Source organism: Photobacterium sp. S4TG1 (assembly GCF_036040035.1).
Taxonomy (GTDB): Bacteria; Pseudomonadota; Gammaproteobacteria; order Enterobacterales; family Vibrionaceae; genus Photobacterium.
Genome location: NZ_JAYXUH010000018.1, coordinates 1 through 57,671 on the forward strand (window position 1 = coordinate 1; position 57,671 = coordinate 57,671).

The 57,671-nt window shown below is 37.7% G+C and carries 51 protein-coding genes (1 of these 51 running past the window's edge); 26 read left to right on the plus strand and 25 right to left on the minus strand.

What is annotated here, in order from left to right:
• The 3 genes from VXS03_RS16815 to VXS03_RS16825 form a co-directional block, all read left to right on the plus strand.
• Positions 1–1,499, plus strand: a 1,499-nt coding sequence (locus VXS03_RS16815) for an ATP-dependent helicase (protein WP_327765044.1), incomplete at its 5' end; no start/stop codon positions are given.
• Between the two features lie 820 nt (positions 1,500–2,319).
• Positions 2,320–3,348: a CHAT domain-containing protein gene (locus VXS03_RS16820; protein ID WP_327765045.1), complete on the plus strand. Its 1,029-nt coding sequence runs from the start codon at positions 2,320–2,322 to the stop codon at positions 3,346–3,348.
• Between the two features lie 145 nt (positions 3,349–3,493).
• The gene (locus VXS03_RS16825; RefSeq protein ID WP_080155600.1) at positions 3,494–4,129 is read left to right on the plus strand and encodes a hypothetical protein; all 636 of its coding nucleotides are present in this window, start codon (positions 3,494–3,496) and stop codon (positions 4,127–4,129) included.
• A 165-nt stretch (positions 4,130–4,294) separates the two neighbouring features.
• Here the strand turns inward: VXS03_RS16825 and VXS03_RS16830 are convergent, their stop codons facing one another.
• From VXS03_RS16830 to VXS03_RS16845, 4 genes are all read right to left on the minus strand, one after another.
• On the minus strand, positions 4,295–5,281 hold the full coding sequence (locus tag VXS03_RS16830; protein WP_327765046.1) for a TniB family NTP-binding protein: 987 nt from the start codon (positions 5,279–5,281) through the stop codon (positions 4,295–4,297).
• A 10-nt stretch (positions 5,282–5,291) separates the two neighbouring features.
• Complete coding sequence (locus VXS03_RS16835) at positions 5,292–7,103, minus strand: Mu transposase C-terminal domain-containing protein (RefSeq protein WP_327765047.1); 1,812 nt, start codon at positions 7,101–7,103, stop codon at positions 5,292–5,294.
• On the minus strand, positions 7,096–7,782 hold the full coding sequence (locus VXS03_RS16840) for a TnsA endonuclease N-terminal domain-containing protein (protein ID WP_327765048.1): 687 nt from the start codon (positions 7,780–7,782) through the stop codon (positions 7,096–7,098). Before VXS03_RS16840 ends, VXS03_RS16835 begins: the two co-directional genes overlap by 8 nt.
• Positions 7,783–7,931: 149 nt before the next feature.
• Entirely contained in the window at positions 7,932–8,975 is a 1,044-nt protein-coding gene (locus VXS03_RS16845) for a GMP reductase (protein ID WP_080155604.1), read from the minus strand.
• A 394-nt stretch (positions 8,976–9,369) separates the two neighbouring features.
• Between VXS03_RS16845 and VXS03_RS16850 the strand changes: the two genes are divergently transcribed.
• Entirely contained in the window at positions 9,370–9,696 is a 327-nt protein-coding gene (locus VXS03_RS16850; RefSeq protein WP_327765049.1) for a hypothetical protein, read from the plus strand.
• A 132-nt stretch (positions 9,697–9,828) separates the two neighbouring features.
• Here the strand turns inward: VXS03_RS16850 and VXS03_RS16855 are convergent, their stop codons facing one another.
• Entirely contained in the window at positions 9,829–10,842 is a 1,014-nt protein-coding gene (locus VXS03_RS16855) for an AraC family transcriptional regulator (RefSeq protein ID WP_327765050.1), read from the minus strand.
• Positions 10,843–11,053: 211 nt separating this feature from the next.
• Here VXS03_RS16855 and VXS03_RS16860 point away from each other — a divergent pair, with 211 nt between their 5' ends.
• A complete protein-coding gene (locus VXS03_RS16860; RefSeq protein WP_327765051.1) occupies positions 11,054–11,392 on the plus strand; it encodes an MFS transporter in 339 nt (112 codons plus the stop codon).
• A gap of 1 nt (position 11,393) precedes the next feature.
• Positions 11,394–12,617 carry an HlyD family secretion protein gene (locus tag VXS03_RS16865; protein ID WP_327765052.1) on the plus strand — a complete coding sequence of 408 codons (1,224 nt, stop codon included), beginning with the start codon at positions 11,394–11,396 and terminating at the stop codon, positions 12,615–12,617.
• A 104-nt stretch (positions 12,618–12,721) separates the two neighbouring features.
• On the opposite strand, the gene VXS03_RS16870 is transcribed toward VXS03_RS16865, so the two are convergent.
• Together VXS03_RS16870 and VXS03_RS16875 are read right to left on the minus strand one after the other, a co-directional pair.
• On the minus strand, positions 12,722–13,894 hold the full coding sequence (locus tag VXS03_RS16870) for a cation:proton antiporter (RefSeq protein ID WP_327765053.1): 1,173 nt from the start codon (positions 13,892–13,894) through the stop codon (positions 12,722–12,724).
• Between the two features lie 26 nt (positions 13,895–13,920).
• The gene (locus VXS03_RS16875) at positions 13,921–14,244 is read right to left on the minus strand and encodes a hypothetical protein (protein ID WP_080155610.1); all 324 of its coding nucleotides are present in this window, start codon (positions 14,242–14,244) and stop codon (positions 13,921–13,923) included.
• Between the two features lie 296 nt (positions 14,245–14,540).
• Here VXS03_RS16875 and VXS03_RS16880 point away from each other — a divergent pair, with 296 nt between their 5' ends.
• Complete coding sequence (locus VXS03_RS16880; RefSeq protein WP_327765054.1) at positions 14,541–14,858, plus strand: hypothetical protein; 318 nt, start codon at positions 14,541–14,543, stop codon at positions 14,856–14,858.
• A 92-nt stretch (positions 14,859–14,950) separates the two neighbouring features.
• On the opposite strand, the gene sstT is transcribed toward VXS03_RS16880, so the two are convergent.
• From sstT to VXS03_RS16915, 7 genes are all read right to left on the minus strand, one after another.
• Positions 14,951–16,192, minus strand: a complete 1,242-nt coding sequence (sstT, locus tag VXS03_RS16885) for a serine/threonine transporter SstT (protein WP_327765055.1) — start codon at positions 16,190–16,192, stop codon at positions 14,951–14,953.
• A gap of 413 nt (positions 16,193–16,605) precedes the next feature.
• Positions 16,606–18,276, minus strand: a complete 1,671-nt coding sequence (locus VXS03_RS16890; RefSeq protein ID WP_327765056.1) for a BatD family protein — start codon at positions 18,274–18,276, stop codon at positions 16,606–16,608.
• 14 nt (positions 18,277–18,290) lie between these two features.
• Positions 18,291–20,477 carry a VWA domain-containing protein gene (locus VXS03_RS16895; protein WP_327765057.1) on the minus strand — a complete coding sequence of 729 codons (2,187 nt, stop codon included), beginning with the start codon at positions 20,475–20,477 and terminating at the stop codon, positions 18,291–18,293.
• Positions 20,470–21,435, minus strand: a complete 966-nt coding sequence (locus VXS03_RS16900; RefSeq protein WP_327765058.1) for a vWA domain-containing protein — start codon at positions 21,433–21,435, stop codon at positions 20,470–20,472. Before VXS03_RS16900 ends, VXS03_RS16895 begins: the two co-directional genes overlap by 8 nt.
• Positions 21,428–21,952 (minus strand): DUF4381 domain-containing protein, encoded by a 525-nt coding sequence (locus VXS03_RS16905; protein ID WP_327765059.1) that lies wholly within the window; start codon positions 21,950–21,952, stop codon positions 21,428–21,430. Before VXS03_RS16905 ends, VXS03_RS16900 begins: the two co-directional genes overlap by 8 nt.
• The gene (locus tag VXS03_RS16910; protein ID WP_327765060.1) at positions 21,952–22,902 is read right to left on the minus strand and encodes a DUF58 domain-containing protein; all 951 of its coding nucleotides are present in this window, start codon (positions 22,900–22,902) and stop codon (positions 21,952–21,954) included. Before VXS03_RS16910 ends, VXS03_RS16905 begins: the two co-directional genes overlap by 1 nt.
• Positions 22,899–23,855, minus strand: coding sequence for an AAA family ATPase (locus tag VXS03_RS16915; protein WP_327765061.1), 957 nt, complete (start codon positions 23,853–23,855; stop codon positions 22,899–22,901). The genes VXS03_RS16910 and VXS03_RS16915 overlap by 4 nt, the downstream gene beginning before the upstream one ends.
• Positions 23,856–24,547: 692 nt before the next feature.
• Here VXS03_RS16915 and VXS03_RS16920 point away from each other — a divergent pair.
• The 6 genes from VXS03_RS16920 to VXS03_RS16945 all read left to right on the plus strand — a co-directional run bounded on the left by VXS03_RS16920 (position 24,548) and on the right by VXS03_RS16945 (position 29,828).
• Positions 24,548–25,288, plus strand: coding sequence for an SDR family oxidoreductase (locus VXS03_RS16920; protein ID WP_327765062.1), 741 nt, complete (start codon positions 24,548–24,550; stop codon positions 25,286–25,288).
• A 58-nt stretch (positions 25,289–25,346) separates the two neighbouring features.
• A complete protein-coding gene (locus tag VXS03_RS16925; protein ID WP_327765063.1) occupies positions 25,347–26,552 on the plus strand; it encodes an acetyl-CoA C-acetyltransferase in 1,206 nt (401 codons plus the stop codon).
• Between the two features lie 70 nt (positions 26,553–26,622).
• On the plus strand, positions 26,623–26,973 hold the full coding sequence (locus tag VXS03_RS16930) for a phasin family protein (RefSeq protein ID WP_327765064.1): 351 nt from the start codon (positions 26,623–26,625) through the stop codon (positions 26,971–26,973).
• Between the two features lie 117 nt (positions 26,974–27,090).
• Positions 27,091–28,872, plus strand: a complete 1,782-nt coding sequence (gene phaC, locus VXS03_RS16935; RefSeq protein ID WP_327765065.1) for a class I poly(R)-hydroxyalkanoic acid synthase — start codon at positions 27,091–27,093, stop codon at positions 28,870–28,872.
• Between the two features lie 190 nt (positions 28,873–29,062).
• On the plus strand, positions 29,063–29,467 hold the full coding sequence (locus VXS03_RS16940; protein ID WP_327765066.1) for a DUF4332 domain-containing protein: 405 nt from the start codon (positions 29,063–29,065) through the stop codon (positions 29,465–29,467).
• A 64-nt stretch (positions 29,468–29,531) separates the two neighbouring features.
• A complete protein-coding gene (locus tag VXS03_RS16945) occupies positions 29,532–29,828 on the plus strand; it encodes a DUF1496 domain-containing protein (protein WP_327765067.1) in 297 nt (98 codons plus the stop codon).
• A 111-nt stretch (positions 29,829–29,939) separates the two neighbouring features.
• Here the strand turns inward: VXS03_RS16945 and VXS03_RS16950 are convergent, their stop codons facing one another.
• From VXS03_RS16950 to VXS03_RS16975, 6 genes are all read right to left on the minus strand, one after another.
• Positions 29,940–30,239, minus strand: coding sequence for a DUF406 family protein (locus tag VXS03_RS16950; protein ID WP_327765068.1), 300 nt, complete (start codon positions 30,237–30,239; stop codon positions 29,940–29,942).
• A 126-nt stretch (positions 30,240–30,365) separates the two neighbouring features.
• Positions 30,366–32,291 (minus strand): RecQ family ATP-dependent DNA helicase, encoded by a 1,926-nt coding sequence (locus tag VXS03_RS16955; protein WP_327765069.1) that lies wholly within the window; start codon positions 32,289–32,291, stop codon positions 30,366–30,368.
• Positions 32,292–32,498: 207 nt separating this feature from the next.
• Positions 32,499–33,935, minus strand: coding sequence for an amidohydrolase (locus VXS03_RS16960; RefSeq protein ID WP_327765070.1), 1,437 nt, complete (start codon positions 33,933–33,935; stop codon positions 32,499–32,501).
• A 100-nt stretch (positions 33,936–34,035) separates the two neighbouring features.
• Positions 34,036–34,752, minus strand: a complete 717-nt coding sequence (locus VXS03_RS16965) for a LuxR family transcriptional regulator (protein WP_327765071.1) — start codon at positions 34,750–34,752, stop codon at positions 34,036–34,038.
• A gap of 266 nt (positions 34,753–35,018) precedes the next feature.
• Positions 35,019–35,900: a phospholipase A gene (locus VXS03_RS16970; RefSeq protein WP_327765072.1), complete on the minus strand. Its 882-nt coding sequence runs from the start codon at positions 35,898–35,900 to the stop codon at positions 35,019–35,021.
• A 168-nt stretch (positions 35,901–36,068) separates the two neighbouring features.
• Complete coding sequence (locus VXS03_RS16975; RefSeq protein ID WP_327765073.1) at positions 36,069–37,112, minus strand: alkene reductase; 1,044 nt, start codon at positions 37,110–37,112, stop codon at positions 36,069–36,071.
• Positions 37,113–37,236: 124 nt separating this feature from the next.
• Between VXS03_RS16975 and VXS03_RS16980 the strand changes: the two genes are divergently transcribed.
• Positions 37,237–37,812, plus strand: a complete 576-nt coding sequence (locus VXS03_RS16980) for a TetR/AcrR family transcriptional regulator (protein WP_327765074.1) — start codon at positions 37,237–37,239, stop codon at positions 37,810–37,812.
• 88 nt (positions 37,813–37,900) lie between these two features.
• Here the strand turns inward: VXS03_RS16980 and VXS03_RS16985 are convergent, their stop codons facing one another.
• Both VXS03_RS16985 and VXS03_RS16990 read right to left on the minus strand, forming a co-directional pair.
• Positions 37,901–40,954, minus strand: coding sequence for an efflux RND transporter permease subunit (locus VXS03_RS16985; protein ID WP_327765075.1), 3,054 nt, complete (start codon positions 40,952–40,954; stop codon positions 37,901–37,903).
• Positions 40,955–40,957: 3 nt separating this feature from the next.
• On the minus strand, positions 40,958–42,055 hold the full coding sequence (locus VXS03_RS16990) for an efflux RND transporter periplasmic adaptor subunit (protein WP_327765116.1): 1,098 nt from the start codon (positions 42,053–42,055) through the stop codon (positions 40,958–40,960).
• 195 nt (positions 42,056–42,250) lie between these two features.
• On the opposite strand from VXS03_RS16990, the gene VXS03_RS16995 reads away from it, so the two are divergent.
• Positions 42,251–42,856, plus strand: a complete 606-nt coding sequence (locus VXS03_RS16995; protein ID WP_327765076.1) for a TetR/AcrR family transcriptional regulator — start codon at positions 42,251–42,253, stop codon at positions 42,854–42,856.
• A gap of 138 nt (positions 42,857–42,994) precedes the next feature.
• Positions 42,995–43,405: a YgiW/YdeI family stress tolerance OB fold protein gene (locus VXS03_RS17000; RefSeq protein WP_327765077.1), complete on the plus strand. Its 411-nt coding sequence runs from the start codon at positions 42,995–42,997 to the stop codon at positions 43,403–43,405.
• Positions 43,406–43,460: 55 nt separating this feature from the next.
• Here the strand turns inward: VXS03_RS17000 and yidA are convergent, their stop codons facing one another.
• Positions 43,461–44,270: a sugar-phosphatase gene (gene yidA / locus VXS03_RS17005; protein ID WP_327765078.1), complete on the minus strand. Its 810-nt coding sequence runs from the start codon at positions 44,268–44,270 to the stop codon at positions 43,461–43,463.
• Between the two features lie 249 nt (positions 44,271–44,519).
• Here yidA and VXS03_RS17010 point away from each other — a divergent pair, with 249 nt between their 5' ends.
• From VXS03_RS17010 to VXS03_RS17040, 7 genes are all read left to right on the plus strand, one after another.
• Positions 44,520–45,518, plus strand: coding sequence for an ABC transporter substrate-binding protein (locus VXS03_RS17010; RefSeq protein ID WP_327765079.1), 999 nt, complete (start codon positions 44,520–44,522; stop codon positions 45,516–45,518).
• A gap of 17 nt (positions 45,519–45,535) precedes the next feature.
• On the plus strand, positions 45,536–46,432 hold the full coding sequence (locus VXS03_RS17015; RefSeq protein ID WP_327765080.1) for an ABC transporter permease: 897 nt from the start codon (positions 45,536–45,538) through the stop codon (positions 46,430–46,432).
• Entirely contained in the window at positions 46,429–47,637 is a 1,209-nt protein-coding gene (locus VXS03_RS17020) for a quaternary amine ABC transporter ATP-binding protein (RefSeq protein WP_327765081.1), read from the plus strand. The genes VXS03_RS17015 and VXS03_RS17020 overlap by 4 nt, the downstream gene beginning before the upstream one ends.
• Positions 47,638–47,795: 158 nt before the next feature.
• A complete protein-coding gene (locus tag VXS03_RS17025; protein WP_327765082.1) occupies positions 47,796–48,524 on the plus strand; it encodes a response regulator transcription factor in 729 nt (242 codons plus the stop codon).
• Between the two features lie 77 nt (positions 48,525–48,601).
• Positions 48,602–50,053: an ATP-binding protein gene (locus VXS03_RS17030; protein ID WP_327765083.1), complete on the plus strand. Its 1,452-nt coding sequence runs from the start codon at positions 48,602–48,604 to the stop codon at positions 50,051–50,053.
• Positions 50,054–50,066: 13 nt separating this feature from the next.
• Positions 50,067–51,320 (plus strand): ABC transporter substrate-binding protein, encoded by a 1,254-nt coding sequence (locus VXS03_RS17035; protein WP_327765084.1) that lies wholly within the window; start codon positions 50,067–50,069, stop codon positions 51,318–51,320.
• 34 nt (positions 51,321–51,354) lie between these two features.
• Positions 51,355–52,014 (plus strand): alpha/beta hydrolase, encoded by a 660-nt coding sequence (locus VXS03_RS17040; protein WP_442957460.1) that lies wholly within the window; start codon positions 51,355–51,357, stop codon positions 52,012–52,014.
• 25 nt (positions 52,015–52,039) lie between these two features.
• Here VXS03_RS17040 and VXS03_RS17045 read toward each other — a convergent pair whose 3' ends face one another.
• Both VXS03_RS17045 and VXS03_RS17050 read right to left on the minus strand, forming a co-directional pair.
• Positions 52,040–52,846, minus strand: a complete 807-nt coding sequence (locus tag VXS03_RS17045; RefSeq protein ID WP_327765086.1) for a hypothetical protein — start codon at positions 52,844–52,846, stop codon at positions 52,040–52,042.
• 535 nt (positions 52,847–53,381) lie between these two features.
• Complete coding sequence (locus VXS03_RS17050; protein ID WP_327765087.1) at positions 53,382–54,245, minus strand: hypothetical protein; 864 nt, start codon at positions 54,243–54,245, stop codon at positions 53,382–53,384.
• A gap of 24 nt (positions 54,246–54,269) precedes the next feature.
• Here VXS03_RS17050 and VXS03_RS17055 point away from each other — a divergent pair, with 24 nt between their 5' ends.
• The 3 genes in view from VXS03_RS17055 to VXS03_RS17065 are tightly spaced (each overlapping or abutting the next) and all read left to right on the plus strand, a layout consistent with a single transcriptional unit that may run on beyond the window.
• On the plus strand, positions 54,270–56,060 hold the full coding sequence (locus VXS03_RS17055) for a WecB/TagA/CpsF family glycosyltransferase (protein ID WP_327765088.1): 1,791 nt from the start codon (positions 54,270–54,272) through the stop codon (positions 56,058–56,060).
• Positions 56,060–57,226 carry a polysaccharide biosynthesis/export family protein gene (locus VXS03_RS17060; RefSeq protein WP_327765089.1) on the plus strand — a complete coding sequence of 389 codons (1,167 nt, stop codon included), beginning with the start codon at positions 56,060–56,062 and terminating at the stop codon, positions 57,224–57,226. The genes VXS03_RS17055 and VXS03_RS17060 overlap by 1 nt, the downstream gene beginning before the upstream one ends.
• On the plus strand, positions 57,220–57,671 hold the start of the coding sequence (locus tag VXS03_RS17065; RefSeq protein WP_327765090.1) for a hypothetical protein. 874 nt of this gene lie beyond the right edge of the window; 452 of the gene's 1,326 nt are visible here — the first part of the coding sequence; it begins with the start codon at positions 57,220–57,222; its stop codon lies beyond the right edge, outside the window. The genes VXS03_RS17060 and VXS03_RS17065 overlap by 7 nt, the downstream gene beginning before the upstream one ends.

The window sequence follows — 57,671 nt, forward strand, 5'->3', positions numbered from 1 at the left end:
ATTTGACTGACTCAACATTACCTACATCTTATAGTGTAGCTACCGAAGATCAGAGAAATGAAGCCTTTAACTTAGCTAAAGAACTGGTTGGGGAAAGAGTTCGATATTACAGCCAAAGTTTCATGGCAAGCTATCGTATGACGCACCTAGAAAGAGGGCCAACATTTAGCACGGCTGATTCCAATTGCGCAAATTTAATAGAGGTCTATGAGAGGCTTTTAAGAGAAAGATGTCTAGTAGATTTTGATGACTTAATACTCGTTAGTAGGCGCCTTATTCTTGAACACTGCTGGATTCGAGATATTTTAAAAGCCAAATTCCCTGTTATTGTTATTGATGAGTATCAGGATCTGGGTAAGCCTTTGCATGACATGGTTATCGCTCTTGCCGAGCATGGTATACGAATTATCGCTGTTGGAGATATAGACCAGTCTATATATGGATTTACAGGAGCTCACCCTGAACTCCTTGATCATTTAAGTGAACGTGATGATTTCGAAAAAGTTGAGATGAAACTTAACTATAGATCGGCACAAAACATCGTTAGCTTATCGGATGGGTTTGTTAGCCAAGCAAAGGGAGTAATAGCCCATCACCAAGATAGAGTTGCAAGCATTACTTGTCATCTATGCCCAGATGGTATTGAGCAACAAATTGAACAAGCTTTAACGCAAGCTTTGACTATCGCTTCTGAAACGTCGGATAGAGCACTTAGTGATATAGCGATTTTGTATCCCGATGCAAACACAGGAGATCTTGTTGCAGCTCAAGCCTCACGGTTAGGCATTGTTTATAACCGTACAGACAACAATGCTCCTTACAGAAAGAATCCACTTACAAATTTTATTGAAGACTGTGCCTCATGGGTTAGTTACGACTGGCGAGCAACATCAAACAAAATCTTGTTATCAGAGTTAATCTCGACATTGATTAGTTTCGTGAAAAGCGACATTGATGACATAGATGCTTTAGTTCAAGGCTTTGTATCCTATCTATGGACAGTAAGAGGCAATGTGGAAGAAAGCCCTGCTTATAGCTTTGTTACCGAGCTAGTTAGTATTTGCTTTCCTTTTTCAGCGTCTCCATCCCACATGTCAGATGATTTTAAAGAAGTAGGAAAGATGACTCAGGCACTATCAAGTGAAGGCGTGTTGCAGAATGTAAGCCTTACAGTGTTGGGTAATAACAGAGAGAAGTCTAACAAGTTAAATTTGATCACTTATCATTCATGCAAAGGTTGTGAATACGATATTGTTATTGCTATAGGTCTAGATAATGGTGTTTTTCCTAAATTGAAGTGGGATCAAGGTACTTACCAGTGGTGCTACCCAGATGATAGGGAGATGCAAGAAAGGAGGCGACTTTTTTTCGTTGCATTAACGCGAGCAAAATATGACGTTCATTTTTACAAATCTGAATTCTTTTTGACTAGTAGAGGTGACAGAAGGTATTTCGGACAAAGCAAATTTCTAGATGAACTTGCTAGTCGAATGAGCTAAAGGGAAGATTAGTAATGAATCCATTTAAGAACTTTCAGCTAAAGCAACTTCCAGACTTGGTATTGGTCATTTTGGGAATATCATTTCTAGCAATTTTGGGAGCACTGATCCGCTCAGTAGTTCTTCCTGGAGGAACATTAGGCTGGCTATTGGTTATTGCGGCCTTTCTTAGTTTCAGTATTGCTTGGAAGAATACTCACTACAGAACTCACGACAAAGAAATACATAAGTGGGTAAATGCATGGCGGCATAATGGGTTGTCGAACGCATTTCTTTGTTTAGCCGTGGTAATGTTGATATCAGCATGCGCATACTTCAAGTAACGCTAGTTACAATCAAGGATAAGTTTCGCCCAGACCATGCATTATCTGGGCTTTGATCAAACCGCATTTTCTTTTATTTAGTAAATCGACCGAGCGTATCTGTTCAGCGAGTTTGTCTTATTAAAAATTATCCGTTAAAAGCTTACTTAGTGAAGTAATTGACACACTTTTGTCCAACAACGAGCTAGCTATTTTTGCTAGCTCAAATCTGCCCCATTATGAGTTAGATCTTTTACTCATTCATATATCATTAACGTGATTTTAGATTAGTTTTGTTGACTTATTTTTATGCAAATCAGTCTTACTTAATACATTTCTTACTCTGAATGTTTTCAATAAATACTTAGAAATAAAATAATGCAACCAAGCTCATGATATTTATGAATTAAATTGATTATTATTGCTGAACTTTAGTGGCATTATTTTGCGTGAAAGTAAGAATGCCTACTAATAAGCTGCTAGCTCGTCCATTAAAAATAATTTAATAAGGCACATATATGGCATTGATTGATTCGTATAGAAGAAATGTTGCTCGAAAACAAGATGAAATTGCTCGTTTAACTGAGCAAAAAGCAAAAGAGTACACGAAAATTACTGGTTTTAATAATAAAATCCAAACAGCTACGCGTCAGATGAATTCTTCTAAATCAGTAACGACGATCAATAGTCGTTTAAAGGAAATTCACAGAAATCAAGAAGATATATCAAGAATTGAAAAGAAAACAGCAGAATTTGAAACGAAAATTGCTAAGAAAAATAAGGAACTTCAAGCAGAACAACGTAAGTTGGGTAATGAAGAAATAAAGGAAGCGAAAAAACTACAGCAACAACAGGTTAAATTTCAACTTGATCAAGCAAAGGCCTTTAGTGCTGTAAACAGAACTCTAACTGAACATTCAGATGCTATTAACTCACTCAATGAACTTCCTGAAGAGATCACTGTACTATTTCTTGCTTCAAACCCAAGAGATCAGGGGCAGTTGAGTTTAGATGAAGAAGTGAGATCTATTAAAGAAATGATTACTAAATCACGTCACCGTGATGCGGTCAAACTTGAATCCTGCTGGGCAGTAAGGCCTGGGGATATACTTCAGTATATTAATGAATATCAACCAACAATTGTTCATTTTAGTGGGCATGGTAGCTCCGATAATGAACTCGTGCTTATGGATAACAATTCAAATACAAAACTAGTTTCTATGAGATCAATAGTTCAAGCAATGAGTGTTGCTAATGAAGATCTAAGGTTGGTATTTTTCAACACTTGCCACTCTAAGAACCAAGCTAGCAATGTCACTGAATATATCGAATGTGCGATTGGAATGAATACTTCAATCACTGATAATGCTGCACAAATTTTTTCGGCACAATTTTATTCTTCTTTAGGTTTTGGCTTATCGGTTGAAAAATCGTTTAATCAAGCTAAAGCTGCATTAATACTAGAGGGAATTCCTGAGGAAAATACACCTGCTTTGTTCGTCAAATCAGGCTGTGATGCTTCGGAAATTTGTATTGTTGCAGAGTAAGTTGGCTAAAAATCTGTTTAAGAGTGCTCCCAACGTTTGGCATTTCTCATTCCATCGTTAGGTTTTAGTGTTTAAGGTGGTATGCGGGAGCTTCGGTATTGCGTTGCTCACCACTTAACGAGGCGTTAGTACTCAGGAGTAAAAATTGGCTATAGAGGTAGCATGTTCAACCGCATCAGTGTGGATCGAACCCAAATATATAATTCCAGCATTTATGGTTTTGTTTTCGTCAGGTCTTTTCCCGTTTTTACTGCATAAATACAAGGTAAAACGAGAACGAGAGGAGAAACTCTTTGATACTAGAAAAGAAGAGTATCAGGGGTATTTTAAGAAAATGGAAGAAGCTGCGAGGTTAGCAGGGCAGGACTATGATAAATATTTAACTGAAACGTTGCCCAACGCTTCACGTAAGCTCTATGAAGCTCAATCTTCCCCTGAAGCTGTAGTTGAATATCAACAAACGCTAAATGCTTTCACCAAGGACATTAATGATGGATTTATGAAAGCTACAAATGAGCTAGTTAGTCTTAGAATCGTGTGTAGCAATAAACTTGCCGTACTGTTGGATGATTTTGAAGGGACGTACCAGGCAATGATGAGCCTGCAGCCTCAGATGCTTGAGGAAATTCGTCAGTCTCTTACCCCCGAATCGTTCATCACTGGTCAATTCAATTTTGAAACCCCAAGTAAAATAATGATGAATGAGTTAGGGACTTCTTTGGTTGAAACTAGAAATTTGATAATTAAGACAATGCGTAAAGAGTTAGGGTTTGAGTACTAACAAATAAGGATATGTATCGCGCAGCCGACACCTATCCGAAGTGTTGGACAAGCCCAAGCTACCTTATATAAGTAAATATCATCAAGAGTAATGTCAAACCCTTACTTTTCCTAATATCTACCAGCCGAAAAGGAGCAATTAATCTAAGCAGTTTTTGTCCAAAAATTAGCTAAAGATCTTACTCTCATCGAAAGGTTTTCTTTTTCCTCTATTGTTGCGCATATAATCTTCCCAACCTAAGTCATTAGGTTGGTCTTGCAACATTCTATCTGTGATCTTGACGCCTTGAACAAAAGGGTTTTTCCATGTTGAGAGCTTATTACCTGATGTCAAATTAGAGGCAAATTCCCAGTCGTTTTTACTGATGCAGTTATTGTCGTTTTCAATTGCATTTACCGCAGCATGAAAGACTAAATTTCGAAGTGAACGCATATTTCCTTGCGAAAATGCATAGATTTTTTTTGCTATAGGTTCTGATGCAAGGTTTGATAATTGATCAAAAGGTAAGGCTTCATCTAAACGTCTGAGAAAACCAGCATAAATGCCATAATTATTGATATAACTAAATGGTTTTAATTCAAACTGTATCGAAAAGCGACTTCTCAGCTGAGTGTTTGCTGCCAAAACTACTTTTGAATAGGGCATACCAAAAAGAATGACAGGGCATTTTGTCTTATTTATTAACATCTTTAGCCAGTCACCAACTCTTGAGAGTATTCTATTTGAAGATTTTTCTACTAAGTGTTGAAATTCATCAATGATAATAAGCTCTATTTTCATTGTTGGTACTAAATCTACTATTCGTTTTGTTAAAATAGCTAAGTCTGATTCATAAAGAGCTAAGGGATCTTCAAGGTAGAGCAGGAGTTCACGAGCGGCATCTACAGGTTTTGCATTCTCTGGTAATTCGATATAGACAACAGGGACAATATCTTGTCGTGCTGTTGAGTCTTTATTATTCGCTTTTAGGTATTTTCTTATAATTGAGGTTTTGCCAACGCCAGATGCGCCATATACCATCATACACGATGGTTCGGCTCCAAATTTAGAGAGCCTTCTGCATCTATCGATATTGTTTATGATAGCAGCTACATCAGGCGTAGATATAAACGCTTTTTTTGCTTTGGCAATTCTTGTAATGTTGTCATCCATAATTTAGATCCTATACATAATCAATATCCCATCCACTACTATCTTCTTTTTCAATATTTTTAGTTGATGTCTTTTGATTATTAGCAGATTTTTTTTCTTTAGGTTGTCGAGCATTAGCAGCCATTTGTTCGTTTTCTTGATATCGAGCAGCACGACGTTTATTTGTTATTGTTGTTTTTTTCTTTTGAATAGATTGATCAACAATTTCATCAATTCTTAATTCAGCATCAATTTCAGAGTCTAAGTTATGTTCGGTAATATTGAGTTCTTGTTTTATTTTTAGGTTTTTTTTATGCATCCATAAAGTTACTGTACTCGCATATTCATAATCAATAGCAGGGACTTTGAAATAAGATTCTGTATCTTCATCAAGAACCCATATGAAGCCCATATTTTCGCGGTTATATTTTATCGTAACTTTATGATTACCTTTCTTACCTCGGTATTCTGCTAATCGTTCACTGCTATAAAAAAGCTCTGTTGCTAGTCCAATCCCTTCTTTTCTTAACATTCGTTTATCTAACTTAGTAAAATAGAAATCAAGTTCTTCGTCGGTACCAAGAAATTCATTCGGAGGCCAGTTTTTTTCAGCGTGTTTCCATACTCTATTTGGGCAATTTGTCCCTCTTGAATTTGGTCTAGGATGGAAAATATCAACAAGCCATGTAAGGTATATTTGTTTGATTTCACTTAATGTTAACGAGGCTTCGTCGCTGGAATTGTAGCCCTCTCTTTGTAAGTAATTACTAAATGTTTTACCAGGAAGATCATTAAGTAATTCAGTGTTAGTGGTTCCATACTGCCGTTCTGTATGCGGTTTATTATCAGGTGTTTCTACTCTGTTTTGATGAATGTTTATAAGTAAACTGTCACAAGCAAGAGTAAAGTCTTTAGACAAAAACTCTTTACCATTATCCGTAACAAGTAGGTCAGGGATTCCATAACATAACCATTCATTTTGAATTGATGGATAGTTTTGTAATAGATTATCTTTGCGTTTGATTGCATTTTTTAATGCTAAGGCAACAGACATGTAACTTGGAGGTTCAAAGCCAAGGTAGAAACCAATTACTGATTTGCTATGACAATCTACTAGTTGAGTTAAATAAGGACGACCTATAGGTACTCGATGTTCTTCATGAACAGCAAATAAATCTAACCATGTATGATCAACTTCTACTCGTTCTAGTAAGTACTCAGTTTGGATTTTTTTCCCTATACGACGGAATTCTCGTTTTGCTATTCGATCTCCTTTGCTTGCAGCTAATTTTTCATAGGGGGTGATTTTTTTTACGCGCTTTCTTATGGCTTCATATGAAGGGTAGGTATGCTTTGTTTTATGGGTAAGATTATATTGTCTTACTTTTCTTCTGACTCGCCTAAAAGCTGTACTAACATTGATTTTATTGGCAGAAATTACTTGTTCAACAGCTTGATCAATATAGACTGATATTGTTTTAGGTACCTTAGTGTTTCTATTTCCCTTTTGCTTAGTCTTTGGTACTAAAGATAAAATACTAAAATTTGATTTTTTATAAGTTAGCCACCATCGATAGATAGTAATTGCACTTGGTATTGATCGCTCTTCTTGTTGTTGAAGATCAGCCCGTAAGCGTTCAATTAAAACTAAGTTTATTTCTGAACTTTTATTCAATATATTTCGAAGTATACTTAATCTGAATTTAGCTTCATTTTGAGCTTTTTTGCTAAATGATGTTAAATCTTGCAAATCATCATTTTCGATAAATGTGAGCTTACTGGAAGCATTTTCGCTATCAGATGTTGGGGTTCCATGAAAACTAGAAAATGATGTTCTAGACATAAGTTGTCTTTAATTCAGTTTGGTTATTCAGAAGAACTCTAAGATCAGTATTTATCAAGTACTTAGACAATAAATCATAAATCATCGGAATTATATTTTTACTATTACTAAAATGATCAATTATTGTTTCTAGCTTTGTTGAGCCATGTTTATTCAAATACTTAAGAATAGTTGTTTGCTCATAAGTTAATTCAGAATGAGATGCATATCTGTGCATGTGTTTTAAGTTTTTAAGAAGAGGAATATGTCTAATATCGTGTTCTTCAATCAATTCAAGATCTACATCAAAAAGTTTTCTCGCATACTGTCTTTTTGCCTCAAATTCTTTAGTAAAACGTTTTGAATTAACAGCATTTGGTGCTTTAACTTCGTATAGAACCATCTCACCACAATCAAATTCGCATAAAAAGTCAGGAACATAAGTACGAATAATTCCATCAATGACATAACTATATCTAATAGGTTGTGAGCAAAATCGAGAGATATTGTTATTAAAATCAAAATGAAAACAGGCATCGAATTCCAATGTCGATTCAACTGAAATGATAGTATTCATTTTAATGCTAACGTAACGATGTATATTTTTTCCACGAGATTTTGTTAACTTTCTAGCAGGTTGAGTAAATGCGAACTCAAGAGGAGAGTCTGTTTGATATGTCGTTGCAGGAGAAGGTTGCATAAAATTGCCTCTTTCACCATATGTAGTAAACTTACATAAGTATGGTCTAAAAAGAGGCAATATCAAGTTATGGTTGTATTAAATATCAGCTTATGGTTGTAAATATCAACTTATGGTTGTATCAACATATTTACTGAAAATTATTAAGCTTATTCTTTACCGTAAACGTTATTTTCTTGTTCTTGTACGCGGATGAACGTTGCACGCTTTGTTAGCTCTTTAAGCTGCGCTGCACCAACATAAGTACAAGTTGAGCGCACACCGCCCATGATGTCTTGAATAGTAAAGTTCACAGAACCACGGTAAGGCAATAATACTGTTTTACCTTCAGCTGCGCGGTATGTTGCAACGCCACCTGAGTGCTTGTCCATTGCGCTCTGGCTCGACATGCCGTAGAACTTCATGAATTGCTTGCCATCTTGCTCGATAACTTCACCGTTGCTTTCAGTGTGACCTGCAAGCATACCGCCAAGCATTACGAAATCAGCGCCGCCACCAAAGGCTTTTGCAACATCACCCGCACATGAACAACCGCCGTCACCGATAATACGACCACCTAGGCCGTGAGCGGCATCGGCACATTCGATGATAGCTGAAAGTTGTGGGTAACCAACGCCAGTTTTAACACGCGTAGTACATACAGAACCTGGGCCAATACCGACTTTAACAATGTCAGCACCTGCAAGAATAAGTTCTTCAACCATATCACCCGTAACGACGTTACCTGCGCTGATTACTTTATCAGGGAACTGCGCGCGAACACGCTCAACGTACTCTACAAGGTGCTCTGAATAACCATTAGCAATATCAATACAGATAAAGATAATGTCATCGGTTAACGCCATGATGTCTTTGGTTTTTTGGAAATCAGCTTCAGAGGTGCCGGTTGATACCATGACGTTATTTAATACTGATGCATCGTTAGCGCTGATGAACTCAGCCCATTGCTCAACAGTGTAATGTTTGTGAATCGCGGTCATGACTTTGTGTTGCGCTAAAGCGATAGCCATATCAAAGCTACCTACTGAATCCATATTAGCAGCAATAATTGGCACGCCTGACCATTGACGGCCACTATGTTTGAATGTAAAATCACGGGTTAAATCAACTTGAGAGCGACTTTTCAATGTTGAACGTTTTGGACGAAATAAAACATCTTTAAAGCCTAACTTTAGATCTTGTTCGATACGCATGATTTGTATTCCTTACAAATTAATAGAATGCAGCCCTCGTTAAAATCGTTACTGGCAGGTAACTTTTTTTCCTGTTGAGCGGGCGCAAAAAAACCGGAGCGTTGGCAGACGCTCCGGTTTTCAGCATTATAGGCAGAGATTTGTTAAATACAACCCCTAAAATGTAAACAAATATATCTCAATGCGAAAAAATTGAAGAAAATCCCGCCTTTTTTATGAATAATCTCTTATTTTTTATCATCTTTTAATTTATATCCTTGGTTAATCTCTGCATAATTTATGTAATTGATGAGTTTGAAAATAAATTAAATTGCAGTTGGTATCTCTTTTTTTACCCGCTATGATTTAATTTTAGGATAACTTAAAGCATTAAATGGGCTGTGGAAGGGTTGAGTTGTTTAAGAGACGAAAGAAAAAAAATCAATTTCCCGTTGATTTTTATGGTGAAGAGGGGAGCTGGCGCTTTGTGATCCGTGCTATGCGTCAAGAAGAGATCATTGATGCTATGTATTGGTGTGCGCATATTTCATGTCACCGTAAAGATTTTGATTTACTGCATATTGCGAGTGATAAGTTTGATTGTCGTTATAATTATTCAACAGCAGACTTATCAGATTTACAATTTGGCCTAAGTGGCACACCATTGAAAGTAACCATGATGGGACCGATTGTATTAATGTCGACCATTAATGAACATTTTGTTGATACAGAAATAGACTAACAACCGAAACTATTGGTGCGAATAAATTGGCGCATGTAGTAGTGTGATTTAAGTTATAGACAATAGAAAAACGCTAAATAACAACCGTTATCTAGCGTTTTTTTATGACTGTTTTTTTGAGACATACGCCATTTAGTTTAAGCTACGTTCCAGTAATTTTTGTTGGTATTGTGCTGGTGTTAAACCACGATTACGTTTAAATGCTTTGCTAAAACTTTGGACATTACTGTAACCAAGTACAGTTGCTATCATGTCGATACTCATGCCTGAGAGCATATATTTTATGGCGATATTACATAAAATATAATTTGTCATACTGGTAAATGTCCAGCCGTTATCATGTAAGCGACGTTGTAATTGTTGGCGTGATAATCCCACCTTTTCAGCAACAAAATCCAGCGTAGGAAAGCCGTAATAACGTGAATAGTTGATGATTTCAAACATGACCTTAGCAAGATCTAACGGTTGGGGCATATTGAGTAAATCATCCAATTGTAAATTTGAAACCAGAATGGGTTTTGTTATCGGTAAAGGACGCTGGTTACCATGCTCCAACATTGAAAGATTTAACCAAACCTTTGTTGCAGATGATTGCCATGTGATCGGGCACCCAAAAAATTGTTGAATGGCAGGATCTAGTATTTCAGTACCAGAAAGCTCTACTTTTAAAGGAACGTAATCGTCTCCCATGTAGTTACGGGTGACTTGAGTAAATAAAATCGCAATTTTTAAGCTGTCAAAACTCGCCGCACGTCCATGTGCATAGTTATTGTAATATACCCACTTAACAATTTTTCCTGATTGTTGACCATGAAAAGACGCCCCTCCCTGTAAACATGATACACCATAGTTGATCCGTCGAAATGCTAATGCAAGATCTGGGCAAGTCACATACCAATTACCAATAGGCCCAATATTTTCAAAGGTGATATCTGTAGCAATTTTGATCATATAAGCCGAATCGTTGGTTAATGCTTCAATACGTTCTAACCACTGTAAATAATCATTAAAAGGGATCAAAGACATCGGTTCTCTGAGCAATTGAGCAGGAATACCTAATTCAGCCAAGTTGATTCCATAACGTTTTTGTAAGCCAAGTTCTAATGGTTTAAGAAAGGCGGTTCGAATAAAGGCAATATTGATCATGATGTTCTTCTTATGGTGCTGATGGGCATTTTGCTGCAATAAGTAGGATTATTATCGTTAGTATAAGTCTAATTATATCAATTATTGGCTATTTTTGATTTAAATAGACTTAAGTTGTATCGTTAATGTGAGCTCTCTCCATAATGACGGCTATTCATCACTGCATGAGTGATGCTTGTTAACTATTTTAGTTTTGAACCGGAGAGTGTGAATGAGCTTATTGAGTATGCCTTTTGTTGATACCAATGTAGATACCGTATTAAGTGTGTTTGCGGGCGTGGTCTTAATTGCAACCATTGCTGCTGTTGCGATTGGGTTTTGGAAAATACATGAATTACCTATTCATAAAGCATCGACGAAAGAGCATCACCAAATAGGCTTAATCACTGCCCTTACATGGATAGGTTTTGTATGGCATTGGGTATGGGTGTTGGCGGTCATTATCGCATTTGTTGATGGGGAAAAAGCGCTGTGTCGTCTTCGTGATATTTGGCATGGTGATCGTTTGCCAGTAGTGCCAGCTATCTCGACTGAAACAGAGGAGCAATAGTATGTTAGAAGGTTTAGCTGTTTGGGCGCTGTTTATTTATTTATTACGTTTGGTCGGCATGCCATGGAATAAATTCACTCAAGCTTTTGCATATGTTGGTGGCGGCAGTTGGTTAGTCTTTGTATGGTTTGGTTTAATTACTTATGCGCCAATGGATTTATCTGGCGGCTCACTCGTTCAATCGCCGCATGTGCAGTTGCGTCCTGCATCCACATCAATCAATGGTCGTGTTAAAGCTATTTATGTGGAACCCAACAGTAAGGTTACTCAAGGTCAGTTAGTGTATGAACTTGACTCAGAACCGTATGTGATTGCTCTCAATAAAGCGCAAGCGAACCTTGATGCTGCAAAAGTTGCTCGTGATATGGCGCAACAAGATATTGCAATGGCACAAGCATCAAAGACTGCGGCGGTGAAAGATATTGATATCGCAACAAAACAGTTATCAGCTGCAACCGCAGATTACCGTTTAAAAAGTACGATGCTTGCCCGTTATGTAAAGCAAAACAATGTTGTTAAACATACCGTAACCGCAAGTATGTTAGATGAGCAACGTACCGCTGTTGATGTCGCTAAATCACAACAGATTATGTTGGATTCACAAATAGAAAAAGCTCATATTGCGGTTAAAAAAGCGCAGTTAGGAATAGAAAAAGCGGAATTAACCTTTAACAGCCGTGATGTTGATGTGATCACCGCGAAAGAAAATGTCGCTAAAGCTCAGTGGGATCTCGACAATACTAAGGTTTATGCGCCTGCTGACGGTTTTGTTACCAACTTCATTATGCGTGAAGGTCAATATGTTGGCTCTGTCCCGCGTATTCAAATGTATACCGATGAAAAATATGTATTAATGCGAGTTAATCATCAAGCCATTCGAAATGTAAAACCAGGGCAGATGGCTGAATTTGCTTCCGCTGTTTATCCTGGAAAAGTCTTTGCGGCGGAAGTTGAAGGCATTGTTGAGGCGACAGGGGAATCACAAGGTAATTTGATTGGACGTGAAACCAATGTTCGTCAAACGACGGGCGCAAATATTGCTAATAAGCACCATTTTGTACGTTTAAAGCTTTATGAAACAGATGGTTATGATATTCCAGTTGGATCTGTTGGATTAGCTTGGGTTAGCGCTGAAAAACCCATTAGTTTCCTTGGTTTTCTAGACGTTATTCGTGGCATTATCATTCGAATGAAAGCACAAGTTTTCTATGTTTGGTCAATGTAAGCGGTTGTAAATTATTATAATAATAGTGTTGTATACTGGTTCACCTGCCACGGTTTATATCGTGGCAGGTTTTTTTATAAAATGATGAGATGTGAGTAAATAAGCTAATCTTGACGCAGGTTATTAACCATGGAAATCGGCGTTGGGTAACGGCGTACAACCCAATAGGTTGAAATGACAAAGGTGGTAATAGTAACGGTTTCGATAAAGGTTTTAGCTTGATCTGATAGCAAACCTTGCGCTATGGCGGCATAAACTAACAAGAGTGAAAACTCACTGGCTTGGCTTAAACGAGCTCGAAGCTCGACACTTTCAATTTGATCTTCATGGGCTAATCTTAGTGCTATTTTAAATCCCCATGCTTTTATACGGATCAGACAAATACCAAAAATGACCCCCAAAACGGTATAAATATTACTGTCCCATAAGTTGATTTTTGCGCCAATGGCAAAGAAAAATAAGATCAGAAAAAATTCACGCAATGGTTTCAGATGAACGGCAATCGCTTGTGATACCGGACTGACAGCCAAAGTAATACCTGCGATAAAAGCCCCTGTCTCGTAAGACAAACCAATACTATTGCAGAGTAATGCCCAGAAAAAACACCATGCAAGTGTCGCGATAAAACTATATTCCTGAATAACATCAAAGCGCTTTAATAATGGCAACATAATGTATTTTACCGCTAGATAAGCACTAATAATGATAGCGACCAGCTTGATAACTAATAAACCCAAGCTGAGACAAATATTATGCTCGGTGTTGATATTAAATAATAACAATACACTGATCGCGATAATATCTTGCATTAGCAAAATACTGGTCATCACTTCACCCATACGTAAATGGTGAAGGGTGGTGGTTGGAATCAGTTTAAGGCCTATTACGGTACTTGAAAACATCATTGCCGCAGCTGTAATTAGCGCATCCGTCACGGAAAGATTAATGATTAATGCAAATAAAAAGCCGCTAATAAAAAATAATAAACAGCTGATCAGTGTGATCACCGCACTTTGTTTAAATAAATGCAGTAAGCGAAGAGGTTGCAAATTCAACCCTAAAATAAACAACAATAGGATAACCCCAAGATGCCCCATTTGACTAATGCTGGTGGCATCGGTGACTAACTGAAATCCATAAGGGCCGATGATAATACCGGTAAAGATGTAAGCGAGAATAATAGGTTGGCGAGTATAGAGAAAAAGGCTACTGAGAATAGCCGTGATAATAATAATACTACAGAGCTCAGTGATCATGCTGGTTAGGTTTTCAAGCATATGACCCCTATAGTTTTATTATAACGTTAGAACTCGCAGCGATTGTAACGTTGGTAATGATTAATAATATCTTCAATCAGTTCTGGCTCTGAAAAATCATCAACAAAATAGCGTTTCTGATCATTTTTGATAAACACTTCGAGGTGTGTTTCATCACCATCAACACTGGGAATAAAGTGGATAGCATATTCATATGGTAATTGTTTGTCATTTGCGATCACTAATCTAAATCGACGATCCATACAGTATATATCCGTAAAATAACCCGCAGCAGAGAGTTGCTTGCTGGCTTTTGTTACGGCTGATTTAGCAATGATATAGCCCATATTATGTGCCGTGATAGTTGTCATGACGACGCCCTCTTTATTGATGTTAATAGGGGTAACGTTTGTCTATATCATTCGATTTTATCGGGCGAATACACATACTTACCAACTAAATAATTCAATCATCGTCATTAGATCTTTTCATCAATATTTTAGTTTCGATATTTGCTTATTTTTTTCGAATAACGATTTGATTATGGATAAAAATGTAACAATGGCGGCCTTTTTGGAATTTATTATTACATTTTAGTCTTAAATCAGTGTTTTTGTAGGTAAGATTTGCGCAAGAAGAATGAATTTTCAATTGAGAGAAATCTGGTATGGTACAAAGAACACTTAGACTTATTCCTTTAGTTGCAGTATTAGCGACATCAACCTCGGTGCATGCTGATAGTGTAATCAAGCAGCTAGACAACCAACTATCTCATATTGAAAATACCGTTAATGGCACTCAGCGCTCTCTTCGACGTACACAAAATAAATATGACAACACGCAACGAACCATGACAGAACTTAAAGATGGTACCTATGCTGAAAAAAGTGTTGGCCGAGCGGTAAAAAAGAAAAAAAGAAGGGCGGTTAATGGTTTAATTCATCGCTCAAATAATGCTATTCGTAAAGCGACTAATATCTACTAATTACAACGAAGATGATGAATAAAATAATGCGGCTATCATGTGTATGATAGCCGCATTTTTAGTGTTGTGTTTTTATATTGTTAGCAATGTACTTATGATTTTTGTAGGAGTACTTTTGCTTGTTTACGCTCTGCGGCTAAACATGCAGCTGCAGTAAAGACCACATCTGTTGAACTATTAAGTGCTGTTTCTGCTGAGTCTTGAATTACACCGATAATGAAGCCCACAGCAACAACTTGCATCGCAACTTCATTTGGAATACCAAATAAACTAGCCGCAAGTGGAATCAATAATAATGAGCCGCCCGCAACACCTGATGCTCCACATGCTGATACTGCTGCAACGACACTCAGTAATACTGCTGTTGCAAGATCCACTTCAATACCTAACGTATGCACTGCTGCTAACGTTAATACGGTGATAGTAATGGCTGCACCACCCATATTAATGGTTGCACCTAAAGGAATAGAAACTGAATAAGTGTCTTCGTGCAGATCCAGATCCTTACATAATTTCATATTAACTGGAATGTTTGCCGCTGAACTACGAGTGAAGAAGGCAGTAATACCACTTTCACGTAAACAACGAAATACCAGAGGGTAGGGGTTGGTTTTGGTTTTTACAAACACAATAAGCGGGTTAACAACTAATGCAATAATGACCATTGAACCAAGCAATACCGCAAGTAGATGAGCATAGCCTAATAGCGCATTAAAGCCTGTTTGAGCAAAGGTATGCGCGACAAGGCCAAAAATACCAATAGGAGCAAGACGAATAATAAAGCGCACAATTAATGTTACGCCATCAGACATATCTTGAAAAACCTGCTTAGTCGCATCACTGGCTTGATGTAATGAAAAGCCTAATGCAATCGCCCATGCCAAAATACCAATAAAGTTACCTGTCATTAATGCATTGATTGGGTTATCCACGATTTTAAAAAATAGTGAGTTAATAACTTCTGCAATACCTTCAGGAGGTGCAATAGAGGTCGTGTTAGTAACAAGCGTCAAAGTGGTAGGAAAAAGAAAGCTCATTGCTACAGCGGTAAAAGCGGCTAATAATGTTCCTAATAAATAAAGAAAAATTATTGGCTTCATATTGGTGTGAGTGCCTTTTTTTTGATTCGCAATCGATGAGGCGACCAAAATAAACACTAAGATTGGTGCGACAGCTTTTAATGCGGCAACAAATAGCCCACCTAAAAAGCTTACGCTTGCTGCTGATGATGGAGAAAAGACGGCTAAAGCAACACCGGCGATAATCCCTATTAATATTTGTATTACTAAACTGCCATTAGCGACTCTGGCAAGAAAGGGTTGTGATTGACTCATAGTTTATCCTGCATTTTTTATTGTTGTGTTCATTGTTGTGTTTAAGTTTTATATTTTGTAACAGAAACATTTTTTAACAGGATCTGTTTAAAATAGCCAGCCTTCTTTTAATAAGCATAGTTATTGCTCTTTTTTAACAATTATTATTACGCCCATGTCACAATTTAGTAGCAATATGAGTGTTTTTATTGGCATGTGTCACGTAAATAAAAAATATGAATTAAAGAGAGATAGTTAATTGTAGGTTGATTGTTAAATGTATTTTTAATGAAGGTGGCTGCTAATGTTGTGTTGTTTTACATTTGGTTACATAAAGTAAAACGCCTAAAATTAATTATTTCCATTTCTGTGGTAATTAAAATTCGGCGTTTTAGGGCGGCTATAAAGATAGCCTCATCATTTTTAAATGGCGCTTATTTAGGGTCTAGGCTAGATAAGGTCATAGACGTATGTTTTGTTACTGTAAGTTGCTTTGCTTGGTTTAATAACGCTAGCAATGTTTGTTTATTCCAGCTGTTATTTGATACTGAATAATGAGCAGCCATCATTGCTTGTACTTCATTATCAAGTTGTTGTAATAGCTGTGGTTGAGCCATTAATGTTGCGTGTTGCTGTTGACGCCATTGTTGATAATAAGTTTGTACTTTAATTGGTTCATTGGTGTTAATGGCAGCTTCCAGCATCGATATTACATCTGTTGTTTTTGTTGCTGCTACCGATGTTGTAATAACTGCTTGCTGGCGTTTTTTAACGAATAACACTAAAGTCACTAACCATAGTAGGGCAAAGATCAGTGTTGTCCATGGCCATATTCCTGCTGTAGTTATGGTGCCCACTGACGGTATTGCTGCTGGTGGTGTTATTGTTGTAGGTGATACAAATTGGTTATTTGCTGTCGGATCTGCGATGACATTTAAAGTTAACCCTTTAATTTCACTACGCTGTTGCTTCTCTGTGACTGTATTCCACCAATTAATTGTGAGAGGAGGTAGTGTTACTTTTCCTGTTTGACGAGGAATAATAACTTGTTTTAAGGTCATAATACTGTAGCCATTTTCAGCACGATATTCAGGTTTCTCGTTATAAATTCGTACAGTATCAGGATAGGTAAGGTTAATATTTGGCATATTACTTTGAGCAACATCTTTAATTCGTAAAGTAATAGTACGGGTAATAGGTTCGCCAACTTTAGTGGTTACATCATTGTGATTAGATGTCTGTGGTTGCCATGCCTGCTGCAGCTGTAAATTGGTAGTAGGTAACCATAAACCTTTGTAATCAGTTGGTTTGGATTTTATCTCTACAGTAATATTTCGAGCATCTTCACTCACAGGGATAGTAATGCCTGAGCTGAAACCATTGGCGCCACGTACAGCATCACCACTGAACTTTGAACCGTGAATTATGATCTTGCCCGCTTTTTCTGCTGTTAGCTGATAGTTACGAGTGATGACTAAATAACGGCGGCCATTTTGAACAATATTATTTTGAGCATCTTGACCTACTTGTGACACCGTTAAGCCATCACCTGACGGTGCACTCAATGAAGCCTGAGAAAGTTGCTCACCGATGACAATCTTCACGCGGTAATTAATGCTTTCACCAACATAAAGTGTATTTTTGTCGATTTCAGCTGTCACTCGCACATTGGTTTGATTTGATGCCGCGGTATTATTTTTTTGGCTACCTTTTAGAACACTAATCGTAATTGGTGTTGTTTGAGAGCTGCCAATTTTAAAGGCCGGTATAGTCGCAGTTCCCACTTTTTTCGCGGCTAGGGCTAGCGTCCAAGTAGTATTACGTGACATTGCGCCGTTTATTAATGATGTTGAGCTACTGACGCTGGGTTGGCCATAAGCAAAGTCAGGACTTAATACGCTAAAGTCGACACTATTAGGGTTGATCGCAGTATCAACTGATACGGTCAATTGAAATACTTGATTAACAGCAACAACATTTTTCGATACTGTCGCTTCTGCTTGCGCCGCCATTGCTTGTAGGGGTAAGAGTGCTACAAACATGGTTAAAAGTAGTAACCATGGAGAGCGGCATTTTTTAGCCCAATTTATTTGATTTAGTGACATGTTCATTTTCTCTATTACCATGATTTATTACTTTGTTGCTGCTCGGCTCTTTGCTGTGCTTGCAACATTAATTGGGCTCGAATTAACTCCGCTGTATCATTGGGTACTTGTTCAAGTTTTTTCAATATAGGATTACTAACTGAAAGCACTTGCTGCTGCGCACCGTCTGCTTTGCCTTGCTGCATCGTTATCGCTGCTGGCTGCTGATCTTTACCATCTTGTTTTTGTTGCTTATTTTTCTGTTGAGCCTGTTGGTGTAGTGCTTGTTTAGCATTTTGTTCAGCTTGCTGTTTCTTTTCTGCTTCACTCATGGATTGACGTTTGTTTTCGTTTGCCTGTGCCTGTTGTTGCCTTTGATTCTCTTGCTGTGCTGATTTTTGCTGTTGGTCTTTATTACTTTGCTGACCTTGTTGTTGCTGTTGGTCTTTATTACCTTGCTGACCTTGCTGACCTTGCTGACCTTGCTGACCTTGCTGACCTTGCTGACCTTGCTGACCTTGCTGACCTTGTTGTTGCTGTTGGTCTTTATTGCCTTGCTGACCTTGTTGTTGTTGTTGCTGTTGGTCTTTATTGCCTTTCTGACCTTGTTGCTGTTGTTGGTCTTTATTGCCTTGCTGACCTTGTTGTTGCTGTTGGTCTTTATTGCCTTGCTGACCTTGTTGCTGCTGCTGGTCTTTATTGCCTTGCTGACCTTGTTGCTGTTGTTGGTCTTTATTGCCTTGCTGATCTTGTTGCTGTTGTTGGTCTTTATTGCCTTGCTGACCTTGTTGCTGCTGTTGGTCTTTATTGCCTTGCTGACCTTGTTGCTGTTGTTGGTCTTTATTGCCTTTTTGACCTTGTTTCCCTGACTGTTGCTGCTTGTTTTTTTGCTGTTGTTTCTGCTTTTCAGCTTGCTTAACAATGGCTAGGTTTTTTTTAGCATCAGCAAAGTCAGGTTGTTGTTTTAACAGCTTTTCATAAGTTGCTGCTGCTTGTTTATAATCACCTTTTTGGGCATAAGCATTACCAAGATTATATTGTGAGGTTGGATCTTGTAACGGCTTTAATGTCTCTATTGCTTGTTCATACTGCTTGGCTTTATATTCAGCAATGCCTTTCCATTGTGGCGATGTGAAATCTTGAGCTGCTTGTTTATAGTTACCATCAGTAAATGTTTCATATGCTTGACGGTTAGTGTTTGTCCATGGGCTTGCTTGTGCGTGATCTATAGGTATTAAAATAAATATTGCAGCTAAAACAATACCGCGACGAAAACCTAATAGCGCCAATAAGAGTAATGGAATAATTAGCCAGAAACCGCCATTTAGACGTTCTTGCAGCTCTTTTTCATGGCCTTTTTTACCATTATCTAATGGTTTTGCGGTGAAGTTAGCAATAGCATTAACATCGTTATCGGTTGTTTGTGCCATTTGTAATATGCCTCCAGTGCTGTCAGTAATTGACATCAGTGTATTGATATCAATTTTACTGATCACCGGTGTGCCATTTTCTGATAATAAACTGCCATCAGGAAGTTGAATTGGAGCACCTGCAACGGTTCCCATTGCCAGAATAGAAACGCGATAATGAGTACCTTTGAGATCGGCTAGTGCCTGTTTAGCGACAGCCTTTGTCATTCCATCGGTCATTAAAATAATATCACCAGTGTTATGACCTGCTTGTTTCAGTAGTCTGATCGCTTCAGCAATACCTGTGGCAGCGTTATTTCCCGCAATAGGCATAACGCGAGGTGACAAGCTTGGAATTAAATTACGTAACGTACTGCTATCGGTAGTAAGAGGGCTGACTTCATAGCCATCACCCGCAAAAGCGACCAATCCAGTGCTGCCTTCTTTCCAGCTTGGTAACATATCTAAGGCTTTAAACCTTTCTTGTGTTAGCCGATTGGGTTTTATATCAGTGGCATACATTGACTGTGACATATTCATCACTAGCACTCGGGCTCCACTGAGGTTATAGGCAGGCAGTTTTACTTTTTGCCAGCTTGGGCCAGCCATGGCAACAACAGCAATCAGCCAGCCTAATGCTAATAAAGCAATCGGCCATGTTTTTGGCTGTTGTTGCGTTAAACCCAATTTTTGCGCGAGGTGGGAAGCAATTAAGCCTGAATGCTGTGCTTTGCCTTTTAGCCATGGCAGAACAATGATCAAAGGAACTAATGCTGCAAACCACAATGGATGCAGAAAGGTAAAATCAGCCATGACGTTTCCTCATGAAAGCGATAATAACGGATAAAAGCAATGCTAACGCTAATGGATAACGGAATAATTCATCTCGTGGTCGCCAAGTTTGTTGAGCATTATTAACGGGTTGCAGTTTATTAATAACGTCGTAAATTTTCGCGAGTTGTTGCGGATTTCGAGCTCTGAAGTATTCACCGCCAGTCATAGAGGCAATCTTACTTAATGTTTTCTCATCGAGATCAGATGATGGGTTGACAACTCTATCACCAAAGAAGCCTTTTTGAATCATTTTGTCAGCGCCAACACCGACGGTATAAATCTTGACGTGGCTCTCTTGTGCTAGTTTTGCAGCTTCAATCGGGTCAATAACGCCTGAGGTATTACCGCCATCACTGAGTAAAATAATGACTCGTTGTGGTGCTTTGCTGTCGATAAAGGTTTTTGTTGCAACCCCTAACCCTTCACCAATTGCAGTACTTTGGCCGATTAAGCCCAAAACAGTACGATTGAGTTGTTGTTCAACAGTTTTGCGGTCAAAGGTTAACGGTGTTTGTAAATAGCCATGATCAGCAAAAACGACTAATCCGATGCGATCACCTTTTCGTTTCGCAATAAAATCAGCCAGCACATGTTTGACAGCGGTAAGTCGATCAATATTCTGACCGTCTTTTGTTACCATGTCAGGGATCGCCATTGATCCAGAAAGATCGACAGCTAATAACATATCTCGATGTTCCGGTTTGATTTCTATTGGGTCGCCATACCATACCGGCCGAGCTATCGCGCATACAAGGCTCACCCATACTAAGGTCATTAATATTTTTCGAATAATAGAACTCGGTTGTTTTTGGCCAACGTCTTGCGGTAGCTGAGGTAAATGAATAGCTGCCGGTTGTGCTACAGGCTTACTGAATCGATAAACTAACCATGCTAATGGCAATAAGGCCCATGCCCATAGCCATACAAATTCAAACATTAGATGACTCCTTAGTGATCATCGTCGAGGTGTTGCTATGATCATTGGGTTTTACGGGTAAGGCATGTTGTAACCACAATAATGCCTGCTGCTGACAGTCGTTAAATTGTTGTTCAGTGAGAGGCTTGGAAGAGAATAGTCCTTGTTGCCATAGCTGTTGTTGGTCAACAAAACCACGGTATTTGGGTGATAATTGTTGATCAAGAAAACATAACCATTGTTCTCCCGTTAAAGGGGCAATAACTGCACGAGGAAAATAGCTTAATGCAGCTTGTTTCAACAATGTATTAATGACAGTAACACCATCCTCAAACTGATACGCTTTTAGCATGGTAAGCGCTTCTTTTTTTGCCGCCAGATGATGATTGCGGTAGCGAAGTCGATAACCGAGGCAACTAATAAGCACAAGGCTGATAATAATTACAGCCCACCATCCCCAAGCCAGCGGCCAAAAGCTTGGCTCGGCGTGAAGATGAATATCTGCCAATGGTAAGGCTGGGGGGGTAAGTTGTGTCATTACCTTATTCCTTGAGAATGCGCACCAAGCTGCTGCAATAGCGGTTGTGCCGCTGAGAGAGTATGTAAAGGTATGGCAAGAGAGGTCGCCATTTCATGAATAAAATGCTGATGGACTTGATATTGTTGGCTGAGTGAATCTCGCGTTTTTTTTGCTGAGAAATCTAGCCATGCTGATTGTTGATTATCAGTCACATGTTCATAACCACGGAATTGTGTTTGTCCTTGTTCAAGCGGATCATGAATTTGGACAAATTGAATACGGTTATGTTGGCGAAGTTGACTTAAGCGGCGTTTGTCCGTGGTTTTTAAGGTGTAAAAGTCACTGATAACAATAATTTCACTGCCTTTAGGGCATAAATAATGTAACCGTTTGAGTGCAGTTGAAAAGCCATCATGATTGGCGTTGTTTCCTGCTTGTAGGGCATCATGTTGGGCTGAAATTAATGCGTTAATAATCTGTAAAGGCCCACGTTGACGTGCTGTAGGTTTACATTCTATGGTGCTAATTCCATTATAAATAATAGCGCCAATTCGATCTTGTTCATCGATAGCAAGCCAGCTTAATAGACTAGCAAAATGTGCTGCTTGTACTGATTTTAATAGCAACTGTGAACCAAATTGCATGCTATTACTGAGGTCTATAAACAGCATAATCGGCTGCTCACGCTCTTCAGTAAATAACTTAGTGTGTGTTTTTCCTGTACGCGCAGTTACACGCCAGTCGATAGACCGAATATCATCACCAGCTTGGTAAGGGCGTACTTCTGAGAAGTTCATACCACGCCCTTTATGACGGCTTTGATGATGGCCATTAAGTTGTGACCAAATACTTTTAGCCGGTGCCAGCCATCTTACCGCTTGATTTTTATATTGCAGTAGTTCTGCTAGACACACATTGACGCCATCGCTATGAGGTGGCAGCGCTACGTTGATGTGTGTAGGTTTCATAAGCTAGCAACCTGAGAAATGAGAGTATCAACAACACGATCAGCGGCAATACCTTCAGCTTGCGCTTCATAGCTTAGTAGTAAACGATGGCGTAATACTGGATAAGCCATTGTTTGAACATCTTCTGGTGTGACGAAATCACGACCACAAAGCCAAGCATGAGCACGCGCACAGCGATCAAGGGCTAATGTTGCACGTGGACTGACCCCCATTTGTAGCCATGCCTGTAGTTGTTCACTAAAACGATGGGGTTCACGTGTCGCCATCACCAAACGAATAATATAATGCTCAACATCATCAGCCATATGAATATTTAAGATTTCTTTTCGTGCAGCAAAAATATCATTTTGGCTAATTCGAACCGGTTGTGTTTTTTCTATCCCCAATGCCTCGCCACGATTAAGGCGAAGAATTTCAAGTTCACTTTCTGCATTTGGATAATCAACATTTAGTTGTAATAAAAAGCGGTCTAATTGTGCTTCTGGTAGGGGATAAGTCCCTTCTTGCTCAATTGGGTTTTGTGTTGCCATTACCAAAAATAATTCGGGTAAAGGGTAAGTTTTACGACCCGCTGTAATTTGCTTTTCAGCCATAGCTTCTAGCATTGCAGCCTGTACTTTAGCTGGCGCACGGTTAATTTCATCAGCAAGTACTAATGAATTGAAAATAGGACCGGGTTGAAAAGTAAATTCAGCCGTTTCAGGACGAAAAATATCAGTACCTGTTAAATCTGAAGGCAGCAAATCAGGCGTGAATTGGATGCGATGGAAGTCGCCTTCAATACAATCCGACAATACTTTTACTGCGCGAGTTTTTGCTAGTCCAGGAGGACCTTCAACCAGGATATGTCCATCAGCCAGTAATGCAATTAAAAGCTGTTTTACTAAATTTGGCTGACCAATAACTTGGCTTTGTAGATAATCATTTAGACGTTTGAATGTACTTGCGAGCATACAAATATTTCCTTTGGTATTCAAAATACTGATGATGAAACAGATTTTTTTCGGACTGCTAAAAAAGGATAAAGTTCATACTTAATTTGGTTATTGATGAACAAAAAATAATAAAAAACATTGTATTAAACGTACCTAAAGCATTATTAATCATATTTTATTCAATATTTATAAAATTAACCCGTAGTCTATGAATGGGGATTTTGTGACTTTTTTGTAACATTTTGGAGAATAATAAAAATATAGCAACCGTTACTCTCTTAAACGGCCACTTGACTGCCTTTGATATTAGTTGTTTTATCATCGGAAAAGTAATTTAACATTAAGTTAACAATATGTATTTTCTTTTGTTGGTGTTTTTATGTAACTAATTGATAATTAATTATTTATGGTTATTTTTTTGTGAGATTAATTAATGGGACTAATGTTAACGAGAATATTTATTTCGCTTAGTATTGATTGATTTGTTAATTGTTAGGCGTAGTGGTGTGAAAAATGTTAACTCCTTTGCTTGCTATGAATATGCATCTGTGTTGTTATATTCGGCATATGCAATATGTTTGTAATTAACAGGTGTTATATTGGTTTTGTTGTTATGGTAATGAGAATAAAATGTAACCACTTGTGATTGGGAATGTGCTTAAAAAATCATTTAAATAAATACGATAAGAGCAAAGGAAGGAGCCTTGTAAATGAAAAAAGTAGCATTAGTGACTGGCGCTAAAGGCGGTATCGGATCTTCAATTACTCAGGCCTTAGTTGATGCTGGCTTTCGTGTTATAGCAACTCATCACCCTAAAAGTGAGCAGTCAGCTAAAGAGTGGTTAAAGGAAAATAATTACTCAAATGAGTCAGTGAAATTGTTGCCGCTAGATGTAACTGATACAGCTTTTTGTAAAGAATCACTCTCTGCATTATTAGAGCAAGAAGGTCATATTGACGTTTTAGTTAATAACGCGGGTATCACAAAAGATACCATGTTTAAGCGTATGACTGCTGAACAATGGAATGATGTGATTAACACTAATCTCAATAGCTTGTTTAATGTGACTCAACCTTTGTTTGATTCTATGTGTCAACACGGTAACGCACGTATTATTAATATTACATCAGTGAACGGCCTTAAAGGCCAATTTGGGCAAACGAATTACTCAGCGGCTAAAGCTGGCATGATTGGTTTTACTAAAGCACTAGCAGCGGAAGGTGCGCGTGCTGGTGTTACGGTAAATGCGATTGCGCCTGGGTATACAGGCACTGCAATGGTTGAAGCAATTAAACCTGAAGTACTTGAATCAATTAAAGCCGAAATTCCAATGAAACGCTTAGCGCAACCTCAAGAAGTTGCGGCAGCGGTTGTCTTCTTAGCAAGTGATGCAGCGGCATATATTACTGGTGAAACATTATCAGTAAATGGCGGTTTATACATGCACTAATAGTGCTTGTTATAACAAAGACAAAATAATAAATCATATTATAGAAAGGATGCAAAATATGGCTAAGGTATACATTGTCGCTGCAAAACGTACCCCAATCGGTAGTTTTAATGGTGCGTTAAAATCAGTTTCTGCAGCACAGCTTGGTGCGGTTGCAATTAAAGGCGCATTAGCACAAATCAATGTGCCTGTTGATGCGATTGATGAAGTTATTTTAGGTAATGTTGTTGGTGCTGGCCAAGGTATGGGACCCGGTCGTCAAGCGGCTATTTATGCTGGTTTGCCAAATGAAGTGCCAGCTTACTCGCTCAACATGGTTTGTGGTAGTGGCATGAAAGCATTGATGGATGCTGCTGCACATATTAAAGCGGGTGATGCCGATCTTGTCGTTGCTGCGGGTGCTGAAAACATGTCCCAAATTCCATTTTGCGCATCAGCTAAGATTCGTGATGGACAAAAAATGGGTAACCTTGAGCTAACAGATCTTTTGATTGCTGATGGCTTAACGGATGTTTTTAATAATTACCATATGGGTGTTACTGCTGAAAATGTGGTAGCAAAAGTCGGTTTAACACGTGAGCAGCAAGATAACTTTGCATTAGCTAGCCAGCAAAAAGCCGTTGCAGCGATTGAACAAGGACGCTTTGTTGCTGAAATCTGCCCTGTTGAAGTAGTTAGCCGTCGTGAGACTGTTGTTATTGATACTGATGAATATCCAAAAGCAAATGCGACGATTGAAGATCTGGCTAAATTACGTCCAGCTTTTGACCGTGATGGCTCTGTAACTGCGGGTAATGCGTCAGGTATTAACGACGGTGCTAGTGCAATTATTGTGGCCTCTGAAGCTGCAGTTGCTAAATATAATCTAACACCATTAGCTGAAGTTGAAAGCTATGCACAAGCAGGTGTTGCGCCAGAAATTATGGGCTTAGGTCCTGTTCCTGCAGTACTTAAAGCATTAGAAAAAGCAAATCTTTCAATTGAAGATATTGATCTTCTTGAATTTAATGAAGCCTTTGCCGGCCAGGCATTAGGTGTCTTCCATGAAGTAGCCAAAGCAACGGACACTAAAGTGGAAGATTTAGTTGAACGTGCGAACGTAAATGGTGGTGCAATTGCGCTAGGTCACCCTCTTGGTGCATCTGGCAGTCGTATTCTTGTTAGCTTACTGCATGAAATGTGCCGTCGTGATGATAAATACGGCATGGCTACATTATGTGTAGGTGGCGGTATGGGTACTGCAGTTATTTTAAAACGAGTGTAAATAAACTAATACAATCAGTGTGGTACTACCTATAGAGCCACACTTTATTACTATCAATGAGGAATGTTCTATGTATACGGAAATGTTTAAATCTTTTTCTGAGCAAACAGAAAAAACACTAGCACCATACGCAAAATTCAACAAAGTATTTGCTAAAAATGTTGAGCAATTGACTGAGCTTCAATTGTCAGCTGTTCGTGCTTACAGCGAGCTTGGCTTGAAGCAACTTAAAGCCGTTAGCGAAGTAAAAGATATTCAATCGCTAACAGCGTTTAATGGCCAACAGCTTGAAACACTAACTAAGCTTTCTCAACAGCTTTTAGATGATAGCAATAAGTTCTCTTCTGTAGCACAAAGCTTTAAAACAGAAGTTGAAGAGTTTGTTGCTGATAATGTTAAACAAGCAACACCTGCCATTTAAGTAACGATAAATTAGGCTACATTAATAATGATAGTCTAACTGTCTGATACTTATACCAATCAGCCATATAAGATGATTATATGGCTGATTACTTAGTCCAAGTACAGGGTTTTTGTTATGAACAATCACTTCTTTTCGGACTACTTTGCCAAGCTCCAAGATATGAACCAGTTATGGTGGAAGGAGTTAGACTCCGGCAAGGCAGCCATGAATACCCCAGTAACTAAAGCACTTAATGATGTTAACTTGGAAGATGCCACTGAATTTTTTGGAAAAGCAGCAGCTCAGCCTGGTGCTTTAGCTAAAGTCCAAATGGATTGGTGGGAAAATCAAGTTAAAATTTGGCAGAATGTTGCAATCGGTAATACGACAGCAGAAAGCGCCTTTATTAAGCCTGCAAAAGATGACAAGCGTTTTAGTGATCCTGCATGGGAAAATGAAGCTTTTTATAATTATATTAAGCAATCATATTTGTTATTCAGTAACACAATGCGTGAAACAATTGAATCAATTGAAGGTGTAGATGACAAAGCGAAAGAACGTTTAGGCTATTTCTCTCGTCAAGCCATTAATGCACTGTCACCGACAAACTTTGTTACAACCAATCCTGAATTAGCCAAATTGACTGTTGAAACAAACGGTGAAAATTTGATTAAAGGGATGGAACTGTTACAAGAAGATTTACAGAGCAGTGCTGATGTACTAAAAATTCGAATGACCAATGATGGTGCGTTTGAACTTGGTGTAAATATCGCAAACACTGAAGGTGACGTGGTTTTTAAAAATGATTTATTTGAATTAATTCAATATAAGCCACTAACTGAATCTGTACATAAAACACCGTTGTTGATTGTGCCTCCATTTATTAATAAATACTATATCCTTGATTTGCGTGATCATAATTCAATGGTTCGCTGGCTTGTTGAGCAAGGTCATACCGTATTTATGATGTCTTGGCGTAATCCAGACGCATCAATGAAAGATGTTGATTTTGATAATTACGTCTTAGATGGTGTTGTAAAGGCGGTTGATGCAGTAGAAGAAATTACTGGCCAAAAACACATTAATACAGTTGGTTACTGTATTGGTGGTACGTTATTGGCAATAGCGCTAGCATATTATGCTGCGAAGCGAATGCGTAATCGTATTAAGTCTGCGTCATTCTTTACCACATTATTAGACTTCTCTCAGCCAGGTGAAATTGGAGCTTATATTAATGATCCAATTATCACTGCGATTGAAGCTCAAAATAATGCTAATGGCTATATGGATGGGCGTTCGTTAAGTGTTACTTTCAGCTTATTACGTGAAAATAGTTTGTACTGGAATTATTACGTAAATAACTATCTGAAAGGCAATAGTCTAATTGATTTCGACTTGCTCTATTGGAATGGTGATAGTACTAACGTTGCGGCTAAATGCCATAATACTCTATTACGTCAATTCTATTTAGATAATAAATTAGTTGAAAATAAAGGTTATAAAGTCGGCGGTGTGTACATTGATTTAAGTAAGATTAAAGTGCCAACATACTTCATATCTACACAAGAAGATCATATTGCTTTATGGCAAGGTACATACCGTGGTGCTAAGCAACTAGGCGGTAAATCAACATTTGTATTAGGTGAATCTGGCCATATTGCAGGTATTGTGAACCATCCTCAGAAGAATAAATACGGCTTCTGGGTTAATGATAGTAACGATGAAAATGCAGATGTTTGGCTTGCTGGTGCCACTCGTGAAGACGGTTCTTGGTGGACGCACTGGGATGGTTGGTTAACAGAATTTAGCCCTGCTGAGCAAGTATCTCCACGAGCAATTGGTAGCGAAACATACGCGCCATTATATGTAGCGCCAGGTGATTACGTGAAGCAAGTCTTGCCTCTTTCTGAATCTTAATCGCATCACTATTTTTGAAGCCCAGATTATTCTGGGCTTTTTTTTATCTGTCATTTATTAAGGCTATGATAATGATGTTTTTTTTGATTAATTTGATTTAGGCTACTTTTTGTTAACAGTTGATGCGGTATTTTTAGTTTTATTGGCTATATTTTTCAAATAGGAATAACTAAAAAGAATAGGAGTCATTATGACAAAGCTCGTTAGTGTGGAAGGCATTGGTGAAACTTACGCGGCAAAGTTTGCCACAATAGAAATAACCACCATTGAACAACTATTAGCATTAGGCGGAAAACCTAGCGGCCGTAAAACGCTAGCTGAAAAAACAGCAATTAGCGGTAAACTTATTTTGAAATGGCTCAACCGTGCTGATTTATCGCGTATTAAAGGGATCAGTACTCAGTACGCTGATTTATTAGAATCTTCAGGAGTTGATACTGTGCCTGAACTGGCACAACGAAATGCCGATAATTTACATACTAAAATGGTTGAGGTGAATGAGGCTAAATCCTTAGTTCGTCAACTACCGCCACTTTCTGCTGTCGAGGATTGGGTAGCACAAGCAAAACTACTCCCTCGAGTAATTGAGTATTAATGGTCCTTGTATGTAAAAATAGGCATGAGTAACAAGTGTAAATCGTTACTTATAAGGATAGATTATGCGTTTTTTGACGTTAGAATGGTTAGTTATTATGGGGTGTAGTTGTTTTATCGCCACGAGTCATGCCAAGCAATACAGCACAGATAATACACCAGCCATTCAACCTGTTGCTGAACTTCAGTTAAATACATTACCGCAACGTCATTGTTTATATGCAGGAAAAGGGTATTCGTTGGGGGCAATTATTGCTACAGACAATATTGTCTTGGAATGTCGTCCGGTGCAAGAGATTGAATTAAACGGCCCTTTAAAATGGGTCATACGCAAGTCTTTGCCTACATCTGTAACACCATAAGAGAATAAATAATAAAGCCAGTATCAGATTGTATAGTGTATTGATTACACTATATGGCTGTTGACTGGCTTTATTGATTATCAAAATGGCAGAGTTTGCCCGTTTGATAAATTATTTCGCTAGAGAGCGGCTTTTAAGTTCAAAAATTAACTTTTCAGCACTGCATTCAAATTGGATGCGAGCTGTTAATTCTGTACTTGTTTCATCAACAGGCGTTGTTTCTACTTTAAAGTTAGCATTAACTTGTTTTGCTAGCGCTAGGTAGTTTGCAAGCTCTAATTCTAATGCTTTTTTACCATTTGCAAATACATGCACATCGGCAACATCATCATGTTCTTTAATCATAAAGCCCATTTCAGCTGAAACACCACAAGCATCACAAGGTTGGTATTCTTCTTTTTCTGTAGTCATAACTTTACTTCCTATTAGTTAGTTTTTGTATTTTAAATCGATGCGAGCCAGATCGCCATTGATTAATATGAAAAGTCAGTTTTTAGCTATCAAAGCGTTAAACCAAACAAATTAAAGGTTAATTATTCAACAGTTGCTATGGTATAAGCGGCAAATATGGTCGAAAGTTTGTTGAAAAGGATAGGCTTCTAATACACCAAACCCTTCAAGCTGTTTTGCTTTTATTTTGTTATTGAGAGGTGTACTCATGCCATGTAAAAAGCGAGTGATTGCAGCCATTGAAGGTGCACTGTCATTTCGTTGAATAAAACTATCAGTCCATATTGTTATCTGTTGATCGGTAATTTCTGGTAGTGTTGGTAATGCAGGTAGAGTAATTGTTTTACCACGGCAAACAGAACAATGTCCGCACTGTTTAGGTGCATGATGATCGGCGAAGTAGCTGGCTAATTTATGACTTAAGCAGCTTTTACTTTCAAAAAAAGCAATCATACTTTCAATACGGTTAATTTCACTGTGTTCTTTTTGTTGAAATAGTTGGTGTAGCGCTTCTGTTTCTACTTCAATATCAAATTGATGCTGATTGATACGATAAACATCGGTTATTTGTTTACTTTCAAGGGTGATCCAGCCTTGTTCATTTAAATAATCAATAGCTGCTACCACTCGCTTTCTATCAACTTGATAACCTTGCCATAATGCATCCATATCTAATGTATGCCACACTCGTGCTTTGGGTGAACAAGCGAAAATGGTTTCAATAAATTGACGACGTTCGCCTTGAAAACGCTGGGCTATTTCAGATTGAGAAATATTCATCTTGTAGCGATAATCTGCGAAATAAGTAAACAAAGGTTCAATTATTTGGCGAATTTCAAGGTAGACTAATAATGTTTTTAGTGGCAATAAACGAATGTTACTGTCTTTTGATAGACGGCCACTCATGATTTCCCATTGCTGATCTTGAGCTTGTATTTCATGCAAAACATACGCAATGGCACTACGATCTGGTGTATCACCAAAGACGAAGTTTTCTAAAACATTGAGCCCTGATTTATTCGCGATAACAGTACATTGTGATATTTCGCCATCACGTCCTGCTCGCCCAATTTCTTGGCTGTAATTCTCTATTGATTTGGGTAAATCAAAATGAATCACTTGGTGAATATTAGACTTATCAATTCCCATACCAAATGCAATGGTTGCCACAATACAATTGATTTCGCCATTCATGAATTGCTGTTGGATAATCTGGCGGCGTTCAGCATCCATTCCTGCATGGTAAGCTTGGGCTGGAAAGTGACTACGAGTAAGCGCATCAGCCACTTGCTCTGCTGTGTGTTGTAAGGTGACATAGACAATCGATGGTTCATTATTACGTTGAGAAAGTTGATATTTAAGGGTATCTATTTTCTCGTCTTCATCGGCCGCTAATACGGTTAAATCAAGGTTATTGCGGTAAAAACCCGTCACAATGATATTGTCTTTAGCAATCGCGAATTTATCCTGCATATCTTGAATAACTGCAGGGGTTGCTGTTGCCGTAAGTAATAATACTTGAGGAATGTTTAAGGCTTGTTGATAGTGTGGCAATTTCAGATAATCGGGGCGGAAATTATGTCCCCATTCTGAAATACAGTGTGCTTCATCGACGACTAATAATGAAATTGGAATTTGACCAATAAAATGACGAAAGCGTTCATTTTTCAATCGTTCAACAGAAATCATTAATACTTTGATATCGCCTTGACGAATTTGTTGCATGACTTGCTGTGTTTGTTGCCAAGTTTGACTGGAATCAATAGAAGCCGCAGGAATCCCTTTCATTGCTAAAAAATCGAGTTGATCTTTCATTAGTGCCAATAATGGTGATATGACTAATGTAAGATGAGGTAATTCAATTGCAGGTAATTGATAACATAATGATTTTCCAGATCCTGTCGGAAATATAGCGGCAGCTGAATGACCACTGAGTACACGGGTAATAACTTCTTCTTGCCCTAAGCGTAAAGAATCAAAGCCAAAATATTTTTTAAGTGTTTGGTGATACATGTCTTAATACCCGCTAACCATTGATTAGCCGCTATCATACCGTATTGATTTACGGAAAGATAAAAAGCGCAACGAAAGTTACGTTATTTCTGGTGCGGTTATTCTCATTTAAAATGCAGTGGGTTCATTGTTACATTAAAATTTGTTGAGTATGTAAGGGACCACCTTCCTTACATACTGTATTTTTGCAGCTAAGTGAAGATTATATTATTTCATCAGACTTGGTGATGTAATCGCATTCTTTGCTAACTCTTTGGCAAATTCTGCAATATTCGCTTCGATATCACGAATATGACGAGTCACATCGACTGTATCGACGTGTACCATTTGACGCTCTTCCATCACAATATTGCCATTGACAATTGTCGTGCTGACATTACTTGGATTGGCTTGATAAACCAAGGTGGCATAAGGATTGTAATTGGGCATCATGTTTGCAGATTGTGTTTCAACAATAATAACATCTGCTTTTTTACCGACTTCTAATGAGCCAATTTTATCTTCCATATGCAATGCACGGGCACCACCAATAGTCGCAAGTTCAATCACCTGTTCTGGAATCATAATCGTGCGGTCATTATGCTTTAGACGTTGCATATTGGCGGCATAACTCAGTGTGCGCCATAAATCGACTTGGTTTGAACTCATAGGTCCATCAGTACCTAACCCCATTGGAATGCGCTGTTGATACATTTCCCAGGCAGGAGCAATGCCTGTCGCACCTTTGGCGTTCGCCATTGGGTTATAAGCGATGCCTGCACCTGATTGTTTGATGAGATCGAGATCGGTTTGGTCAACATGAATTGCATGTGCCAATACCATTCGTTGATCAAGCACACCGATATCTTTAAGCCATGCAACCGGGCTGAGTTGTTTGGGATTGTCACTAATTCGTGCAGTTTCATTACCAAATTCACCCACATGGATTAATACCGGCACATCTAATTGTTTAGACAGTTTATTAATTTGCTGTAATTTTTGTTTAGAGACGGTATAGGCAGCGTGAGGAGCAAAGGCTGGAGTGATCAATGGATCATGTTTATATTCAGCAATAAATTTTTGGGCGTATTCAAGTCCTCCATACGGTTGTTTGGCATCAACGACAGGGAATTTGATCACCGTTTCACCTAAAACAGCACGCAGGCCGACTTCTTTGGTTGCTTTGGCCATTTCATCAACATGATAGTACATGTCAGCAAAGGTTGTTACACCACTCTGTGCAAGGTCAATTGCTCCAAGACGAGTGGCTTGATAGATTAAATCACGGCTGAGTTTTTTACTTTCAAGTGGAAAGAAGTAAGCAAATAAGCGATTTTCAATACCTTCTTCACCTAATCCTCGAAAAGCAATCATTGGTAAATGGTTATGAGTATTGATCATGCCGGGCATCACAATGCCGTTTTGAGCATCAATGATACGGTCGGCGTTATATTGAGATAATAATGCTTGGTCACCAACGGCAACAATCGTATCGTTATTGATAACGACAACACCATTATCGATCAGTTGTTTTTGACCATTCATGGTGACGATTTGACCATTTTTAATGATTAAACTTGCTTGAGATAGCGGGGCAACTGATGATAACGAACTGCATCCAGTAATAAGAAGTAACGTTGTTACTAAACTGATTTTTATGCGCATAACTAACCAATGATGAGAAGCGAGAAAATTGGCGGAATTATAAGTGCAAATTAATGTAACTAAACAATCCTTTGCTTAAGTTACTGTGGTTTTTGTGAACTTAGTCGCTATGATCATCATGGTTGATAATAAGAGACATGGGGATCTTAAATAATTGCGCTGGTATTAGTGATAACCAACCATTTCCACGTGCATATTCAATTAATCCTGCGCGGCTAGAAATGCCATAGTCAGAAAATCGAGAGACTAAATTGGCTATTTGCTTTTCAACAGCCTTGGGCGTTCGATGAATAAGCTGTGCTATTTGTTTTGTTTGTCGTCCTCGTAATAACCAAAATAAGACAATTTCTTGAGATGGCGTTAACTGCGGCGCTAATGGTCGAGTTGTACAGAAAGATAAATAAGATTTATCGGTAGCAATAACCTCAACAAACGATGTCATATTTATTAAATCTTTTACTTTATTTGCTGTAAATTGAATTCCCCAAGGCACACCATTAATAATAACGGGCTGTTTGGTAAATATATATGCATCTATTCCATTAGCATAGTTGTGCACATCTATTGTTATTATGGTTTTATTGTGCGCCAATGATAGTTTATCTTGCTCAATAAAAATGTCGCTAAATGCAGCGGTATCACATGGTAAGTCACTATCCTTTAATCCCTTCATTTCAAGCGGGGCATTAACAAGGTTACGATAAGCATCATTGGCATATTCAAAAATACCATCTTTCGTTTTTAACCCTGCCGGATAAGGAGATGACGATAGCATGTGAATAAGTACAGATAAGTATGTCGATTGATTAATATTCACAGGGCCGTTCTATCAATAAATTATTTCAATAGTAATATTCGTTGGTGGAATAAATATCTCTATTTATAGTAATGCTATTAAAAACATATAATATTCGACTAGTAAAGAAATAACCACTAAATAAGAAATGAAATATTGTTTTATTATATTTAAAGCAACAAGGTGAGTAATATATAGGTGGAATTTTGTTTTTATCTCTAGTTGTTTTATGCGTATAGTTTATATGCTACTTAACACTAGAGATAAAAATAAGTTTAATTGATTAATTAAAATGAAAAACCGATACCACCAGCATTGTCATAATGATTATAGTCTGAAATAGAAATGCCGTAGCCACTTTCAAATATTAAGTAACCACGTAACCGTTTATAAATAGGGAAGTTTAGCGTTACTTTTTCATAACCACGTGAAAAACCACTCTCTAGCGCATTTCGTACTGTAAATGTAAGCATACTTTTACCATCAATATTCCAATTCATACTCACTCGGCCATAGCCAAGGTAGTTATTGATGTCCTTGTTATAATCTTTTGCGCCAAAATCAAGCCGTACCCAAGGCTTTACACTAAAGGTAAAAGCGTCTTTTTTAAATGTCATATCAACAAAGGCACGGTTCCAACTCCGTTCTTGTTCGCCACCACGGCCATTTGATTGGTGTACTAAACCAAGTGTACTGCCTGAATAATGAAAGCCATCGCTATAGGTTGTTTTGGTTGGAAAGGTCCAGAAAACAGATGGTTCATATTCTGTATCTCTAAAAAATGCAGATGAAGCGTAGGCTTGCCAGTTTGAACGTTGCGTATAAGCAAAATATAATTGGTCGTTATCAGCTAAAATTCCAGAAAATAAACGGTATTTTAAACTAATTTGGAAGTTGATATTATATTTGCTCAGCTTACCATCTTCAGGAATAATCGACTGATATTCTTTGTAATTTGGAGATTGAGTATAATAAAAAGGTAAAACAAAGTTATCTTTATACTGTTCTAAAAGTAGGCTATTACTACTGCTATAATTTAATGGATTATTTAATGTTGAAGACGCTGAGGTATTCGTGTCAGCATTCGCATATGAAGCATAGCTACTTGTAGCAATAAATAAGCTCGCGAACAGGATTTTCTGATTTTTCTGTTGGGGTTTGATGTTCATTATTATTTTCTATCATTATTATTTTATCTATTGTAATCATAAGAGCTAAACTGGGCTTTTGTCTATCCATACAAATGCAAACAATGATTTTTCATAATTTAAAACTGAATAATGAATAACAACAAAATAAACGCCTTAACAACACAGTATTAAGGCGCAAAGAGGCTATCAAATTAGCTCAGCTAGCATGGTGTCGCTATATGGAGTAAGTGTTTGACCTGATTGTATTTTATTAACATAGTCAGGGTTTGCAATTAATGGACGTCCAATCGCTAATAAATCAAATTTTCCCGCTTCAATGGCATCACTACCTGTTTGTGGGCTATAGCAACCAACACCAATTAATGTTCCTTTGTAATGTGTTCGCATATAATGAGATGCGCTGCCATCAAGGTAATCAAATGTCATGCTGTCATCAAAAATCCCTACATGTAGATAAGCAAGACAACGTTTTTCAACTTCAGGTAATAAGTAATCAAATACTTTACGATCTCGTGCATCGCCTTCAAGATTGAAGTAACCCCCTGGTGATAAACGTAAACCAGTACGATCACGACCAATACGCTGGCTAATAGCATCAATAACGGCAAGCGGGAAACGCGCCATGTTTTGTGGTGTTCCACCAAACTCATCATCACGTTCATTAGTGCTGAAATGTAGAAATTGATCGATCAAATAACCATTTGCGCCATGAATTTCTACACCATCAAAGCCTGCATCAATCGCATTAGCTGCCGCTTGGCTAAAATCTGCAATAAGTTGTTCAATTTCAGTTTTAGTTGCTGGCTTAGGGACGGTATAAGTTAGCTCTCGCATTCTTGGTAACGTTCCCTCTAGCGCAATAGCAGAAGGTGCGAGTACATACTCACCATTAAAAAAGAATGGATGAGCCACTCGACCGGTATGCCATAATTGCGCAAAGATCTTACCACCATTGTTATGAACAGCATCTGTTACTTTATGCCAGCCATTAATTTGTTCTGGGGTGAATAATCCTGGTGTATGCGGATAACCTTGGCCATCAGCACGGATTAAAATAGCTTCTGAAACAATCAGACCAGTATCAGCACGACGAGCATAATAGTCGACCATTGCTTGGGTTGGGACTAAATTATCGTCAGCCATGCAACGAGTTAACGGTGCCATGATAATACGGTTATTGAGTGTTAGCGTATCGTTAAGTACAACGGGGTGAAATAGAGTGTCGAGCATGATTGTTATCTCTTATTTGAATGCTCATTCAAGTTAGACCTGTTTGAACAATCATTCAAGAGTTTTTTGAATGATTGTTCAATATTAAGTAAACTAGAAGAAGATAAAGCAAAAGAGAGTGATTATGCGTAGTGCTGAATTTGATCGTGATCGAGTGTTACGCTCGGCAATGGATGTTTTTATAGCTAAAGGTTATAGCAACACCAGCATGCAAGATTTAAAACAAGCAACGGGGCTTCATCCTGGCTCTATTTATTGCGCGTTTAAAAATAAACGCGGTTTGTTATTAGCGGCGTTAGAACATTACCGTAATCAACGCTATACGCAGTTTGTTACGTTGTTTGCTGAGTCATCTTCAGTGTTAGGAGCGATCAGTGCTTATCTTGATCAGGTGGTTGATGAGTGTGAACGTGAGCAGATTAAAGATTGTTTACTGCAAAAATCACTCAGTGAACTTGCGCAACAAGATGTTGAAGTTGCTGATGTTATCAGCCATATGCTAAAACAATGGCAGCAGACTTTGGCCGAGCAACTAGCACTAGCCCAACAGCATAATGAAATAAGCGATGCCCGCGATAGTCAGCAATTAGCACAATTTCTAGTGATGGGTATTTATGGTATTCGAACGTTTTCGCATACTCATCCAGAATCTGGCGTCTTACGTCGTTTAGCACAAGATCTTATTGATTATATTAAATAATGACATTGAGAAGGGTGCGAGTAATTGATGGATATAAAAAAGGGAGTGAGCACCAATGATGTCACTCCCTTTTATTTTGTGATGCTAGTTATGCAGGTGGGGTTTCTTCTACTTTAACGCGGAACAATACCGCATACAGTAGTGGAATCACGACCAATGTTAGGATTGTCGCGAATAATAAACCAAACATAATGGTAACAGCCATACTCTTAAAGAATGGGTCTACCAATAATGGCGCCACGCCTAAAATCGTTGTAAATGCACCAAGTAATACTGGTCGAGCACGACTAAGTGCTGAATCAATAATCGCCTGATATGGCGTTTTACCCGCTGCAATTTCGACATCGGTTTGGTCTACCAATACGATAGCATTTTTTACCATCATACCAATTAAGCTTAGGAAGCCCAGAATTGCCATAAACTCAAATGGCGTTTGGAAAATCACTAAACCTACCGTTACACCCACTAAAGCAAATGGCACCGTTAACCAAATCACTAATGGCTGACGCAGTGCGTTAAACATAAAGATCACGGCTAAAATCATGGCCGCAAAGCCGTAAGGGGCAGAGGTAGCAAGACCTTCATTTGCGTCATTTGATGCTTTATATTCACCATACCATGTCAATTCATAACCTGGTGGTAATTCAATTGCTTCAATTTTGCCACGTAGATCATTAAATGCATCCGCAGTAAATACACCCGGAGCAGGATCTGCTTGAACTAAAATCGTTGGAATACGGTTAATACGACGTAAGATGGCATCTTCCCAAGCAACATTCACTGATTCAACCAATTGGCTTACAGGAATTAATCCATTAACCATGCGGCTGTAAACTTCAGTATTCTCAATCGCACGCTCATGAGTACGTTCGTTATCAGGCGCACGTACAACGATAGGGATTAAGTCATTGCCTTCACGGTAAACACCAATATTACGGCCTGTTAATGTTTGCGCAATAGCTTGGCTTATTTCTTGATTTGTTAACCCAAAACGTTGTGCTTTTTCAGTTGAATATATCGGCTTAATAACAGGTACTTGTTGACGCCAATCATCTTGAACAGCAATCAAATTGGAATCATTAAGCATGATAGTCTTAGCTTGTTCTGCAAGATCGCGTAGTACTTTGCTATCAGGGCCTTTAAATCCAGCTTCAATCTTTTTACCGCCGCCGCGACCAAGCATGAATTTCCATACTTTAATTGATGCTTCAGGGTATTTAAGGTCGAGCTCTTTTTGTAGTTCAACTAATAATGGCGCAATATTACGGTAATCATCGATATCGATCAGTAATTGACCATAGCTTGGGTTACGTGCTTCTGGTGCGTAAGTCAGCATGAAACGTAAGCCACCACCACCGATGAAACTTGAAATATTACTGATACCCGGTTTCTTTTTTACGTCTTGCTCAATACTTGCAACAACAGCTTCCGTATTTTGAATATCAGTACCTTGAGGAAGGTAAACATCAACGACAAATTGCGCACGTTGTGACTCAGGCATAAAGCCTGGTGGCACATATTTTACACCCCAGATAGCGCCAACAAGAGTAGCAACTAATAATAAACCGGTTGTTTTACGGTGCAATAATACCCATGATAATAAGCCCTTGTAGCCATTAACGATTTTGCTTGGTTTATTATTGCCTGATTTCACTTTTACTTTAAGGAACTGGTGACACAGTAATGGCGTTACTGTGACGGCAAACAACCAACTTAAAAGCATTGAGTAAAGAATTACCCAGAACAACGAGCCTGCGTATTCACCCATATCTGATGGTGACAAGCCGATAGCACTAAATGCGCAAATACCAACAACAGTACCGCCTAGCAATGGCCATTTAGTCGCATTAACAACTTCAGGAATAACAACTTCTCGATCTTCGTTATTTTGTAAGCGGACTAAAATACCATCAGTAACAACAATAGCGTTATCTACCAGCATTCCTAGAGCAATGATCAGTGCACCAAGAGAGATGCGTTGCATCGCAATGTCATCTATTAGCATGATACATAAGGTGCCAGCGACAGTGAGTACTAACACAAAACCAATGATGATGCCTGAGCGAATACCCATAAAGAGCAGAAGCACGATAAATACAATGACAACTGCCGCAATCAGGTTATCAATGAAGTTCGTTACTGAATCACGTACAGAATCTGATTGCATTGAGATGACATTCAGTTCCATGCCAAGAGGGCGCTGGCCTTCTAATTCAGCGATACGTGCTTTCACAGCATCACCCATATCAACAACGTTACCGCCCGTGACATTTGAAATACCAAAACCAATCGCACGTTCGCCGTTGTAACGCATTAGCATTGATGCCGGTTCTTGATAACCACGTTTAATCGTCGCAATGTCTTTTAGACGTAATACAGTGTGATTGTCACCGATACCCACTTGCAGATTTTTTAAATCATTAAAAGAGTCTACATTTGGTGTCGGCATTACCGGAATGCGCATACCATTAGCGGTTAAGCTTCCTGCGACAGTCACAATATTTTGTTTTTGTAAGACGGATAAAACGTTATCAACCGATAATCCAAATTTAGCTAATCGCTCACTGGTGAACTCAACAAAAATAGTTTCTTGCTGCTCTGCAAGTGTCGCTGTTTTAGCTACTCCAGGTACAAGTACTAACTCACGGCGTAAACTATCGACATAATCAGACAGTTGTTTGTCAGAGAAGCCTTCACCTGTCACAGCAAAGAATAAGGCATAAACATCAGAGAAATCATCATTAACGATTGAAGGACCAGCTCCTGGCGGTAGTGAGCGTTGCGCATCATTGACTTTTCGACGTAACTTATCCCAAACTTGCTGAAGATCACCCTGACTTTTAGCAAATTCAAGCTTAATTTCGACAGTAACTTCAGACATGCCCTGTTTAGAAACTGATTTAACTTCTTTCAATTCCTGTAACGATTGAACAGCACCTTCAATAATATCGGTGACTTCATCAGACACTTCCTGAGCCGTTGCTCCCGCGTAAGGCGTAATAATAACGGCTTGGCGAATAACAAATTCAGGATCTTCAAAGCGGCCTAATTTTAGGTAGCTGATGTAGCCACCAATTAAAATTAAAGCAATCATTACCCAAACACTGGTGCGCTTGGCTATGGTATAGCGAGCGATATCCATTTATTACACTCCGTTTTGAGTTGTGTCTGTGTATGGGCGAACTTCCATACCATTCTTTAGTTTTGATACGCCAGCAATAACAACACGTTCACCTGCTTTCAAACCTGAAGGTACCGTAATGCAGTTTTTATTGATTGTACCTACTTTGATATAGCGCTTTTCTACAATGTTATTACTGCCAACAACCCAGACAAATTGTTTATTTTTATTGTCAGGTACGACAGCCGTTAGTGGTACGGTCAACGGATTATTATTTTCCTCTGGACACTCAGTTAAGCTTGGCGTCACTTTAACGGTCATTCCTGGTAATATATTAAGACCTTTGAGATCATCTAGACCTAATACTACTGAGAATGTTTGTGTAATTGGATCAGCTTGAGTGGAGTAAGTTCTTAAGCTTAATGGCAATAAATAGCCTGGAATATTATTGATTTCGGCATTGGCTTTATCACATTGCATACCTGACAACATTACAATGTCAGGTATGTTTACCACGACTTCTAAATTATCAAGGTTATGGAGCGTTAATACTGAACTATTTGCTTGAATTTGAATGTGATTATCAATTAATTTGCGACCAATAATACCTGAAAAAGGTGCTTTTAATTGTGTATAAGCGAGCTGATTTTTTGTTTCTTCTAGGCGATTTTGGGCTAAATCGTAACGCTTTAGAAGTTTATCAAGGTCACTTTTTGCAATCGCCTGCGAGTTTTCATAAATTGATTTGCCGCGTAAATAATCTTTTTTAGTGTTATTTAATTCTAGCTGTGCCGCTGAAAACGCGGTTTGAGCATCTTTAGGATCTAACTTAGCTAATAGTTGACCTTTATGTACTTTATCGCCTTCATTTACAAAAATATGGCTAACACGACCACTGACTTGAAATGATAAATCTGCGCGTTCAGCCGAGCGAATGACCCCATTAAAGCTTAAATTGGTGTTTGCTTTTGGCATTACTATTTCAGTTAATGCGAGATTAATGATAGGTGCGGCAACAGGTGTTTCTTTTTGACTGTCACATCCTGACAACAGCACTACCGCTAAAGATAAACTCACGGCCATCGCTAGTTTATTAATTGTTAACGATGTCACATTGGACATTGCTGAATGGTTTTTCACCGTGCTCTCCACTATCATTAAATTGATTAATCATTGTTGTTGCTACAAAGAAGCAAACTTAATGTGCATTTTAGTGATAAAAACAAAGTTGTAAACTACTCAGTGTACTTTTTTGTTTCAGATTGTTAGACTGTACTCATAAAGTGAAATAAAAATATTACGAGGAATCTCTGAAGGATGAAGCAAACGGAACGTAAGCACTTAGCAATTATTGAAGCGGCTAAAGAGGAATTCATAACGCATGGTTTTTTAGCATCAAATATGGATCGTATCTCAACCGAAGCGGCGGTGTCTAAACGAACGCTATATCGTCATTTTGAGAGTAAAGAAGTGTTATTTGTTTCAGTCTTGACCATTATTCAGGAGTCTGTGGCTGAGAATGTTAAGTATGACTTTGATCCAACCAAAACATTAACTGAGCAATTAACGGCCATTACTTGTCGTGAAGCAGATGTTTTGTATTCAACTTATGGTATTCCGTTGTCTCGTACAATTGTGATGGAATTTTTACGGCAGCCAGAATTAGCCTTAAATTTAGTTAAAGATTTATACAGTACAAAAGCGATTACAGATTGGTTTCAGCAAGCGATTGCAGCAGGTTGTATCGTTGATAAAAATGTCATGTTGTTAACAAATATTTATATTAGTTTATTTCAAGGGCTTCTTTTTTGGCCTCAAGTAATGAATTTAGCCCCTAATAGTGAAGGTAAAGCACTAGCAGATAATATTGAAACAATAGTGTCAGTCTTTTTAGCATCGCATATGATTAAAGAATTACCATAATCTATTTTATGAAAATTCAACGATGATAGCGATTAAAAAATAACCTTGTTGAATTTAATTCCCTAGCGTTATAATTCATATATCATATGTGTGTGAGATATTATCATCTCATTGAATAACCCTGTGGAATATAGACAAATGAAAAAATTACTTGCAGCTTCCGTTCTTGTGTTTTCATCAATGTCAGTAATGGCTGCGCCGCAATCAACGCAAGGTGGTTTTAGTGTACCACATGAAGCGGCACCACTTACTCAGGTTCAAGGTGGCTTTAAAGGCCCAAGTGCTATTCCTGTTCTTAATACAGTAAAAGCAGCATTACATGCAGACGACAATGCGGCAGTGGAGCTTACTGGCCATATTGTCTCTTCGATTGGTAAAGACGATTACATGTTTAAAGATGAATCTGGCGAGATAAAAATCGAGATTGATCACGACGATTGGCATGGTATTACCGTCACACCAACCACAAAAATTACTATTCGTGGTGAGATAGATAAAGATTGGACTGTACGTACTATTGATGTTGATACGGTTTCATTAGCGAAATAATTTGTAATTGTGATAACAAAAAAGCCAGTATTACTGGCTTTTTTTAATGGTGTTTTTAAGCATTGAGAATAAATTTTTCAATAACTTGTGCAACACCACTATTATTGTTTGTGTCCGTAATATAGTTTGCGATTGCTTTTGTTGCTTCAGTAGCATTACCCATCGCCACACCTAAACCTGCAAATTCAATCATGTGGTGATCATTACCAGCATCACCCATTGCAATCACTTCATCTTGTTTGATATTTAAGAAATCAGCTAATGCTTTAACACCAACACCTTTATTACTATTGGTGTGCATAAATTCAAGGAAGAAAGGTGCACTTCTTACAATTGTATATTGTTGATATAGCGTTGCGGGTAATTGTGCAATTGCCGCTTCAAGGCGATCTTCTTCATCAATGATCATTACTTTCATGATTTCTTCATTATCATCTAACTCAGAAAAATCAGCGAGTGTGATAGTTAAACCATTAATTTTAGCTTCATGATCCGTGTAATAGTTATGTGCTGGTGTAATTAAGCCCTGGCGACGAGAAAAAGCATGGACATGAACACCAAGATCATGAGCGATCGCGGCAATGGCTTTAGCATCACTACCAATTAAAGTTTGGCTTCTTACCACTTCTTGGCTTGCTACGCGTTGTACTAGAGACGCGTTATATGACAGTACAAAATCATTGTCGCTATTCATATTGAGCTCTTTTAAAGCCCATGTCATTCCTTCAATGGGACGGCCTGATGCTAATACAACATAGGTTCCTTGTTCACGTGCGGCTGCAATCGCTTGCTTATTATGTGCTGAAATTGTGCCGTCTGAACTAAGTAAGGTGCCATCCATATCGAGTGCAACTAATTTGTACATTGTTATTGTCCATTACTAATAAAATACTGGTCTCATAATAAGCAAAATTAGCTATAAAAACGATAAAAAGTCGTATTTATATTTGGCTAAAATGGTTAGTTCTTTACGTAATAAGTAAAGGATTATGGTTGTTGTATTGTTTTAAATTTGTGATTTATTTGTTTAATTTCTTTGTGGTGATGTGATTAATTGTTTAGACTACTAAGTATTATGTGTGTTTGACAGTCAATAAATAAAGGGAAATTATTTATGTATAAGTTATTTATAGCGTCTTTGTTCACGGTAGGTTTTTCAACACAAATAAATGCAGAAGAATGTGGCAAAGTAACGATTGCTGATATGAATTGGAATTCCGCTACTTTAATTGCAAATGTTGATAGCTTTATTCTACAGCACGGTTATGGGTGTGATACTGACTTAGTACCGGGTGATACTATGCCAACCGGAACGTCTATGATCGAGAAAGGTGAACCTGATATCGCACCTGAAATGTGGAGCAACTCATTAAAAAGTGCCCTAGATCGTGGTGTGAAAGAAGGGCGGTTAAAATTTGCAGGGCCGACATTTTCAGATGGTGGTGAAGAAGGGTTCTGGGTCCCTGAATATATGGTCAAAAAAATACCTGAATTAGCGACTATTGCAGGTATAAAAAAGCATGCGAAGTTATTTTTCCATCCTGAAGATCCTGAAAAATCAGCATTTTACGGCTGTCCTGCGGGATGGAACTGCCAAATATCAGCGGGTAATTTATTTACCGCACTTGATTTGGCAAAATTTGAATTTGATTTAATTGATCCAGGTTCTGGTGCCGGTTTGTCAGGTTCAATCGCAAAAGCTTACGAGCGTCAGCAACCTTGGTTTGGTTACTACTGGGCACCAACAGCTGTGCTAGGTAAATATAAAATGGTTAAAGTTGATTTTGGTTCAGGGGTTGATGCGAAATACTTTTCATCGTGTATTACTAATCCTGAGTGTACCGATCCTAAAGTAACCATGTACCCACCTTCAGCGGTCGATACTGTTATCACAACATCGTTTGCTGAACGCTCAAGTGCTGCTGTTAAATACCTTTCTGCACGATCATTTACGAATGCTGAAATGAATGGGTTATTGGCATGGATGGAAGATAATCAGGCCGATGGTGAAGCAGTAATGGTAGAGTTTTTAACGAACCATGAAGATATTTGGACGCCATGGGTATCAACGGATGTTGCCAAGAAAGTGAAAGGCGCATTGAAAGATTTATAAGTAAATGGATGATACTTATGTCAAATGATTCATGGTTAACAGAATTTCCTCAACTTGAACGAGCACAGTTAGTTGAGATAAGAAAAACATTAGATGGCAGTTATCGTGCATTTTCTCGCGAATATGGCGATACCATTGAGGGCTTTTTTGATCCTTTACTGGCTTTTTTAATTTGGTTTGAAAAACTGTTGCTTGCAACTCCATGGTGGCTAGTGATTGCTGTATTAGCAGCGATAGCTTATATGGCCAGCCGCTCTTGGAAGTTGTCACTTGGGGTTGTAATTTCTTTTGTTCTGATTGGTGTTTTTGGAATGTGGGATAATACCATGCGCACCATGAGTATTATTTTAGTCTCCACTTTGGTCGCCATCGCGATAGGGATACCAACAGGCATCGCGATGGCAAGATCTGATCGCATTCAGCGTATCGTGACGCCATTACTTGATGTAATGCAAACCATGCCCGCGTTTGTCTACCTTATTCCTGTGGTGATGTTACTCGGTATCGGTAAGATTCCAGGAGTGATTGCGGTGGTGATTTATGCGGTTCCACCGGTTATTCGTTTAACTAATTTAGGTATTCGTTTAGTGGACGAAGAAGTTTTAGAGGCGGCAACGGCTTATGGTGCAAGCCCAATGCAACGTCTATTTGGAGTGCAAATACCGTTAGCTATGCCAAATATTATGGCTGGAATTAATCAAACCATCATGATGGCGCTAGCAATGGTTGTGATTGCATCAATGATTGGTGTCAAAGGGTTAGGGCAACCTGTTCTTAAATCCATTACCAATCAATATTTCACTTTAGGATTGCTAAATGGATTAGCGATTGTGGCATTAGCGATTATTTTTGATCGTATCTCTCAAAGTTATGCTCAACGGAGCCAGCAGCATTTAGGGGGGACACCCAAATGAGTCATGAACAGCGTAGTACTCCGTGTATTCAAGTTAAAAATCTGTACAAGATCTTTGGTCCCAAAGATAAACAAGTTCTCAAAAAAGTAAAAGCGGGAGAATCTAAAGACGCTATTTTAGCTGAAACAGGTCATACCGTGGGCCTAAGTGATATTAACTTGAATATTTATCCTGGTGAGATTTTTGTCATTATGGGTCTATCTGGTTCAGGAAAGTCGACATTAATACGCCATTTCAATCGATTAATTGAACCGACTGAAGGCAGTATTACGATAGAAAATACAGATGTGATGACCTTAAACGCCAAGCAATTACAGGATTTTCGTCGCCATAAAATGTCGATGGTGTTTCAGCGGTTTGGTTTAATGCCTCATAGAACGGTATTACAAAATGTCGGCTATGGTTTACAGGTGCAAGGCGTTAAAGCAGCGCAGTGGCAACAGCAAGCACAGCAATGGTTAACGACGGTTGGATTGATGGGGTATGAGCAGAGTTACCCTGCTAATTTGTCTGGAGGACAGCAACAACGAGTTGGATTGGCCCGTGCATTATGTACGAATGCTGAAGTATTGTTAATGGATGAGGCTTTTTCTGCATTAGACCCACTTATTAGAAGTGAAATGCAAGATCAACTGATTGAATTACAAGAAAAACTTCATAAGACAATTATATTTATTACTCACGATCTTGATGAAGCTCTTCGCTTAGGTGACCGTATTGCTATTTTACGCGATGGTAAATTAATTCAACAAGGTAAACCGGTTGATATTTTACTTCATCCTGCTGATGATTATGTTGAAGCGTTTGTCAAAGACGTTAATCGTGCTCGTGCGTTAACTGTTGCTACTGTGATGAAACCGCAAGGTGTAAGAATTTCATCTGAAACTATTGGTGAAGCGGTTGCTGAAATGCGTAACGCAAAAGATGATTACGGCTATTTTATCGATGATGAAGGCTATCAAGGTGTGATTACTCAGCAAACGTTAGAAGATGTAAATGTCTCTGACTATAGTAAAGCCATTGATTTATCGATGTTAGAGGATGTACCTGCGATAGCAACTGACGCTTTACTTGAAACTGTGATCCCTGAAACACTTGATAGTGAGCACCCTTTGCCGGTGATTAATGATGTTGGTGACGTTACTGGACGATTGTCTCGTGCGACATTAGCGGAAGCATTAAGCGATCAAGCACCATCTAAATAATCTTCACTTTCTTCTTTATATCGCCATGAATATACTTAGTGATAGCTAGATCACACGAGAATTTTATTCAGTATTGAAGCATTTTGCTTACTTGTTATAGAATGCGAAGTTATAAACATCAGTTTAAATACGCTTTCTACTTTGTAAGGATGAGTAAAATGGGGGCAACTAAAACAGTACTTGTTGTTGATGATGACCAAGAAATCCGTGAATTATTAGATGAGTATTTAACTAAAAATGGGTTTGATGTCATTACTGCGGCTGAAGGCGAAGAAATGAAGCGGCGTTTAGCTGCGGGTTACCCTGATTTGATTTTACTTGACGTTATGATGCCTGGTGATGATGGTTTTACGTTATGCCAATATATTCGTAAAAATTCAAATGTACCTATTATTATGTTAACTGCCGTGTCTGATGAAATGGATCAAATCATTGGTCTTGAAATTGGTGCTGATGATTATATTGCTAAACCGTTCAGTCCTCGGCAGTTATTAGCTCGAATTAAAGCACTATTAAGACGCATTAAACCAACAGAAAGCGTGCAACCATTAGCGGAAGCTCGATTTATTCGTTTTGCTCATTGGCGTCTTGATACTACAACCCATTGTTTATTTGATCTTGATAAAAAACAAGAGTTTGAGTTAACTGGTGGTGATTATACGTTATTGATGCTATTTCTATCTCGGCCACAAGAAATCCTTGATAGAGATACCATTTCTTATGCAACGCGAGGGCGAGATACGTTGCCTTCAGAACGTGGTATTGATGTCGCTTTAAGTCGTTTACGCCAACGATTAGGCGATAAAGGTCGTACTCAGCGTTTAATCAGAACCAGTCGTGGTAATGGCTATATCTTTACTGCCGATGTGACCTACGAAGACGCATAAGATAATAAGAATGACGTTGGATAAAGTGTGATCGCTTGTATGAGCATCACACTTTTTTACTATATGGATAATGGTCAATGAATTGGAAAGTGTTGTACCCGAAATCATTGGTTTCGAGAACATTATGGCTAACATTATTAGCTGTATTTTTGGCACAAGTAATTGCAACGGGTATTTGGTATAGCCAATCAAAACAACGAGATTTGGATGGCTTGCAATCGACATCAGCAAGCATGGCAACAATGTTTGCCTCAACGGTGACCTTTTTCCAATCATTGCCGATGCAATATCGTCATATTGTTTTAGATCAGCTACGTAATATGGGCGGAACCCGTTTTTTTGTTTCTTTTAATGATGAAGAAATTCGTATTGATCCAATTGCAAATTCAGAACAAAAGCAAATGGCTATTTCAGTAATTGAGAAAGTCCTACATCAAAAATTATCACGGCTACCAACAATAAAAGTTGAGTTCTCTCGACCGGAAACATTGCACGTTCTTAAAAATGATATTTTATTGAGCGACTTACCACGATCGTGGGTACATAATACTTTGAGTTTAGAGCCATTAAATCCTCCTATTTTAGTGGTACAGATTGAATTAGAAAAAGATCAATGGCTTTATATTGCAGCGTTATTACCTGCACCTTATATGAATTTAAGATACGAAGTGATCACTCGCCAACAAATGCTATTTTTGGTGTTTATTACCGGTTTATTATTGGTATTTACCTATATCATGGTTCGACGTCAAACCAAGCCATTAAAACAATTAGCAGATGCTGCTAACGCACTAAGTTTAGATATTTATCAACCGCCACTTAAAGAAGAAGGGGCGACGGAACTGGTGATGGCAACACAAGCATTTAATCGTATGCAGCTGCGTTTACGACGCTATATCGAAGATCGAGAACAATTATTCTCATCAATTTCTCATGATTTAAAGACTCCCATTACTCGATTACGGCTGCGGGTTGAACTTATTGATGATGATAAAAAAATAGATAAATTTAATCATGATCTTGATGAATTAGAGATGATGGTGAAAGGGGCTTTACAATGTGTTAAAGACACGGATTTACATGAAAATATTGTCCCTATAGATGTGAATTTACTGTTAGCGAGTATTGCTGAGCGCCATAATCATCGAGATATGAAAGTTACCTTACCAACATTGACCATAGCACCAATCATGGGTAAAGAATTAGGGTTAAAACGTTGTTTAAGTAACCTAATTGATAATGGGGTCAAATATGGTTATAAAGTGACCGTCGCCGTGATTGACAAGCCAGATAAGATAATAATGACAATCACTGATCAAGGTAAGGGGATTCCTGAATCGTCATTGTCGGCAGTGTTTGAACCTTATTTTCGCCTAGCGACGGATGCTGATGGGCATGGCTTAGGAATGGGAATCGCACGTAATATTATCCACGCTCATGGCGGTAAGCTGATTATCAAAAATGGTCTAACACAGGGGTTAATTGTCGTGGTGGTGTTACCTCGCGTCTTGCCCGTTGCATTAGCTTAAGGAAATAGAAAGCATGAAACTAAGGTATTTGATATTAGCTTTAGCAACTTGGCTGCCAGCAACATTATCGCATGCATCGGGACAAGTTGAAGTATTGCATTGGTGGACCTCAAGTGGTGAAGCTAAATCAGTTAAAGTGCTCAAGCAAATGATGGAACAACAACATCATAGTTGGAAAGATTTTGCGGTTGCTGGTGGCGGTGGTGAAAGTGCAATGACCGTTTTGAAAATGCGAGCGGTGTCAGGTAACCCACCAACGGCAGCGCAATTAAAAGGCCATGATATTCAAGAATGGGGGCGATTAGGTTTTCTTACCTCATTAGATGATGTTGCTCAGCAAGAACATTGGGATAATGTACTCCCGCCTGTCGTTGCGAATATCATGAAATATAATAACCATTATGTGGCCGTCCCTATTAATGTCCATCGCGTTAATTGGTTGTGGGTTAATCCTAAAGTATTTAAAGCTGCAGGTGCGACTGTACCAACAACCTTAGTTGAGTTTTTTGAGGCAGCAGATAAAATTAAAGTTGCTGGTTTTATTGCCTTAGCGCATGGTGGTCAGCCTTGGCAAGATGCCACTTTATTTGAAAGTATTGCGTTAGCGGTATTAGGTTCAGCAGATTACCGTAAGGCTTTTGTTGATCTAGATATGGCGGTTATTAACAGCGATAAGATGGTAGAAGTCTTTCAACAGTTTAAACGAATGAAGGCTTATATTGATCCTCAAGCAAGTGGACGTCACTGGAATTCTGCAACTGAAATGGTCATTGATGGTCAAGCAGCGATGCAATTTATGGGAGATTGGGCAAAAGGCGAATTTGCTCAAGTAGGTGACGTACCGGGAAAAGATTATTTGTGTGTACCAGCACCAGGTACTCAGCATCAGTTTACGTTTAACATTGATAGTTTGGCTTTTTTTAAACTAAAAGGCACAGAAGCCGACAATATTGCGCAACATGATTTGGCTAAAACATTGTTAACACCATCTTTTCAAAATATATTTAATCTTAATAAAGGTTCAATTCCAGTTCGATTAGATATGGATATGTCAGCGTTTGATCAATGTGCGTTAGATTCGATGAAAGCTTTTAAGCAAGCATCATTATCTGGGGATTTAGTACCGAGTTTTTCACAAAATTTGGCCACGACAGCCGATGTTCAATCCGCTATTGTTGATGTAGTGAGTGAATTTTTTGATCAGAAAAATCCTAATCCAAAATTAGCGGCATCACGACTTGCGCGAGCAATAAAATCAGCGATATAGTGACAAAGGTTTATATAAGGATAAGAACATGAATATAACCTATTTACCTTGTGTTGAAGTAGAACCTACCGTTGAGGCGACAGCAAGTGTTATCTGGTTGCATGGTTTAGGCTCTAATGGCCATGATTTTGAAGCATTGTTACCAGAGTTACAGTTACCTACTGATATGCCAATACGTTTCATTTTTCCTCATGCAGCTTCTATCCCTGTTACCATTAATGGTGGCGCTGTAATGCCTGCATGGTATGACATTATTTCATTGGATGTAGCTCGCAAACTCAACATAGATCAACTTATTGATTCTGCACAAGGTGTGATGAATTTAATTGATCGAGAGATCAATCGCGGCATTGCCTCTGAGCGAATTATTTTGGCTGGGTTCTCTCAAGGTGGCGCTGTGGTCTATCATGCTGCGCTAAGCTATTCTAAACCGTTAGCAGGGTTACTTGCGTTATCAACGTATTTTCCGACAGCGAATATTATTCAATACAGTGAGTCAAACCGCCTGCTTCCTATTGAGATCATGCATGGTAGTTATGATCCTGTCGTGGTACCAAAACTTGGAGAAATGGCGCGTGATGATCTAATTGCTGCTGGGTATCAACCGCAATGGCGAACATATTCAATGGAACATCAAGTATGTATGCCCCAAATTAAAGATATTGCGCAATGGATTTACGCACGTTTAGGGTAGAAAATGGATGGCGGATGAAACTTATTTATCCGCCTTTAATTGGCATTGGAATTACAGTTATTTTATAGACATTTAACCATGTTAATAAAAATTGAATACATTTAGATAAACAAAAAGATAGTGCTGCACCAGTTATTCCCCAGTAGTATGAAAATAAAGATATTAATAATAAATGAATAACACCAGATATAACTGTTATTGTTGAAATCAATATGGTTTTTTTCTCGTAAAATAAATAGTTATTGATCATTAGATACATTCCACCAAAGATTTGTCCAAGAAAAATAAGACCTACAATACTATTATTGATAACGTAATTTTTACCTGCGATGAACATAATTAATTCAGAGCCATGAAAAAAGAAAAATATTGATATAGCGAGTAAAAAAACAAAATAAGCATAAGTTAAAAGCCATAGTTTATTTTTAGTACTTTTATTGTTTTTATTTAATTTTTCAAATAGCCATGGGTAATAACTTTTATTGATAGCATCAAATACAAAAATAAAAACAGTGCTAATTTGAAATATAACTAGATATGACGAAATAGCAGTAAGACCAAGGATACCACTAATAATAAATTTATCGGCACCAACTAGAATAAAAATTCCGACAGAATGGGGAACTAATGGTAGACCTACTTTTAAAATATCTTTTATGGTGGAAATTGATATTTGAGATAAAACAAGCCAATTATTTTTGATAATAATAAAAATTGAACATAAAAAAAAACCGCAGAAATTGTCAGTAAGGCGTAGATTCTCGCGTCTATTTTGTCGTGTAATATATATAGCAGGATTAATGTAAATAATGAAGAAAATATAACGTAACAAGAGTTATAGAGCGAATATCTATATGCTTGTTTTCTCATTTGCCATTGCCATAAACAAAATTGAATAAAGGTTTGTGCGATAGCAATGATCATCGCATATAGAATCCATAATTCTGGCAGTGATAATAATTCAGATAAGAATGATAAATGTGTAAATAATAGCGAGGTGAAAAGTGAAATAGAAAAGATAAGTATGATGATGCAGCCACTATTATAGTGTTGAATGTCTTTGTGTGTAGCTTCTTTATCAAAAAATTTTATATTTGAAGCTTGAAAAACATTGAGATGGATAAATGATAACAAACCAAAAATCAATGTTTGGAATAATACAATCTGACTATATTCTTCAGCAGAAAGAAAGCGGGTTAAAAAGGGTAATAGAAACAGTAATGATAAGCCATTTAAAATGTTGGATATTAAATAAGCTGATGATTTTTTTAAAAAAGACGTCATAGAATATCCTATTCATATATGCTTTCTTATTTTTACAATACTAATATTAAGCAATATTTATACCAATAAAAACATTATTTGATTTATTTTCTAAATTTAAAAAAAGCCAATTTTATTCGATACCATAGCTGTCGTAAGGATGCGAATTTGTATCGATTTCGCGTCGTTATTTCTATTTTTGCGCCTGTTATCTTTGCAAATTGCGACTTAAATTGTATTTCCCATTGCTCGCCATATCTTTTTGCAAAACATTTTTCCATTTCAGCTTGTGCTAGGCAGCGATATTCATACGCTGATTCATCTGCAAGTTTTAATTTATGTGCTTGATTTGTAATCCAATGTACCCACAGGTCGCGTGATACAACGGCTGTTAATCCATGATTTAACGCCATATGCTGAAGCTCAATATCGATACCATGTCCTCTTTTTAAGTCGGTGTTGAAATAAGCGGCATGTTTTTTGTAACAGATAGATAACAATTGGTGCGAAACGAGAGTCATAATCGGCTGTGCTGAATAGGTTGAACGATAGGGTATATTGTGGTGAGTAAGATCATGGTGGGATTGTTCAGGACTAATTGTTTCTGTCTCTCCCCCCTCTAGAGAAGCCATAACCACGCCAAATGACGCTGACAGTTCATCAATTGTTTGATGGCAGATATCAAGATAGTTAACGATGGGATCGAGTTTTGCACTGGTTGTTATCAATAAATAGTAATCAGAAGGGCGATAAGTCATAAGAAATTTGAGGGTTACATTTGCTTGCCCAGAAAAACGAACATTAAAGGGTAATGCTAAATTGGTTGAAAGTGCTGGCGGGGCTTTGTCTGAGCCGTTATCAACAACAATGATGTGATCTTGAGAGAAATTGTTCTTAATTAGACAGTCGTACGTCTCATCCGTTTGCTTTGGAAGATTATAGTTAAATATAACACATTGTATTTTCATTAATTATTATCCATAGGTCGCGTTATGAATAGAATGATGAGCAGAGTAATGATTGTGGATGTTTCCTTACTCGATCGTTTAATTGCATTGATATACAGTGTAGTAAGTTTTCCTGTATGGATTTGTTATGCAGTTCAAAACTATAGCTTATGTGGACGAGTCTTAAGTCGGTATGAGTATTGTTGTGGTTTTGATTATCGATTTTATCAAACCAGCCGATTAGCAAGATTGTTGGCTGTTGTAAAAGGGGAATTACATCTTATTGGTTTTTCACCGAAAATTGCTTATAGCAGTGATAATCAATATGTTGGTGCTTTTTCAGCGCGAGATATTCATGAAAATTTAGGTATTACTCCACCAGAATACAACCATTTAAGTGATGATATGGAATTGAAGATGTACTGGTGGAAAAAGATAATATATCCACTGGTATATGCTTATTCTTTATTATTTAAAGTGACACATAAGCCCATTAATCAACGCATAAAATGGTTTGGCATTGAAGTTTTTAACGGTCAACAAACGGTTGCATTAAACATAATTAAACAATTGATTATAGCGATACCTAAAAAGACGCCAAGTCTAATAGGTTATGTTAACGCTGATTGCTTAAATAAGTTAAAAGACAGTCGTCAATATCGTAAAAACTTAGGTAAGTTCAATTTAGTGTTACCTGACGGTGTTGGTCTAAAGTGGGCGTTAAGGATCAAAGGCGTGCCACCTGGTGACAATATTAATGGTACTGATTTCAGTCCCAAAATTTTGGAATTAGCGGCACAAGAGAATTGGTCTGTATTTTTTCTTGGTGGTGAAGGAGATATTTCAAAAAATGCGCTCGCTAAATTTAAGGATATGTACCCTAATTTAAATATTGCTGGCAGTCATCACGGTTTTTTTTATGATGATAAGTTGGTTATTGATTATATAAATGAATCAAAAGCTCAGATCTTATTTGTTGGATTTGGTTCGCCTATACAAGAGCAATGGGTTGCTGACAATTATAAACATTTAACAGTTAAAATTGTTATTTGTGTCGGTGGAATGTTTGATTTTTATGCAGGAAAAGTACAAAGGGCCCCTTTACTCGTAAGACAAATTGGATGTGAATGGTTATATCGGCTATACCAGGAACCTAAGCGGTTATGGAATCGTTATATCGTCGGTAATGCGAATTTTATATTTTGGAATGTTTCACATGCATTAGACATTAGAATTTTTATTTTTAATTTCTTTTCGAGAACTATTGATATAATTGTTTCTTCTGTGGCACTAATAATATGGGGACCATTCCATATTATTTTATATGGTTTATTATTTATTACAGAGCGAAAAAACCCAATATTTAAACAAGTAAGAGTTGGCAAAAATGGTCATCGCTTTATTATGTATAAATATACAACAATGGATAGTGATATCATATTAGAAGAAGATGAATTTAAGCAATACGTGAGTGATGGAATCAGATATAAAAACAAATTAGACCCAAGAATAACAAGATTAGGATTTTGGTTAAGAAAGTTTTCTATTGATGAAATCCCTCAATTTCTCAATGTATTAAAAGGTGATATGAAGCTAGTTGGTCCACGACCAGCTTTAGAAAATGAAGTTGAAAAATATACTCAAGTGCATAAATTACGCTTACTTGTTAAGCCAGGAATGACTGGATTATGGCAAGTTTCAGGTCGTTCTGAGTTATCATGCAAAAAGCAATTTGAGTTAGACTTAAATTATGTTATGACGAGATCAATAGTGTTAGATCTCATTATTTTAATTAAAACTATTCCTGCTGTTTTTAGTGCGAAAGGAGCAATGTAATGCATGCTCTTACTATTTTGTTAATTATTGGAATGTTGTTAGGTTGTGCAAGTGAGCGCACAATTAATAGTTATAGTTCTACTAAATGTTTAAATTATTGTAATGAAAATTGCAATTATCATTCAGACCAAAAATATACAAATAGTAATATCTCTGGAAATATTAATAATAATATAGATCGAATTTTGAATAAAAATGAAATATTATCAGCTGGTGATGTGCTAAATATTAATATTTTGAATAATATTACATTATCTAAAGATTATATAATAAAATCAAATGGCAAGATATATCTACCTTGGATTGCTCCGATACAGGCTGAAGGACTGTCTATTGATGAACTAAATGAAAAAATACTAACTTCTTATATTGTTAATGATATTTTCAAAAAGGACAGTTTTTATCCTATTATCACTGTTATAAAATATGCTCCTATTTCAATAAAAATTAATGGAGAGGTCTTTAAACCAGGATTTATCATTATTAATAAAAATGATCCTATACTTAATCATTATAAGGATTTAGGTATTTCTCATACAGAGGATAAAATGCTTACTTTAGCGATTAAACTAGCAGGAGGAATAAAACCGACTGCGGATATAACAAATGTTAGATTAGTTCGTGGTGGGGTAAGTTATATAATTGATCTTAATGGTGTTTTAAGTGATGGTGGTTTTAAAGATATTCCATTGGCAAATGGTGATGAAATTTATATTGGATCTTCATTATGTGTTGATGCTGATTTAATTCGAGTTTCAAAGATAACACCAATAGGTATTAAATTATTTTTATCTAATACAACAATTCCTGCAGAAAATAATAATTTAAGTAATATTAATCGTGATACTAGAGAGATGCCTTATGGATCTCGGCTTATGGATGCAGTGTTTAGTGCCAATTGTATGGGCGGGACAGAATCGACGAATAGTGGTCGAGGGGTTTTATTAATAACGTCCTTAAATAATGATGATAATCTAGTGGCATTAAAAATTGGGACATATGATTTAGTTAAGCATAGGAATAATCCACATTATAATCCTTATTTAATGAATGGAGATAAAATTGCTTGTTATGATTCTGGAATGACAAATTATTTAGCAATAATAAAGTCATTAACTGAAACATTATTACCAATAACTCTTATGCATGGATTAATAGGATGGTAATTAAAGCATTAAAAAGTAATATTTTATTATTTATTTTAGGGCTTATTTTTATATGGGGTATTTTGCTTAGTGCTTTGATGTTGAAGAATAAACATGAAGGAAGGTTAACTATTATATTTCCTTCTTCTCAATCAGATACACGATTGAGATTATCAAGTATTGGTGAGATGACGACAAATAATCAATCAATATTTTCTAATATGAAAATAGATCCCAAAGAAACATATAAAGAAATTATTATGAGTAATGAGATGAGAGTCAATATTGCAGATGATCTTGACTTGACATTTTTTAGTATACCGGCACCAAAAATCACAAATGTTCCTCAAACACCATTGATTAAAATTTCTATGATTAGCGAGCATAAGAAAAATTTGGTGTCGATGCTAGATTCTTTACTTTATAATTTAAATAATAAAATAGAAGAAAAGCGAATTAAGTATAT

Coding starts and splice junctions, on each gene's coding strand:
- VXS03_RS16820 (WP_327765045.1), top strand. CDS start 2,320: ATGGCATTGATTGATTCGTATAGAAGAAATGTTGCTCGAAAACAAGAT.
- VXS03_RS16830 (WP_327765046.1), bottom strand. CDS start 5,281: ATGGATGACAACATTACAAGAATTGCCAAAGCAAAAAAAGCGTTTATA.
- VXS03_RS16835 (WP_327765047.1), bottom strand. CDS start 7,103: ATGTCTAGAACATCATTTTCTAGTTTTCATGGAACCCCAACATCTGAT.
- VXS03_RS16840 (WP_327765048.1), bottom strand. CDS start 7,782: ATGCAACCTTCTCCTGCAACGACATATCAAACAGACTCTCCTCTTGAG.
- VXS03_RS16845 (WP_080155604.1), bottom strand. CDS start 8,975: ATGCGTATCGAACAAGATCTAAAGTTAGGCTTTAAAGATGTTTTATTT.
- VXS03_RS16855 (WP_327765050.1), bottom strand. CDS start 10,842: ATGATCAATATTGCCTTTATTCGAACCGCCTTTCTTAAACCATTAGAA.
- VXS03_RS16860 (WP_327765051.1), top strand. CDS start 11,054: ATGAGCTTATTGAGTATGCCTTTTGTTGATACCAATGTAGATACCGTA.
- VXS03_RS16865 (WP_327765052.1), top strand. CDS start 11,394: ATGTTAGAAGGTTTAGCTGTTTGGGCGCTGTTTATTTATTTATTACGT.
- VXS03_RS16870 (WP_327765053.1), bottom strand. CDS start 13,894: ATGCTTGAAAACCTAACCAGCATGATCACTGAGCTCTGTAGTATTATT.
- VXS03_RS16875 (WP_080155610.1), bottom strand. CDS start 14,244: ATGACAACTATCACGGCACATAATATGGGCTATATCATTGCTAAATCA.
- VXS03_RS16880 (WP_327765054.1), top strand. CDS start 14,541: ATGGTACAAAGAACACTTAGACTTATTCCTTTAGTTGCAGTATTAGCG.
- sstT (WP_327765055.1), bottom strand. CDS start 16,192: ATGAGTCAATCACAACCCTTTCTTGCCAGAGTCGCTAATGGCAGTTTA.
- VXS03_RS16890 (WP_327765056.1), bottom strand. CDS start 18,276: ATGTCACTAAATCAAATAAATTGGGCTAAAAAATGCCGCTCTCCATGG.
- VXS03_RS16895 (WP_327765057.1), bottom strand. CDS start 20,477: ATGGCTGATTTTACCTTTCTGCATCCATTGTGGTTTGCAGCATTAGTT.
- VXS03_RS16900 (WP_327765058.1), bottom strand. CDS start 21,435: ATGTTTGAATTTGTATGGCTATGGGCATGGGCCTTATTGCCATTAGCA.
- VXS03_RS16905 (WP_327765059.1), bottom strand. CDS start 21,952: ATGACACAACTTACCCCCCCAGCCTTACCATTGGCAGATATTCATCTT.
- VXS03_RS16910 (WP_327765060.1), bottom strand. CDS start 22,902: ATGAAACCTACACACATCAACGTAGCGCTGCCACCTCATAGCGATGGC.
- VXS03_RS16915 (WP_327765061.1), bottom strand. CDS start 23,855: ATGCTCGCAAGTACATTCAAACGTCTAAATGATTATCTACAAAGCCAA.
- VXS03_RS16920 (WP_327765062.1), top strand. CDS start 24,548: ATGAAAAAAGTAGCATTAGTGACTGGCGCTAAAGGCGGTATCGGATCT.
- VXS03_RS16925 (WP_327765063.1), top strand. CDS start 25,347: ATGGCTAAGGTATACATTGTCGCTGCAAAACGTACCCCAATCGGTAGT.
- VXS03_RS16930 (WP_327765064.1), top strand. CDS start 26,623: ATGTATACGGAAATGTTTAAATCTTTTTCTGAGCAAACAGAAAAAACA.
- phaC (WP_327765065.1), top strand. CDS start 27,091: ATGAACAATCACTTCTTTTCGGACTACTTTGCCAAGCTCCAAGATATG.
- VXS03_RS16940 (WP_327765066.1), top strand. CDS start 29,063: ATGACAAAGCTCGTTAGTGTGGAAGGCATTGGTGAAACTTACGCGGCA.
- VXS03_RS16945 (WP_327765067.1), top strand. CDS start 29,532: ATGCGTTTTTTGACGTTAGAATGGTTAGTTATTATGGGGTGTAGTTGT.
- VXS03_RS16950 (WP_327765068.1), bottom strand. CDS start 30,239: ATGACTACAGAAAAAGAAGAATACCAACCTTGTGATGCTTGTGGTGTT.
- VXS03_RS16955 (WP_327765069.1), bottom strand. CDS start 32,291: ATGTATCACCAAACACTTAAAAAATATTTTGGCTTTGATTCTTTACGC.
- VXS03_RS16960 (WP_327765070.1), bottom strand. CDS start 33,935: ATGCGCATAAAAATCAGTTTAGTAACAACGTTACTTCTTATTACTGGA.
- VXS03_RS16970 (WP_327765072.1), bottom strand. CDS start 35,900: ATGAACATCAAACCCCAACAGAAAAATCAGAAAATCCTGTTCGCGAGC.
- VXS03_RS16975 (WP_327765073.1), bottom strand. CDS start 37,112: ATGCTCGACACTCTATTTCACCCCGTTGTACTTAACGATACGCTAACA.
- VXS03_RS16980 (WP_327765074.1), top strand. CDS start 37,237: ATGCGTAGTGCTGAATTTGATCGTGATCGAGTGTTACGCTCGGCAATG.
- VXS03_RS16985 (WP_327765075.1), bottom strand. CDS start 40,954: ATGGATATCGCTCGCTATACCATAGCCAAGCGCACCAGTGTTTGGGTA.
- VXS03_RS16990 (WP_327765116.1), bottom strand. CDS start 42,055: ATGTCCAATGTGACATCGTTAACAATTAATAAACTAGCGATGGCCGTG.
- VXS03_RS16995 (WP_327765076.1), top strand. CDS start 42,251: ATGAAGCAAACGGAACGTAAGCACTTAGCAATTATTGAAGCGGCTAAA.
- VXS03_RS17000 (WP_327765077.1), top strand. CDS start 42,995: ATGAAAAAATTACTTGCAGCTTCCGTTCTTGTGTTTTCATCAATGTCA.
- yidA (WP_327765078.1), bottom strand. CDS start 44,270: ATGTACAAATTAGTTGCACTCGATATGGATGGCACCTTACTTAGTTCA.
- VXS03_RS17010 (WP_327765079.1), top strand. CDS start 44,520: ATGTATAAGTTATTTATAGCGTCTTTGTTCACGGTAGGTTTTTCAACA.
- VXS03_RS17015 (WP_327765080.1), top strand. CDS start 45,536: ATGTCAAATGATTCATGGTTAACAGAATTTCCTCAACTTGAACGAGCA.
- VXS03_RS17020 (WP_327765081.1), top strand. CDS start 46,429: ATGAGTCATGAACAGCGTAGTACTCCGTGTATTCAAGTTAAAAATCTG.
- VXS03_RS17025 (WP_327765082.1), top strand. CDS start 47,796: ATGGGGGCAACTAAAACAGTACTTGTTGTTGATGATGACCAAGAAATC.
- VXS03_RS17030 (WP_327765083.1), top strand. CDS start 48,602: ATGAATTGGAAAGTGTTGTACCCGAAATCATTGGTTTCGAGAACATTA.
- VXS03_RS17035 (WP_327765084.1), top strand. CDS start 50,067: ATGAAACTAAGGTATTTGATATTAGCTTTAGCAACTTGGCTGCCAGCA.
- VXS03_RS17050 (WP_327765087.1), bottom strand. CDS start 54,245: ATGAAAATACAATGTGTTATATTTAACTATAATCTTCCAAAGCAAACG.
- VXS03_RS17055 (WP_327765088.1), top strand. CDS start 54,270: ATGAATAGAATGATGAGCAGAGTAATGATTGTGGATGTTTCCTTACTC.
- VXS03_RS17060 (WP_327765089.1), top strand. CDS start 56,060: ATGCATGCTCTTACTATTTTGTTAATTATTGGAATGTTGTTAGGTTGT.